Here is a 57,671-nt window from a genome sequence, read left to right on the forward strand (position 1 = left end):
GGGCGCGCGAGCACAGCACGAAGGCGCGCGAGCACAGCACGAAGGCGCGCGAGCACAGCACGAAGGCGCGCGAGCACAGCACGAAGGCGCGCGAGCACAGCACGAGGGCGCGAGCACAGCACGGGGGCGCGCGAGCACAGCACGGGGGCGCACGAGCACAGCACGGGGGCGCGCGAGCACAGCACGACAGCGCGCGAGCACAGCACAAAGGGGCGCGAGCACAGCACAAGGGCGCGCGAGCACAGCACAAAGGCGCGCGAGCAACGCTCTGGATCGATCGAGCAGCACAGCAAATCGATCGAGCAACGCTCTGGATCGATCGAGGAGCATAGAAATTCGATCGAGCACAACACCCGATCGCCCCCTTCCAACAGCACATCCCTCTTATCGCTCAAACATTTCCTACATTTCAAGCAGCATGATAATTTTTTCGCATCATGCTGTATTGTTAGTTCGCCAGTGAACACTGTCATGGCGGCATTGTTTTATTTGAATATTCAGTTACATGCGAAATCGGCAGGAATCAGGCGAAATTTTGCGATATAAACATAATAAATCTTATACAATAAAAATTGTATAAGTTTTTAATACTGCATAACCTTATTTGCTTGTTTCCTTATTGCTGTGGATTTTTTATACTAAACAAGTAATTTCGTCGTAAGTCATAACGGAGGTGCAATAGAATGCTAGAGTTTGAGCATGTAACTAAGCGTTACAGTGGCAGCGAGCCAGCTGTCAACGATTTGAATTTAAATATTGATAAAGGTGAATTTGTGTGCTTTATCGGACCGAGCGGCTGTGGTAAAACAACAACCATGAAAATGGTTAACCGGCTGATAGATATTTCAGAGGGCACGATTTCAGTTTACGGTGAAGATATTAAGAAACAGGATGCGGTGGAGCTGCGGCGTTCGATTGGCTATGTGATTCAGCAAATTGGTCTGATGCCGCATATGACGATTAAAGATAATATTGTGCTTGTCGGGACGCTTCTGAAATGGTCCAAAGAACAGAAGGATGAGCGTGCTCGTGAATTGCTGAAGCTTGTCGGCATGCCTGAAGAATATTTGGATAAATACCCGCACGAATTGAGTGGTGGTCAGCAGCAGCGTATTGGTGTATTGCGAGCTCTGGCGGCAGATCCGCCTTTGATTTTGATGGACGAGCCATTTGGTGCGCTGGACCCGCTTACAAGGGATTCATTGCAAGAAGAATTTAAGAAGCTGCAAAAAGAACTAAATAAGACGATCGTTTTTGTCACGCACGACATGGATGAGGCACTGAAACTGGGTGATCGCATCGTGATTATGAAAGATGGTGAAGTCGTGCAGGCGGATACACCAAATGAAATTCTTCGCAATCCTGCCAGTGAATTTGTGGAAGAGTTTCTTGGTAAAGACCGACTGATCCAGGCACGTCCGGAAGTGACTACTGTGGGTCAGATAATGGGTGGCTATCCGGTAACAGCTCAAACATGCACGACGCTGAAAGACGCGATTTCGATCATGCGCAATAAACGCGTTGATTCACTCATCGTCGTTGATGCCACTAATAAGCTGCAGGGCTTTTTAGATGTTGAGGCGGTTAATTATTATTACAAAGAAGCCCATTTCATCGAAGAAGTGATGGAACCAGATGTCTTCTATGTCTCTGAGGACAGTCTGTTGCGTGACACGGTTCATAAGATCCTGCATCGTGGTGTGTCCTATGTGCCGGTCATTAATCAGGATGATCAGCTAACCGGCATCGTGACCCGGGCGACACTTGCCACTATTGTGTATGACTCGATCTGGGGCGATGGTTCGGAACTGGAAGATACTGCAGCAACATCAGAATAGGAGGTGACGACTATGATGGCATTTTTCTCAGAACATGGAACGGAACTGCTGTACAAAACGTGGGAACATTTTTACATTTCCCTGTTCGCCATGCTGCTTGGTGTGATTGTCGCCATTCCCGTGGGTATTGCTCTTTCAAGGGTTCCCAGATTTGCGGATAAGTTCATTTCATTTGTTGGTATTCTGCAGACGATACCAAGTCTGGCGATTCTGGCTTTTTTCATACCCATTGTAGGCATTGGCAAAGTGCCGGCTATTATCGCGTTATTTGTTTATTCGCTTCTGCCGATTTTGCGCAATACGTATATTGGTGTTCGCGATGTTGATCCGGGCGTTATCGAAGCAGGTAAAGGCATGGGCATGAGCAATGGCCAATCGATTACGAAAATGGAATTGCCGCTTGCGATGCCTGTGATTATGGCTGGTATCCGACTGTCAACCGTTTACTTAATTGGCTGGGCAGCACTGGCGGCATTCATTGGCGGTGGCGGTCTTGGTGACTTTATTTTTGATGGCCTGAATCTGTATCAGCCGTCACTGATTCTGGCTGGAACGATTCCGGCAACCATTCTTGCTGTCATTGCGGATCGTTCACTTGCACTTTTGGAAAGCAGGCTGACGCCTAATGGGATGAAAGAAGCAGCATAATGGGAGGTGAAGACGCGTGAAAACAGTCATAAAAAAGGCAATTATCATATCCCTTGTGATGGTTATGCTTGCCGGCTGCTCCTTGCCAGGACTGTCCGGGACATCAAAGGAAACTATTAAAATTGGCTCACTGACACAATCGGAATCCGAGCTTATGGCAGAAATGCTGTCCATTATGATTGAACGGGAAACCGATGCTGATACGGATCTCGTTACGAAACTGGGTTCATCCATTGTTCAGCATCAGGGCATGGTGCGCAGTGATATTGATATTTCGAGCACACGATATACCGGTACTGATATATCAGGCGCTCTTGATATGAATCCTATTAAAGATCCCGACAAAGCATTGAAAACAGTGAAGCGCGAGTTTCAAGATCGGTTCAATCAAACGTGGGCTGAAATATATGGATTTGAGAATAGCTATTCGATCGCTGTCACACAAGAATTTGCGGATAAAAATGACATTGAAACCATCTCGGATTTGAAGCCCTACGCTGATGATTTGGATTTTGGTGTCAATAATGCCTGGGTTAACCGGGAAGGCGACGGTTATGATGCTTTCAAAGAGACGTATTTTGACTTCGGTGATATTTATCCGATGAATCTCGGTCTGGTTTATCAGGCGGCAGCCAGTGGAGATATGGATGCTGTACTGGCTTATTCCACTGATGGCCGGATACAAAAATATAATTTGAAAGTGCTTAAGGATGATAAGCATTTCTTCCCGCCTTATGATGCATCATCGGTTATCAATAATGAGACTCTGGAAGAGCATCCTGAAATCGGTGAGATAACGAAGCGGCTTCATAATCAGATTTCAACAGAAGAAATGCAGGAATTGAACTACAAAATGGATGTTCAGCATATGAGCCCACATAAAACTGCGAAGCGATTTCTGGAAAAAAATGATTACTTTGAAGGAGGGAACTGATACATGGATACGTTGCAGGAATTGATCAATTATGTCAGTGCCAATGGCGATTATATTTGGACACAATTTTATAGACATTTTCTGATGTCGGCATATGGCGTGCTGTTTGCATCCATTATATCGATCCCTCTGGGAATTCTCATTGCTAAATATGGCAGGCTAAGCAACTGGGTGCTGACTGCCGGAAGTATTATCCAAACGATACCTGCGCTTGGCGCTATGGCTATTATTATGCTGGTTATGGGATTAGGGACTAATACAGCCATCGTCACGTTAATCTTGTATTCGATTCTGCCTATCACACAAAACACCTATGTGGGAATGAAAAATGTTGATAAAACAGTTGTTGAAGCAGGGTTCGCTTCTGGCATGACCAAATTTCAACTATTGCGCATGGTTGAATTGCCACTGGCCGTCAGTGTCATTATGGCTGGTGTTCGGACAGCGCTGGTTATTGGTATTGGCATTGTGGCAATTGGTGCTTTTATAGGAGCTGGTGGCCTTGGCGCTATTGTCATTACAGGTACAAATGCGACTGACGGAACAGCTATTATTCTGGCAGGTGCCATTCCGACAGCACTGATGGCCATTATCGCAGACTTGATTCTGGGCTGGACAGAACGCTTGTTACAGCCAGCTAAATCTTAAAACGCGTCGCGATTCTGCTTTTAGGTTCAACTATGACTTGGAGGTATGATGCATGCAAAAGCGTGATATGATCATTGAGAAAAATGTTCCCTGCAAGCTTTCGGACGGAATTGTGCTGCGCTCAGATGTGTATCGTCCCGATGATGATGGTGTGTATCCGGTACTGATGCTGCGCCTTCCTTATGATAAGGAAACACCGCGTTATTATGATGAATACCTGGAGGTCCCGCGAATGGTGGAAGCAGGCTATGCAGTGATTCTCCAGGATGTGCGCGGGCGATTTGCTTCAGATGGCACGTTTTCACCGTTCACCGACGAAGGAAAGGATGGCTGTGAAGCTGTCGAATGGGCAGCACGCCTTCCTTATGCAGATGGAAACGTTGGCCTGTTCGGCATGTCCTATCATGGCTATACGCAGCTCGCTGCCGCCGCGGAAAAACCGCCTTCTCTTAAAGCGATAGCGCCTGTGATGACGATGGCTGATCCGTGGGCTGACCTTTACGCAGAAGATAATGCTGCCCATGCAACAGGGAAATTCGAAACCTGGGTGCTGGGGTCGATTGTGGAAGATCAGCTGCGGCGCAAAGGCATACTGGATGAGCAAAAGTTGCGGTATTATCATGAGAATCTGGCGACGTTCCTCCATCAGGCACCGGCAGAAGCGTGGGGGCCTATGCAAGATCTTGATCCTGATTCGTTCTTCTTTGATGTGATGAAAGGGAATTTTCCGGCTAAAGTAATGGAACGTGCCAACATTCAGGATAAATTGCATTCAATCGATATTCCAGCCTTGTTTATGGGCGGCTGGTTCGATGCGCTGCTCAAACCGACGCTTGAGGCTTATCGTGCCTATCATGGCCCGAGTATGCTGTGGATTGGGCCTTGGACGCATGAGGAAATGACCGGACGCGCCGGTGAGGTTCTGTTTCAGAATGCAGAGAAGCATATCGGTGTTGACAGGATTCAAGATCCGACCCAACTGCACATCATCTGGTTTGACTATTGGCTTAAAGGCAAACCAATGCCTGTTCAGGAACCTGTGCATTTGTATGCGATGGGCGACGCAGAGTGGAAGGCTTTCTCACAGGAGCCAGATGCGTCCAAGCAAGCATTCTTCCTGCAGAGCGACGGAAATGCGGCGACCGGTGATAGCGGAAAACTGGCCGGCCAGCTGACGGAGACGGAAACCAAAACGGCGATGGTTCTGGACCCTGCTCATCCTGTTCCTACTTTTGGCGGCAATGCCCTGATCGCCGGAAGTGATTCCGGAATGTTTGACATTTCCGGCGTCCAGAATCGTTCAGATGTGCTTGTGTATACGAGTGATCCTGCCGAGGAATCCCTGCTACTGATGGGAACGGTCAAGGCGCTTGTTTGGGGTACCTCGCCTTCAGCCCTGTTCGATATAGTCATCAGGCTTTCCGACGTGGACGAAGAAGGCCGTGCCTGGAATATCACCGAAACATTTCACCGGGAAAAGGTGGAGCCGGATCAAATCGTACGTCTGGAACTGGATGTCGGGACAACGCTGTACCGTCTAGAGGCTGGTCATCGACTGCGGATCGATCTGGCTGCGTCCAATGCACCGCATTATGATGTCAATCTGAACAATGGAACAACAACGAAAACACATCAGGATGGTTATTCTGATATTGAATATATTCACGAGGGCGGGCAGACAGGATCACGTATTCTGCTTCCGATTGCAGACGAAACAGACTCTCCTTTATAGATCGTGTTAACTCTTTCTTGTATAACATTTACATGGGTTCAAGATCTTGTGGTACGGTATTGTTAAAAGATGGAAAAAGGAGAGAATGGTATGAGTGTTAATCAGGAGAAAATTGATGATATCCGGACGCAATTTGTTGAGAAGATCACAGACAATATGAACGCATTTGGTGCGCCAACGAGTGTTGGCCGTGTTCTGGGGATTATTTATATGAACGGCGACCCGATGACGCTTGATGAGTTATCGGCGGAAACCGGGATGAGCAAAACCCGGATGAGCCAGGTTGTCCGGGAAATGATTGATATGAACATTGCGGAGCGTGTGTTTCTAAAAGGTGTTCGGAAAGATCTTTACCAGGTGGAAGATGATTACTATCAGACGTTCATTTCCATTTTTACGGCCACCTGGCAAAAGGCCATAAGCCGCAGTCGTCACTTTGAACAGCGTTTGCGGCGCAAACTGGATGACCTTCAAGCACAGCCGGAGCTGACGAATGAAGACGAACAGGCGATTAATGATTTGCTGGCTGAAATTAAAGAGTGGACAGAATACTATGACTGGATACGCCGCGTAACTGACTTCTTTGAAAGCGGCGAAATCTTCAAGCATGTACCTAAACAACAACCAGGAGGCGATTTTAATGAGTAATAAGGTTATGATGTCATGTGCCCTGACAGGTGCGGGTGAGACGACAGCTAAAAATCCGGATGTGCCGGTAACTCCAAAAGAGATAGCCGATTCGGCGATTAAAGCAGCCAAAGCCGGTGCGACGATCGCCCACATCCATGTGCGTGATCCGGAGACAGGTAAGCTCAGCCACGATGTCAATTTGTTCCGGGAAACAGTGGAACGCATTCGTGAAGCGGATACGGATATTATTATTAATCTTACATCCGGCGGCGGTGGTGACTGGGTTCCGAGTGACGCCGATCCGACCCGGGGCGGCGAAGGGACGGATATCCAGACACCGGAAGAGCGGCACGAACCGGTTAAAGAACTTCTGCCGGAGATGTGCACGATCGACTGCGGCAGCACGAATTTCGGCAATATGCTGTATCTTGGTCCGACTGACTGGCTGCGCCGGCATGCCAAAATGGTGCAGGACAGCGGCGTGAAGCCTGAGCTTGAATGTTTTGACACAGGCCACGTGCGGTTTGCCAACCAGCTGTATCAGGAAGGCCTGCTGGACGGCGATCCACTGTTTCAATTCTGCTTAGGGATCCCATGGGGAGCTGCCGCTGATGCCGAGACGTTATCATATATGAAGAGCCGTGTACCGGAGAACAGCCGCTGGGCATCGTTTGGCATTGGTAAAATGCAAATGCCGATGGTTGCCGAATCCGTCATGCAGGGCGGTAACGTACGCGTCGGACTGGAAGATAACCTGTATCTGAAAAAAGGCCAGCTGGCAACGAATGAACAGCTCGTCGATAAAGCAGCCGGGATCATCCAGAGTCTTGGCTCAGATATCATGACACCAGCCGAAGCACGTCAGGAACTAAATCTGCTTAATCCATATGGAAAGGAAGCCTAACATGACAGAATCATCATCAATCAAACAAATTACCGTTGTCGGGACAGGTGTTATCGGCAATGGCTGGATCACCCGGTTTTTGGCTAATGGCTACCACGTTGTAGCCTCAGACCCAGCTCCGGAAGCCGAAGCTCTGACACGGGATTCCGTAAAACGTGCCTGGAGCTCGATCGAACAGATGGGTCTGGCTGACAATGCCTCACAGGACAACCTGGTATTTGAACCGAATTTGGAAAAAGCATTGGCTGAAGCCGATTTTGTTCAGGAAAACGTGCCAGAACGCGAAGAAATTAAACGGAGCGTCATTGCATCCATTGATCACTATGCACCAAAGGAAGCGGTCATCGCCTCAAGCACATCCGGGATTCTTCCGAGCACACTGCAGGCTGACTGTGTGCAGCATCCGGAGCGTGTGATTGTGGCCCATCCGTTCAATCCGGTCTATCTTATGCCGCTTGTGGAACTGGTTGGCGGCGAGAAAACAGATAATACATTTGTTGAACAGGCACAGGCGTTTTATGAAGGTATGGGCATGAAACCGCTCGTTGTTCATCAGGAAATCCAAGGTCATATTGCCGACCGTTTGATGGAAGCCATTTGGCGTGAGTCACTGCACATCGTTAATGATGGGGCAGCGACAACGGAGGAAATCGATGCGTCTATCGTCTATGGGCCGGGCCTGCGCTGGGCCTTGATGGGGCCGTTTATGACACTGCATATGGGCGGCGGCAAAGAAGGCATGCGCCATATGCTGGAACAGTTCGGTCCGGCTTTGAAACTGCCATGGACATACCTGGAGGCACCGGAATTAACCAATGAACTCGCTGAAAAAGTTGTCACAGGCAGTGAAGCTCAGACGGGTAATGTCGAAATGGACAGACTTGAAGAACGGCGTGACCAATTTTTGATTGAACTGCAGCAGCTGCTGCAAAAATACTGGCCAAGTGCTAATCTGTCCGGCGGCATCTAAGCCGCTGCAGAAGAAATAGAGGTGATATGCTATGCGTGAGGCGAAAAAGCTGCTTCAGGACACGGTGCCCGCTGCCTGGATCGACTATAATGGCCATATGAATGATGCCGAATATAGCCGGGCGTTCAGCCAGGGGGTCGATGCGTTTATGACCTTGATCGGCTTGACGGAAGATTTTCGCGACCAAGAGCAGTACACGGTGTACACGCTGGAAGCACACATTTGTTATCTGGACGAGATGAAGCAGGATGAGCCGTTTGACGTTCGGCTGCAAATCCTGGATTATGATGCGAAGCGGGCGCATGTGTTTTTTGAGCTGTTCGGTGACAATGACAAACGGGCAGCCACTGGTGAGCAGATGCTCATGGGAATGGACCAGACAACCGGGCGCCCCGCACCATTCCCGGAGACGGTTTTCACGAAGCTGGAAGAACTCGCTGAGGAACATACACCAGCAGAAAAACCGCAGGAAGCCGGCCGTGTGATCGGCATCCGGCACAAAAAATAGAATATGGGAAAATAGTGCTTATAAATGGTGTATCAAATAGCAGCTAAATTTGATACGCCATTTTTTAATGAACAGGCAAACTAGCCTGGCTTCTAGTATCCGCCGCTAAATGAATGACTGCCTGATTAAGAATGTTTAACAATTGTTTAACAAAACTGAAAAACTGACAAAAATCGTGTATCATAAATAGGCGAATCTATTGAACGTAAGCAGGTGTTCGTATGATGAAACGATTCATCGCCTTATTAGCTTTGGCTGTTGCTCTGACGCCGTTCAGCCTGATGGCAGTGAAGGCTGAGGCAGCCGATGCTGATCTTTCTTTGTCGAGTGAAGCAGCCGTTATGATAGATAGCGAGACCGGTGATATTCTCTATCAAAAACAGGCTGAAAAGTCGATGTATCCGGCCAGTCTGACAAAAATGGCAACCGCTGTCTATGCGATCGAGAATGCGAATCTTGATGAACGTGTCACAGTGAGTGAGAATGCGGCTGGTACAGAAGGATCCAGCGTCTACCTCGAGGAGGATGAGGACATTTCCTTAAAGAAACTGCTCCAGGGTTTATTGATCAATTCCGGCAATGATGCCGCTGTGGCAATTGCTGAGCATATTGACGGCAGTGTCAGCCAGTTTGCATCGACTATAAACGACTATCTGCGGGAACAAGTCGGTGTTCATGACACACATTTTGAAAATCCGAATGGTCTCTTTAATAAAGATCATGTGACAACTGCGAAGGACCTGGCAGCTATCACACGATATGCTATGCGTCATGACACGTTTCGGGAGATCTTTGGAACCAAAGAGCTCGACTGGCATGGGGAGACATGGGATACAACCCTTTACACACATCATAAATTGATGCGCGAAGATCCCTACGATGGTGTGGTCGGCGGCAAAACGGGTTTTGTTGATGAATCCGGTCATACGCTGGCAACTGCTGCCGAGCGCGATGGTTTAAAACTGATTGTCATCACGCTGGATGTCTCCCGCAAAGACGAGGCTTATGCTGATACCACCAAACTTCTGGATGACGGTTTTGACCATTTTGAAGAGTCGACGATTGATAAGGGGACAGCCTATACGGCAGGAAGCGATGATTATCAGACGGACGAAAAGCTAACCTATACACATGATCTGGACAAGAAAGTGCGGCAGGATGTTACAGAGGATGGCGAGCTGGAAATCAGTCAGCCGGACGAAGGCGTGATAGCCTCTGTACCGCTGGCGAAAGCTGAAGACCAGACAGAGGCGAAAACGGAAAAAGCCGATCATAATGCTGAGGGAAAAAGTCTTTTACACAGGAATGATTCGCTTATGATGGTTATCCCGCTGACAGCTGTTGTGATTGGTGCTGCGGGTATTCTTTTTCACCGCAAACGAAAGCGGAACAGCTTCTTTTAGACATCGTCCCCGAGGCCAGCCACACGAACGGCATCCGGCAAAAAAATCATACAGAAACACACATGGCGCGTCCTGCTTCTTTACGGCAGGGTGCGCCATTTTTTTAGTGTGTGCGGCTAAGTTATCGGCAGGCCTCAATCAATAACTATATGCTGTGACACGTTTTCCAAACCGCTTATAATTTTCCTCACGTGTCACATACTAACAGCAGCATGTAATTTGGAGGTCCCTATGAAACGGAAGAATCAGGGGAAGAGCAAGAAAGATCAGTTATTTCCCCAAAAACTTGATGCCTTAAAAGAAATGATGCAAAGCAAATTCGAGAATAATCAGGATTTAACATTTGCGATCTATGAGCAGGATCAAGGGACAAGAGTGGCTGTCTTTTTCATCCAGTATATGGCGAAAGAGAGCCAAGTGAAGCAGGACTTACTTGACCCTGTGCTCAACAGTCAGGACGAGTGGAGCACATCGTCGCTGAAAAATGACATTCCGATTGCTACTCAAATGACAAAGGAAACGCTGGATGAAATTCTAAAAGGTTTGCTGGTCGGGGAAGTTTTTATTTATGTTGAAGGTGAAACAGAGGCTCTTTCTTACCTGTTGCTGAATAAAGAGCACCGGGCGCTTAACAAAGCTGAAAATGAATCGGTGGTTCTCGGTCCCCAGATTTCCTTTACTGAATCGTTGATAACGAACATGAATGTGGTGCGATGGAGTATTCGTTCGACCGATCTGGTGATGGAAAAATTTATGATCGGGCATACTTACCCGCGTGAAGTGCGTCTCGTCTATGTTAAATCCGTTGCTAATCAAACGGACGTTAATACGATGCGCCAGAGACTCCAGGATTTGGATGTTGACGATGTGGGGGATACGACGATTTTGATGCAGTATATTAACGATTCATCCTCGTCTGTATTCCCGCAATACTATGCGACGGAATTGACCAATCGCTTCACGCATGACATTAAGCAGGGACGGGTTGGCATGTTAACGGAAAACAGTCCATCCGGGATGATTGCGCCGTCTACATTCTTTAGTTTTTTTGAATCGACTGAAGATATGTATATGCGTTGGAATGTTGGGTCATTTTTGCGCCTGTTACGGTTTTTGGCGCTGCTGTTTGCGGTTTTTATTACACCGCTGTATATTGCAGCGGTGACGTATCACTTTGAAATCATTCCGACCAATGAACTCATTACTATTGGCAAATCCCGGGCGGTTGTTCCATTTCCGCCGCTGATTGAGGCCTTGTTTTTAGAATTTTTAATTGAGCTCCTGCGCGAAGCCGGAGCACGCCTGCCGACAAAGATCGGCGAGACGATTGGCATTGTGGGAGGTGTCATTATCGGACAAGCGATTGAAGAGGCGGGACTGACGAGTAGCATTTTAATTATTATCGTTGCCTTGAGTGCCTTGTCTTCCTATACGGTACCAAATTATATGATGGGAACAAGCATTCGTGTTGTGAGCTTTCCTATGATGATTCTGGCTGGGCTGTTTGGTCTGATCGGCATTATGTACGGGGCATGTTTTCTCGTCATTCATCTGGTTAAACTCAAGTCCCTGGGCAGACCGTACCTGTCACCGGTTTTTCCGTTTTACTTAAAAGATCTGAATAAAGCGTTGTTCCGTTTGCCATTGCAATTCCAAAACAGACGCTTTCTGTCATTTCAGCCCAGAAAATCGCATCGCTATAACCGGGAAGAAGCCAGACGGCAACGAGACATTAAGAAGTAGGGTGACGAATGGATATTAATATGAAGGTCAACCAGGCACTGCGTTTTCGCGCATTTTATCTGTTTTTTATAATGGGCGGCATTCAGATTGGTGTTGGCGTTATAGGCGGACCCAAATACATTTTCACGCACGCGCGACAGGACAGCTGGATCTCTGTTCTGATTGCGTATGCGGCTATTTTAATAATTTTGTGGGTGATGCTTCTTATCCTGAAAAGCTATGATAATGCTGATATTTTTGGAATCCAGGCGGATATCTTTGGCCAGTGGATCGGCAAGCTGCTGGGTACGGTTTATATTCTGCATTTTGCTTTGACTCTGTTTGTCGTACTCGTCACCTATATTGACCTTATCCAGTTGTTTATCTTTCCACATCTCAACGCTTGGCTTATCAGTTTTTTGCTTTTATCATTAGTTGTCTATTGTGTTGCCGGCGGCTTGCGCTCGGTTATCGGGGTTGTGTTTCTCTTCTTTCTGCTGTCTCATTGGCTGTGGCTGTTAATGTATAAACCCATTTCTTTAATCGATGCCTCTCATTATCAGCCTGTTCTGCAGGCGTCGATGATTGATCTGTTAAAAGGGTCTAGAGAATCTGCATTCACGCTTGCCGGATTTGAAATCCTTTTCGTGCTGTATCCGTTTATCCAGAATAAAAAACATGTTTGGCGCCCTCTTTGGTTAGGAATAACCTGGTCGGCGGGCATATTATTGTTCAGTGTTGCCGTAGCTATCGGTTACTTTAGTCCCATTCAATTGGAAACCATCGAATGGACTGTCTTAGCGATGCTTCAAAATGTTGAATTGCCGTTTATTGCTCGCTTTGACTTTATTATTGTGGCCGAATGGATGATGATCGCCCTGCCGACGATACTGTTGTATATGTGGGCTACGACGCAAGGCATGAAGCGACTTTATAATGTCCCGAAGCGCGTGACGTTGTATAGTCTCGCGTTAATTATGGCTGTCTTAAGCGGCTTCATCGACAGTCATGGTCAGGTTATGATGTTAACCAATTTCGCGAATGATATGGCCTTTTGGATCATTTTTGTTTATCCACTTGTCCTGCTGCCCATTGTTAAATTTAAAAAATGGCGGCAAAACCGGAAGTGAAGGAGGGAGAAATATGAAACGCTGTCTGTTGGGCATTCTTGTTTTGATGAGTATACTCCTGGGTGGCTGTGCTCAACCACAGATCCTTGAAGAAAACGGTATTATGAGTGTCTATGGCGTTGATATCACCCAGCGTGACCAGCTAAGCACCACATCTGTGTATTACAAATTCGGATCCAAAGGTCAGGGTTCATCCAGACTTGTCACGGGCAAAGGAAAAACACTGGCGGAGGGCCAAAAACGGATGAATTATAAGCTCGGATTTGAGCTGCAGTCGGGATCGATTGAATTAGAGCTATTCGGCAAGAAAGCCGCTAAAAAAGGTCTGATTAGTTATATGGAAGCGGCAGTCCGTGATCCAGTAGCGTCCAGCAGGCGATTATTGGCTATCAGTGATACGACCGCCGAGGGTTTGATAACCAAGATCGATAAGCGGCCAAATATCAATGTCAATAGGGTGCTGTCCAAGAATATTGAAGTGAACAATGATATGAACGTTCTCCCTAAAGTAACACTTCACAGCTTTGATCATCATTATTATGAATCGGGCAGGGATCCAGTGATGCCGATTATGTCCTATCAAGATAAAAAAGTAAAACTCACTGCACTGGGGCTGTTTCGGGGTGATCAGCTGGCGGGGAAAATTCCGATCGACCAGGCTTTTTACATCAAAGTTGCCCATGAAACGATCCATGGCCTGCATCAAGAGGTTCAATTGCCGCTCCAGCCGCTCAAGCAGCATTTACAAAAGGAACCAAAAGGCGATCGTGATCACCTTTATACAGTATTTAATATTGAGAAAGGGACAAGTAAAACAAAGCTCGTCGACAAACAAAATCTCCATTTTCAGACCCAATTAAAATTTGGGGTAAACTTATTGGAATTAACCGAGAGCATTAATCTGCAGAAGCGAGACGCGATTAGCGCACTGGAAACAGAGATTGAGAAGACAATGAAACAGCAGTATACACAGCTTGTAACGAAATTGCAGGAACTGAATGTGGATCCTATCGGCTATGGGCGCATTTATAAAGCGCAAAAACGAAGTGGTGCGCTGACGGAATCGGAATGGCGTGATAAATTTCCGGACATAACGGTTGATGTTGATGTTGACGTGACGTTGCTTGATCAAGGGATAACACCTTAACAGGAGAGGCTGTTTCATAAGCCAAATCAGCTCATCTATATCATGCTAATTAACCCCGCCGCTGTCGAGACTGCGCCGGGGTTTAACGTTTGTCTTTCCAGTTTTTAGCCATCCGCTTTAACAGCAGCCAGCGAATGATGCCGCCGATGATTAATCCAAGAGGCAGTCCGCCCAGCATGGGCAGCCACATCGGACCAATTAAATAGCCAAATAGCTCAAAATGAGGTGAAAAAATCAAACCAACTGTCACAAAGTAAGCGGCAAACACAAAAGGGATAAAAGCATAGGGGCGGCTGCCGCCTTCAGCCTGTTTATAGGCATCCCACATGGCGAAAAAATAAATACATGGGTAAAACATCAGCCATGCGTAATTTGTCTGCTGAATGGCTTCCTGTATGCTGCCATGAAAGCTTAACATAATTACCTCGTTGAAGTTCCCCATGACATTAATAAGCAGTTCCAGGAAGATAAATACAAACCCTTTTAAATAGCTGTGATTCATAAGCTGTCCAAATCCGGGCAGGGCGACACTCCATAACAGCGCTTCAAGTTTTGTGCGGTTTTTGCCATAATACGTTGTCATATGTTTACCGATCAGACCAGCTGTACAGGTCTGGTATGGAATGTCCTCGAATCCGAGTCGCAGCTGTCTGGCTTTGGTCAAGCACGAATGGCTGTCGTTCTGTCATGATATCGTCTCCTTTTACGAAGCGTTCGCTGGATGGTCGGCCGTACGTCAAGTGTCCTTGAATGCCCAGAATTTAACATGTTTAGTTTAACCAGAATAAATGAATTTATTCTATTAAAAGTTTCATAAACGCCAGCAGAACTCCGCTGACATGTTACAATAAGCGTTAACGACATAAGGGGGAGATCAGGATGGACGTCAAAACATATACGACACTGGATGCGACGGCAATCGCTGAGTTAATTCAGCGTCATGAGATGCAGCCGTCTGAGTTTCTGCAGCTGGCTTTCCGGCGGCTTGAAGCGGTTAATCCAAGCCTCAATGCCGTTGTGCAGCAGCGCAAAGACCGGGTTATGGCGGAAGCAGACACAGTGGCAATGGACCGGCTGTTCTCAGGTGTTCCGCTATTATTAAAAAATCTGACGCAGTCGATTGCCGGTGAAGAGCTCAACGCGTCCTCCCGGCTCATGCAAGCTACCATCAGCCAGCAGGATGCCACGATCGTCAGCACATTTCGGGAAGCGGGTTTTTTATTAATGGGGCACAGCAATGCACCCGAATTTGGTCTAAAAAATATTACAGAGCCTGCTTTGTACGGGCCGGCGCGCAATCCGTGGAACACCAATCACTCACCTGGCGGCTCCAGCGGCGGTTCAGCGGCAGCCATCGCAAGCGGCGTTGTCCCGGCAGCAGGAGCCAGTGATGGCGGCGGATCGATCCGGATACCCGCATCGTTCACGGGTCTGTTCGGGCTGAAGCCGACACGCGGACGCACACCGGTGGGGCCCGGTGCTGGCCGGCAGTGGCAGGGTGCCGCGATTGACTTTGCCCTGAGCAAAAGCGTTCGTGACAGTGCCGCGATACTGGACAACCTGCAAGTTGTGCAGCCGGAAGCGGCGTTTCAGACACCATTATTTGCTGGGAATTACCTGAAAAAAGTCACCGAACCGTTTACAAAGCCATTGCGGATTGCCTTCACAACCGAATCCCCGGTTGGCACACCTGTTTCCGGCGAGGCCCGGGAAGCTGTCCGGAAAACGGTTAAGTGGCTGGCGGAACAGGGCCATCACGTGGAGGAACAAGCACCTGACATCGATGGCGTCGATTTAATGCGTCACTATTATATGATGAACAGCGGTGAGATCGCTGCTCTCGGGGAAAATCTGGCGAAGACTATAGGCAGACCTCTGACGGAAAATGATCTGGAGCTTGAAACGTGGCTGTTAAACACAGCCGGGCAATCGGTCTCCGCTGCGGACTACTCGATCAGTCTCGGTGCCTGGGATCAGGCGGCTGCCCGGATGGCTGCTTTCCACGAGACGTATGATCTGTATCTGACACCGGCCTCAGCCTTTCCGGCGCCGGAAGTGGGCGAATTAACCTACAGTCAGGAGCGCCAGGCTGTGCTCCGGGAGCAGATGCACCAGCTGGATAAACACGAGCAGCAGGATCTTATCTATGACGTGTTTTTGCCGAGTCTCACCTACACACCTTTTTCACAGCTGGCCAACCTGACCGGACAGCCCGCTATGTCTGTTCCTGTGCATACAACAGCGAGCGGACTGCCATTAGGGGTTCAATTCATGACTGGAAAAGGGCAGGAGGATCTGCTGCTGAAGCTTGCCGGTGATATGGAAAAGACAGACGTGTGGGCAGGCATGCGCGGAAACCCGTATATGACGCAGGCTGACTAAGCTTTCAGCCGCATGATAGATGAGAGAAGGAGCGACTCGGCGTATAAACGCTGTTTGATGCGTCCATACTTGCTTTAAAAGCCGATATTAGATTAAAGATTTTTAGTATAGCGAACTTATAAAGGATCGAGGGGGAGGCGTTTGCTGGATGATAGAGAAGACTGAGCGTTATCAGAACGAGATTGCGAGAGTTATTGCCAATATTAATCATGTCATCGTTGGCAAGGAGAAAGAAGCGGTGCTGAGTCTTGTTGCCCTTTTGGCTCAAGGTCATGTTCTGCTGGAAGATGTGCCGGGTGTGGGGAAGACGATGCTTGTCCGCGCCCTGGCGGCATCACTCGACTGTGATCTGCGGCGAATTCAGTTTACTCCTGATTTACTGCCCTCAGACGTCACAGGTGTGTCGATTTACAATCCAAAAACGCTGGAATTCGAGTTTCGTTCCGGTCCGATTCTCGGCAATATTGTGCTGGCGGATGAGATCAACCGGACCTCACCCAAGACCCAGTCCGCTTTACTTGAAGGCATGGCAGAGAATCGTGTCACTGTCGATGGGCAAACCCTCCCATTAAAGAGGCCGTTTTTTGTCATGGCGACACAAAACCCAATCGAGTACGAGGGAACCTATTCGCTGCCTGAGGCTCAGCTCGACCGGTTTTTGCTGAAGATGACAATGGGATACCCGTCAGCTGATGAGGAAATGCAGATGCTTGATTTAACTGCTGAGCACCATCCGATTGACAGCCTGTCCCCTGTACTCACACAAGCTGATCTCGTTCATCTGCAGGAAGAGGTGAATGAGGTTTATATTGACCGGACGATCAAACAATACATTATTAATCTCGTGAACAATACGCGTGACGACCAATTCGTTTATCTTGGCGTCAGTCCGCGCGGTTCGATCGCTTTAATGAAAGCTGCCAAGGCTTATGCTTATATTTATGGACGTGATTATGTACTGCCGGATGATGTGAAATATTTGGCACCCTTTGTGCTCGCCCACCGCCTGATTTTAAATGCGGAAGCGGCTTATGATGGCTGGACGCCTGAACAGGTCGTTGACGCGATTGTGGCACACAGCGACATTCCCATCCAGAAGGGCTTTCAGTCATGAGCAGAACACTCCGGCTGATTGGCAAAATAAGTGTCGCGGTGCTGCTCGTGGGAGCGCTGTTTTCGTTTGCGATGTTTCAGGGCGGGTTTGTCAGCTGGTTTCTGTTTTTTGCCGTGCTGCCGGTTCTGCTCTACCAGCTCGGGGTGCTGCTTTACCCGATAAGTGATTGGCACGTTAGCCGGTGCCTTTCCCGGCATACGGTCCGGACGGGTGATCGGATTCAAGTGACTCTGACCATTAAACGGTCGCTGCCATTTCCTGTCTATTACTGTCTGTGTGAGGAACAATTTCCTGATACACTGCAGCAGGCGGATAATGCGGCAGAACGCTATCACAGTCTGGCCGATCCGAGCAGTCGTCACAGACAGCGCCAGATGAAACGCATGCTGTTTCCGGGTTTCCGGCGGGTGATCAGGCTGAGCTACAGCATCACGGATATCCCGCGCGGTGAGCACGTCCTGCCAGCAGTCAGGATTCGGACGAGTGATGTATTTGGCATGATCACAAAGGAGCACTGCTTCCCGGTTGCGGATGAACTTGCCGCAGCGCCGAATAAACAACCGGTCATGCTGTCAGGCGCCTTTAACAGTGCCGAGCACGGTTCGTCTAAATCCCATAAGGCTCATTTAACCCATACGACTATCGCGGCAGGTGTCCGGGAATACGTGCCCGGTGACAGTCTGTCCTGGATTGATTGGAAACAGACCGCACGGCGCAATCAAATCATCACCAAAGAATTTGAGCAGGAAAACAGCTCGGATACGGTGGTGGCACTGGATGCGAGTGCTGCTTCTGGTAATAATACACAGGCTTTTGAAATGGCGATTGAGCTGACACTGGGACTTCTGCAGGCGGTTCGGCAGCAGACGTCAGAGGCGGGGTTGTTTGTGGCCGGGAAACGGACGATGTATTTTCCGCTCAGGCTGAGTACGGGTCAGCAGCAGGCCATTAGACGACACTTAACGCATTTGCAGCCGGGCGGATCGGAGTCGTTTTCGGTTTTGCTGCAGAGACGCATGCAGCAAGCGGCCCCAATGGCCAATCTCTTTGTTGTGACCACATATATAGAGCCTGATCTTCCAGATGTGATCAGCCGTTTAAGACAGCGGCAGGTGAAACAGATGACGCTTCTCTTTATTCAGGCCGCTGCGTGGATTTCTCAAGCGGAGCAGGATAGAGTCCATCAGCTCCGCGCTGCAGGTATTCGCGTCAATGTTCTGACAGAAACGGAGCTGTCGCAGGATTTGATTGAGGTGAGAGCGGTATGACGGGCAAACAATCATTTTTGTATACGACCCTGTTATATGGCTGTGCTTTTATATTATTTTTGGAATGGCTTTACCCGGTCGAGCTTGTCAGTGACGTCCGGAACATGACCGTGTTTCTTGTGTACGCGATATTTTGTTTTGCTATCGCTATGCTACGGCTGCGCTGGTGGCTGTCAATGCCGCTGAAAGGCATGGGGCTCGTGCTGATTCTTGATAGCCTGTTTCTGGAACCGTCGCTTTTCAGCAGCGCGTGGCTGAATCAGGCTGTGTCAGAAATCAGCCTTAATCTGAATGCACTTATGGCCCAGCATTGGGGCGCACTCACACCTTTATTCCGCAGTCTATTGTTTTTGCTCTTAATCTGGATGCTCAGTTATCTATTGTATTACTGGTTTATTGTGATGCAGCGCGTGTTCCTGTTTGTTGTCATGACCGTTGTCTACCTGTCACTCCTGGATACATTCACACCGTATGATGCGGATGCCGCGATTGTCCGCACATTGATCGTGTCATTTATTGCTCTTGGCGTCGGTCATTTGTCCCAGGAAGAGATGCGGGAGTCTGTCCGTTTTGCCTGGCTGAAAAAGGCGCCTTCATGGGTTATTCCACTCGCTGTGCTGATTATGGTGTCAGTTCTCACTGGCTTCGCTGCTCCCAAGTTTGACCCGCAATGGCCTGATCCAGTCCCATTTCTTAACAGTGCTGCGGAGAATGCCAGCGGATTGGAGAACAGTGATGATGCAGGCTCGCAAAAATCCGGCTATGGCGAGGATGACACCCAGCTGGGCGGCTCGTTTGTGCAAGATAAGACAGTGGTTTTTAAGGCAAAAGCACAAGATGAGCATTACTGGCGTGTCGAGACAAAAGATGTCTACACCGGAAAAGGGTGGAAAAAATCGCAGAATACGCAGTATAACTTACAATCCAGCGATGCTATTGATATGGACACTTTTTCCGATGATGTCCCCGTCGAAGAACATAAGGCTCAAGTGACGTTTCAAAATGGCCGTCCGATGGGAAAGCTCGTTTACCCGTACGGGATCACAGGCTTTGCAGCCAACGGCGTTGCGGCCGACCTTGACGTTGATATGCAGGTGGATCGTCAATTTGGCGAGATCCGGCCTGTCCAAAATGGCAGCATCTCCCGCCTTAAGCAGTATACCGTCCAGTATGATGTGCCGTCGTTCAGACCTGACGTGCTGCGGTCAGTCAGTCCCGGCGACGATCCAGGTGGTCTGAAGGAACGCTATACCCAGCTGCCGGACAGTCTTCCGGAGCGGGTCGGCGAACTGGCAAAGGAGATTACTGAAGACGCGACTAATCGCTATGACAAAGCGCAATCGATTGAGACGTATTTTGGCCAGAGTGGGTTTCGTTACCAGACGAGCAATGTGCCGGTGCCTGATGCGGACCAGGATTATGTGGACCAGTTTCTGTTTGACTCCAAGGAAGGCTATTGTGACAACTATTCCACCTCGATGGTTGTGATGCTGCGGTCACTGGGCATTCCCGCACGCTGGGCGAAAGGTTTTACGAGCGGTGAGGTTGTCGACTATGGCGAAACTGATGATGACGCTGATGTTTACAAAGTGACGAATGCGAATGCCCACTCGTGGGTGGAAGTCTATTTTCCAGGTTCTGGCTGGGTGTCATTTGAGCCGACGCAAGGTTTTTCCAATTTAACTGAATACCAGGAACAGGATTCGAACGCGGAAAGCGGCAATGAGACCGAGCAGGACACAGAGGAGCCAGAGACGGACGAACCGGATACAGCTGAACAGTCTGATGAGGCAGACGAAGCAGCTCAGGCGCAGGAAACCCGCAGCAACGGGTCATTTCCCTGGGGTTATGTGCTTGCAGGTGCTGCTGTGATCGCAGTTCTGGCCCTGGTTATCTATAAGACACGCTTTCGCTGGCGGATGGCTTACTTACTCCGGAAATGGCAGCGTCGGCCGGATGATCAGATCTTTCAGGAAGCGTATCTCTGTTTGCTGGACCTGCTTGCCCATAAAGGTGTGACCCGGAGACCGGATGAGACATTAAGTGAATTCTCACAGCAGGTTGATACGCTTTACCAGACAACCGACATGGGGCGACTTACCACGGCTTATGAACAATGGCTTTATAAAAATGAACTGACGTCTCAGGATGAGGTCCGCCTGCGTGAGTTATGGCGGCAATTAATGAAGCGCATTTTAGCTTGACGCCTTGTTCATCCCTTAGTAAAATAAGACCATATAAAAACTGCCTGATCACTAGATAACGCCGTTCATATATCCTCGACAATAAGGGTCGAAAGTTTCTACCGGGGCACCGTAAATGCCCTGACTATGAAGGCGGAATGTCAATGGGTTATTAGCACGAACCCGGATTTCTGCCTTCTAACAGCTATGTGCTGTCCAGTGGCAGGGGTCCGGGTTATTTTTGAAAGAAACAGGATGTGACCTTTGGCTGTTTCTGCGAACCCAGAAGGCGGGCTTAGTCACGAACCAAAAATGCAGGATTGATAGGAGCGAGGCAAAATGGAATCGAACGATATGCTATTAGTATTAAATTTTGGCAACCCATATAACCAGCTGTTGACGAAACAAATTCGTAAACAGCATGTCTACAGTGAATTGCATCCGCAAGCGACAAGCGCTGAGGCGATCAGCCGGATGAGGCCTAAAGGCATTATCCTCTCAGGAGGCCCGGCTAATGAAGCTGAGAATTTCGACCCGGCTATTTTTGATCTGGGCATTCCGGTTTTGGGCATTGATGACGGTATGCGGCAGATGGCGCGTCATGTCGGGAGCACGGTGACGCAAACGGCCCGCCAGGACAAGGGTGAAGCCGTGATTGAGCTTCAGGGTGACGGGGTTCTGTTTCAGGATGCACCTAAAACGCAGACGGTCTGGATGAGCCAGAGTGCCGATGTCGCCAATGTGCCAGAGGGCTTTCAGACAAATGCTTCAAGCGCTCAGACCCCCGTTGCAGCAATGAGCGCTCCTGATCGCAGTTTGTATGGCGTTATGTTTCATCCCGAGGTCAGCGAAACAGCGTATGGTGAGGATTTACTGCAGCATTTTATTTATGATGTATGTGGCTGCGGAGGTGACTGGACCGTTCAGGCCTTCATCGATCAGAAAGTGGCACGCATCCGCGACCAGGTAGGGGACAAGCAAGTACTGTGCGCGCTCAGCGGCGGCGTTGATTCCTCCGTTACGGCCGCACTGGTTGATAAAGCGATTGGCAAGCAGCTGACCTGCATCTTTGTTGATCACGGCCTTCTCAGAAAAAATGAGGCCAGTGATGTTAAAAAGACATTTGCGGAGGATTTCGATACGCATTTCATCGCCATCGATGCGGCTGACCGGTTTTTAAACAAGCTGAAAGGTGTAACAGACCCGGAGCAGAAACGGAAAATCATCGGCAATGAATTCATTTATGTGTTCGATGATGAAGCAGACAAACTGAAAGATATTGAATTTCTGGCGCAGGGAACCGTTTACCCCGATGTAATCGAAAGCGGCGGCGAAAACGGTCAGGTGGTCAAGTCGCATCATAATGTCGGCGGTCTGCCGGAAGACATCCAGTTCGAACTGATTGAACCGCTGGATACCCTATTTAAAGACGAAGTCCGCGAAGTTGGTCTGCAGCTTGGGCTTCCGGAGACGATTGTGTGGCGGCAGCCGTTTCCAGGTCCCGGCCTGGGAATTCGCGTCCTTGGTGAAGTGACGGAGGACAAGCTGGCGATTGTTCGGGAATCGGATGCTATTTTGCGTGACGAAATTGCTTCTGCCGGTCTGGATAAAACTATCTGGCAGTATTTCACGGTTCTGCCGGATATCCGCAGTGTCGGCGTAACAGGTGATGCGCGCACGTATGATTATACAATCGGCATCCGCGCGGTAACCTCCGTCGATGGCATGACCTCTGACTGGGCACGTATTCCGTGGGATGTTTTAGAGACAATATCGACGCGCATAGTGAATGAAGTCGACGAAATTAACCGTGTTGTGTATGACATTTCCAGTAAGCCGCCTGCAACGATTGAATGGGAATAACGAACATTTACTATATAAATGAATAGAATGTTCGTTTTCTGTTGACGTGTTCAGCTGCTTCATGTAATATGAACCTATAATTAAATAGTTTGCGTATAATTTCGGGGATACGGCCCAGAGTCTCTACCAGACCACCGTAAATGGTCTGACTACGCAAGAGAAAAGTCATGATGTTGAGGACTGAGTCTCTTCTGATTGCTTTTTCTTGCTCGGTTTTGTGAGCACTCTTGCCCCCGCAGGAGTGCTTTTATTTTAAAAGGAAAAGTGAGGAGGAGAAACATTGCGGCGTTATTTTCAGTTTAGCGAACATGGCACGACTTACCGGAACGAAATTATGGGTGGACTGACGACCTTTTTAGCGATGGCTTATATTCTGTTTGTTAACCCTTCGACGCTTGCATTGGTTGGCGTGGAAGATTTGCCTGAAGGTGTCACACGCATTGATCAGGGGGCGGTCTTCACGGCTACTGCTGTTGCGGCGGCACTGGGAACGCTCATCATGGGGGTTCTCGGCAAATACCCGATTGCGCTCGCACCGGGGATGGGCTTGAACGCCTTTTTCGCTTACACGGTGATTTTAGGATTCGGCATCCCCTGGGAAACCGCTCTTGCCGGTGTTTTGGCATCCGGACTTATATTTATCGTCTTAACCTTAACAGGCCTGCGCGAAAAAGTTATTAACGCCATTCCGCCCAATCTGAAAATGGCTGTGGGTGCTGGCATCGGTCTTTACATTGCCTTTATCGGGTTTCAGAACGCAGGTATTATTGTCGGTGATGACGATACACTCGTATCGCTGGGCAATTTGACAGCACCGCCTGTTATGCTGGCTATTTTCGGGGTGGTCATTTCCGTTATCTTACTGAGTCTGAACATTAAAGGCGGTATTTTTTACGGCATGATTATCACGGCGATTGCCGGTATGGTGACCGGCTTGATTGATGCGCCGTCTGGTATCAGCGGTGTCGTCGGCGAAGTACCCAGTGTCGCACCGACGTTCGGCCAGGCCATCAGCCACTTTGGCGACATCTTTTCGATGGATATGCTTGTCGTGATTCTAACGTTTTTATTTGTGGACTTTTTTGACACTGCAGGCACACTTGTCGCTGTCGCCACCCAGGCAGGCCTGATGAAAAATAATAAGCTGCCGCGTGCCGGCAAAGCGCTGTTTGCAGATTCGACCGCAACCGTTGCTGGCGCTGTCATTGGCACATCCACGACAACATCCTATATTGAATCGACCGCTGGTGTTGGCGCAGGCGGCCGGACCGGTTTTACTTCCGTCGTGACCGCGGCCTGTTTCCTGCTGGCCTTATTCTTTTCGCCATTATTGAGCGTGATCACCTCAGAAGTGACCGCGCCGGCTCTGATTATTGTTGGCGTCATGATGTCGGCCTCGTTAAAAGATATTGATTGGGATCAATTTGAAATCGCGGTGCCGGCCTTTCTGACAGTGGTAACCATGCCGCTGGCGTACAGCATCGCCACCGGGATTGCCATCGGCTTTATCTTCTACCCGATTACAATGATTCTGAAAGGCCGCATCAAAGAAGTTCATCCCGTGATGTATGGACTATTCGTCATATTTGTCTTATATTTTATATTTCTGAGCTGATTGAAAAAGCGGCGCCACTCTGGGTGGGGCCGCTTTTGTGTGTATTGAACCAGATTCTGAAATGGTGATGACGGCGCGCTGGATTAGGGGTTGTCAGCTAATGGAAATATTTACACAATTATGGGAACATGTTAACGTTTAATTGATTGTATCAATTCGATCGAGACGGGCAGTCGATCGATCGAGAGCAGCGGAAAATCGATCGAGCACAGCACAGAATCGATCGAGAGCATCAGAAAATCGATCGAGCACAGCACAGAATCGATCGAGAGCAGCGGAAAGTCGATCGAGGCACACACAGAATCGATCGAGAGCACCGGAAAATCGATCGAGCATAGCACAGAATCGATCGAGAGCATCGGAAAATCGATCGAGCACAGCACGAAATCGATCGAGAGCAGCGGAAAGTCGATCGAGCACAGCACAGAATCGATCGAGAGCACCGGAAAGTCGATCGAGCACAGCACAGAATCGATCGAGAACAGCGGAAAGTCGATCGAGGCACAGCACAGAATCGATCGAGAGCAGCGGAAAGTCGATCGAGCATAGCACAGAATCGATCGAGAGCATCGGAAAGTCGATCGAGCACAGCACGGAATTGATCGAGAGCACCGGAAAATCGATCGAGCACAGCACGGAATCGATCGAGAGCACCAGAAAGTCGATCGAGGCGCACACAGAATCGATCGGGAGCATCGGAAAGTCGATCGAAGCACAGCACGGAATCGATCGAGAGCAGCGGAAAGGACAAAAGATATTATGGAAATAATTTTGATTTTTGCAGCAGGCTTGATTGTGTTGATTTTAGCTGTTATAGCAATCCTCAGAGGGGTGGTCGACAGAGTTAATGCGCCAGTTGATGCGTTAAAAGAGGACATTTCAGACCTTGAGAAAAGAATTAGTGATCTTGAGAAGAAAAACGGCAATTAATAGCAGTATAAAAACGTTCGACAGAAGAAAGCAGGTGATGAGTTTTCTAAAGCAAGAGTTCACCCATTAATTCTTGCAGGAATATTGTTTACATCGATGACTTGGTCTTTAAAGGCGTATCAAAGCTATGCTTATAATGAAATACGACTGGGTATTATATTTACGTTGTTATTTATGTTTCTTTTCACCTTGTTCATTTGGGGGATTATTCGAAACAAAAAACTCAAGAAAACGGCAACGGATGAATAAAGCTGATATAGCAGCAGATGGATGTTTATTAGAATTTGCAAGGAATGAAAGATAATCAACGGCAGCCATAGTTGTCTAAAAGAAGGTTTTTTGAAGAGCCAGAACGCCCAAGGAAAGGTATTTTAAATATGAAAGTAAGACTAATCCTTAAAATAACTGGCTGGTTATTAATAATTGGTTTAGGTGTTATTCATTTCCTGAACCGTGAGGATCTTTCTGTATGGGACAGTGGTTTTAATGGAATTATCTATGGTGTCGGTTTTTTAGCAGGCTTGGGGCTGGTTTTCTTCACCAACTCACCTCGTAAAATTAAAAAGCGTAAAACGGGACTGACTTTGATATGTATGAGCTTGGTCTTTTTGATCTCTGGAATGATACTTATCGACACACTGGGATCAGGGGTATTCTCACTATCCTTCGTTATCATGGGTGTAATCGTGGCACTGTCAGCGGACTTTATAACAGCAAGTTGAAATCGTAACAGAGGATTAACAAGACTGCGGCGGTCAATTTTAACAGTGCAACAACTCCTTTTGAACCTCTTCAGCTCAACTATTTAGAGGTAATCTTCATACAAATGGCTCTTATTGTCTCGCCATTCATTTTCTAAAATACTCATTTCCCACAGACTCCAATAATCGCTTCCTCTTTTTCTGCAATCCCTAAGCAAACCTTCTTTTGTGAATCCAGCCTTTTCATAGCAGGCTATAGCCGGGGTGTTAAAGTCAAATACACCTAGACTGACGCGGTGTAACTGGAAATGATCAAACGCGATGCGTAAGACATCATGGATCATTTGCTGGCCAATTCCCTGCCCCCTTGAATGCTGATTTCCTACTAGAACCTTGGCTATTCGTGCCGACTTGTTTTCTTGATCAATATGTCTTAAGGAAATGTGGCCAACCGTATCGCCGGTCTCTTTAAGCCGCACCGCAAATATGAAATCGCGAGCACTTTTATGATTTGTGTTCTCGATATATGTTTTCAGCTGCTCGTTGTCCAGCGGGTAAGAAAAACCAAGGCCTCCCCATTGAACTAAAAAATCCTCTGAATCAATCCATTCGATGAGCTGCTGAAAGTCAGTTGGTTTGAAGTCATCTAACTCGATCATTCGCTTCACCTCTCTCCATTCAATGCGTTATGACTGTTTTATCACTATCTTTATAGTAACATAATCATAAAACGGCACGCAGTATATGCCACCCTGTCTCATTTGCGGACTGCCGGTTTTCCTGAAGGGGCAGAGTCATGTAAAATATGGCTTGTTGATCAAAAAATGTGAGGGATGACTATGAATTATGTAAACGTTTTATTCTTGAGTACATTATTGATGCTGGCAGGTTGTGCTTCGGGGACGTCTGAAGAGCAACATTCCAATGATCAAACCAATTCCGCTTCGTCTGCTGTTAAGGAGCAAATCGGCAGGGATCTTTCTGCTGATAGTGAGCAGACGATTACGTTAGCGGCAAGCGAGAAAGCTTTGCCTGCGAAATTTAATGAAATGGCGTTTAAAAGGAAGGAAACACCGCTCTATGAGTATGTCGTAAAAGAAGTCACCAATCAATCGGACTATGAAGATGCGTGGGATTTATATGAACTTGAAAATAAGCCGCCGCGTATAGACTTTACTAAGAAAGACGCTTTGTTCATTGGATTGTACGAATCTGGTGAAGGGTCGGGAAACTGTCCGACAATGATAAAAAACATCAAATTGGACAGTGACCATAGTACAATGACAGTAATGTTAAATGATTTAATAGGTCCAACTGATAATTGTGAGGAGATGGCAACGCCACGGACGCATGTCATTACGATAACAAAAGAAACATCACAGGCGATAAACAATCTGACGCTAATTGAAAAATTCAATGACGCTGACGTTGAAACAGATGTTCCCATTAAAACTAAATCTCACACGAACTAAGATATGCCGCAGCCAGGCAGTCGATTTCGCCATGTGTATAAATTCAGCTGTCATTATGAATAATAAGACACAGAATACAGACAAATGGAGGAATCGCAGATGAACTTGGCCAACTATTTAACAGTAATCGGGTTTGCGATTATCGTTTTAACGATCATCGCTGCCGGGATTGCTTTTTTATTAATGTATCGCAAAGATCACAGCCAGGGTGAGCATCCTATCTTACGCAATTATCCCGTCTTGGGAAGAGTTCGGTATTTTCTCGAAAACATTGGCCCGGAGATGCGTCAATATTGGTTTGACAGCGATACCGAGGGCAAGCCTTTTTCCCGGAACCAATACCAGAATATCGTCAAAAGTGCTAAATACCAGCGTGAAGTGCTTGGATTCGGTGCCGAGCGGGACTATGATGCGGCGGGCTATTATTTGGCCAATACCATGTTTCCCAAACAAGCAGACGAAATGCAAGTTAATCATGAAACTCAAGTACGAACGAAAAAATATATTTTATTGAAGGATTCGTTGTTTGGGCAGCGTGAAGAAAAATTGGAAGATAATCAAACAAGCGCTTATTTGTTAAAAGATGATGATGCGATCGTCATCGGACCTGATGCTGCTCATCCATTTGTTGTCAAAAGCTTGGTCGGCCAGTCTGCAATGAGCTATGGCTCCCTTGGTGAGCGTGCTATCACCGCACTGTCGAAAGGTCTGGCAATGGCGAAGGGAACCTGGATGAATACGGGTGAAGGCGGGCTGTCATCGCACCATTTAAAAGGTGGAACAGATATTATTCAGCAAATTGGCTCGGGTTTATTTGGTTTCCGTGATAAGGACGGGAATTTCAGCTGGGAGGAGTTAAAGAAAAAAGGGGATATGGAAGAAATCAAAGCGTTTGAGCTCAAATTAGCGCAAGGAGCAAAACAGCGCGGCGGTCACGTAGATGCGGAGAAAGTCACGCCCGAAATTGCTGATATTCGCAAGGTAGAGCCTTATCAATCCATTGAAAGTCCGAATCGTTTTCACCAGTTTGATGATGTGTCGACCCTCCTTGATTTTGTTGAGAAAATTCGCGACCATACCGGAAAACCGTGCGGCATTAAAGTGGTAATCGGGCGAAATGACAGCCTGGTGCCGCTGGCTAAAAAAATGAAAGAAACAGGTAAAAGTCCTGACCATATTACCATAGACGGCGGTGAAGGCGGTACAGGTGCGTCTTATCAGGAACTAATGGAAAGTGTTGGCTTGCCCATCAAATCGGCATTGCCAATTGTCGATGCCACACTGCGTCATTATGGTGTACGCGATCAAGTTAAAATCATTGCCTCTGGGAAACTGGAGACACCAGATAAATCGGCGATGGCGCTAGCGATGGGGGCCGATCTGATCAACATTGCGCGCGGCTTTATGGTCACAGTGGGCTGTATTCAAACGCTGAAATGTCATGCTAATATTTGTCCAGTCGGGGTGGCGACCACCGATCCTGATTTACAAAAGGCTCTGGTCGTTGACGAGAAAAAAAATCGAGTCGCCAATTATCTGGTAACGATGCGTAAAGGCATATTCCGGGTTGCAGCAGCTGCCGGTGTCGAATCGCCGACACAACTTCAGCCCAGACATCTTACCTTTAAAGATGTCGATGGCGATGTCGCTTCAATGGATGAATATTATCAGATTATCGACGACAATATTGCAAAAGCCATAAAGCGCCATGAAGACATGCAGACGTAAAAATGTTTCATGATAAAAGACCACGGTCAGCGATACATAAACGAAAGGAGATAAGCGGCCGTGGCGGTATTCGGTAGGGGGTAGAGCAACGGCGATTATGGTTGAATTAATCGGCTGACAGATCATATTTAAGATCAGCGCACCTGCCACGAGTCAGTTATCGATAAAGAATAAGTACCATTTTATGGGACTTTAAGAGGCATTTATCACAGATCAATTGTCAGCGGCAGGTGTTGGATTAGGGATTGAGGACATCTTTACAATGTTCACCGTCATCCTTCACGCCTATTTAAACAAACTTTGACAAATATTCATAAACGTACTATTCTACTATTCGGTAGATTGAGTTTAAAAAAGTAAAAGACTTCTAATAAACTTACCCACCCAAGAGCGAGCGCTCCATTAGTTAGCTGCTCCCGGTGCATGCTGAGGATATGAAATATTAGTGATTATAGCATTGCTAAACCTTAACATCTGAGTATTTTTTACAGAAAAGGGAGGAGCCAAGGATGAGGATTTTAATCGCCCTTTTAGGCGTGCTTGTTGTTTTTGCGCTGGCTTATCTGGGAAGTAATAATCGCAAAAAGATTCGCTACAGACCCATTGCTGTCATGATTGGTTTGCAGGTTATACTGAGTTTTATCTTTCTGAATACACCGGTGGGCGAAGCCATTATTAAGGCGATTTCATTTGTCTTTGATAACCTGATGAACTATGCGGGCCAGGGTGTTGATTTTGTATTTGGGGGAATGGCAAACGAAGGCAAGGCGCCCTTCTTTTTGACAGTGCTGCTGCCCATTGTGGTCATTTCATCCATTATCGGGATTCTCCAGTATACGAAGATCTTACCCTTTATTATTAAATATATTGGCCTGATATTAAGCAAGGTGAATGGCATGGGAAGACTGGAATCTTACAATGGTGTTGCCAGTGCGATTCTGGGCCAGTCAGAGGTCTTTATTTCGGTGAAAAATCAGCTTGAGTATCTGCCTAAATACAGGCTGTATACGTTGTGTGCTTCTGCTATGTCGACCGTGTCGATGTCGATTGTCGGCTCGTATATGGAATTGCTTGATCCGAAATATGTGGTCACAGCTCTTATTTTAAATTTATTTGGCGGTTTCATTATCGCGTCGATTCTCAATCCTTATACTGTAAATGAGGAGGAGTATGAGCTGCAAGCAGAAGAGGAGGAGGGTGAGAAGCAATCCTTTTTTGAAATGCTTGGAGAATATATCATGGATGGGTTTAAGGTTGCCATTACGGTTGGCGCCATGCTTATCGGATTTGTTGCTCTGATCGCCATCGTCAACGGGATCTTCAAAGGTATTATCGGCATATCCTTTCAGCAGCTTCTGGGTTATGTCTTCTCACCAATTGCCTTTATTATGGGCGTTCCCTGGGGAGACCTAGTCCATGCTGGGAGTCTTATGGCTACCAAAATGGTGACCAACGAATTTGTTGCCATGACAGATCTCAGCAGTCAAAATCCAATGTCTGTGCGTGCAACAGGAATCGTTTCTGTTTTCCTTGTTTCTTTCGCAAACTTTTCTTCGATTGGTATTATCACAGGCGCTGTAAAAGGATTGCATGAGAAAAAGGGCAATGAGGTTGCAAGCTTCGGTCTGAAATTGTTATACGGCGCAACGCTGGTCAGTATCTTATCGGCAACGATTGCAGGATTATTTATCTAAAAGTAAAGGAAAATCGCAGAACGAGACGGGTTAAGTAAACATGCCAATGTTGGGGATAAGGCATCTCTGGCATTGGCATTTTTAAATTGCCGCTGGGAGCGCGGCAATTATTGCTATGACGGCTTGCTCCCTAAGCAATAGGACCGCACTTTTTTATAAAAAGTGCGGGTCTTTAGGCATTTCGAGACCAATGTGATCACCTTTGTGGTAATGACGAGAGGAATCAATATTAAATTGATCGACCAGTATTTCTGTTCCGTTCAGGTCAACAAAGTAACGGATGACGTTTCCATTATAGACGACTTTGGAAACATTCCCCTGTATAGCACTGTCTTCATTAATAATAATGCGTTCGGGACGAATCATGATTTTACGCTTATTATCACGTTGCTGTGAATTGTTGTCTGTTATTTCAAATTCTAGCGCGTCGTTTTTAAATAATGTCTTTGGTCCCTCTTCTTCAGTGATTCCTTCCAGTATATTGGATTGACCCACGAAATTAGCAACAAAAGGGTTGACGGGGTGATTATAGATTTCATCTGGATTACCCAGCTGTTGAATAACACCTTCGTTTAGAACAATGATACGGTCCGAAATACTTAATGCCTCTTCCTGGTCGTGGGTTACAAAAATCACGGTCAGATTTAATTCGTCTTTTAAACGGCGGATCTCCTCGCGCATGGTCATACGCAGTTTCGCATCCAAATTGGACAACGGTTCATCAAGCAGCAGTACTTTTGGCTGCAGGACCAAGCAGCGTGCGATTGCTACGCGCTGCTGCTGACCGCCGCTTAATTCGCTCGGTTTGCGATTATCGTAATTTTCCAGCTGCACTTGGGATAGGGCCTGTTGAATACGTTCCTCACGCTCTGATTTGCTCAGTTTTTGTATTTTCAGTCCGTATTCAACGTTACGATAGACTGTCATATGAGGGAATAGTGCATAGTTCTGAAACACCATCCCCGTCGAGCGCCGTTCAGGTGGTAAATGGTCGACATTTTGACCATCGAGAACAATGTCACCAGCATCTTGCCTGTGAAATCCTCCGATGGTACGGAGGAGGGTGGTTTTACCGCAACCACTGGGACCGATAAATGATACGAGTTCGCCTTTACCGATTTGGACGGAAATATCGTCGACGGCCGTTACATTGCCAAAATATTTAAATAGATGCTCCAAATTCAAGAATTCTTCTGCCATTGTTGAGCCTCCTTTGGTAGTCATTTAACATGCTATATCCTGGATCCGTGACGATCGGATAGGAATTTTGAGTGATTCCCATTAAATCTTGACGCCAAAGCGTTTTTCCAGAAACTTTAATATGCCCATACAGAAAAGGACAATGACAATCAGGACAAACGATATCGCTGAAGCCATACCGACTTTGGCCTGTTCGGCCAGGTTAAGGATCTGTACGGCAACCAGATTGGTTCCAGGTGAAATGAGAAAGACGACGGAACTAATAGACACCATGGCCGTCATAAAGGTATAAACGAAACCGGCGACAAACGATGGTGTCAGGAGCGGTGCAACAACACGCAGGAAGGTGCGATAGGGTCCAGCTCCCAGATCACTGGATGCCTCTTCCATGCCAGAGTCAATCTGATGCATTTTACTGATGCTGTTTTCCATTCCGACTCCGATTTTCCGGAAGGTCATGTTTAAGACGAGTAACGTCACTGTACCGGTTAAGAAGAATGGCGGGCCATTAAAGATCAAGACGTAACCGATCCCCATTACGGTTCCCGGGACAGCCAAGCCGAATAGTGTCAAAAATTCCAGCACGCTTTTGCCGGGGATTGGTTTTCGGGCAAATAAGTAACCTTGCAGCATCCCGATGACAGCCGCGAGAATAGCTGAAATGAACGACACAATAATACTCGTGTACAATGGTTCCCAATCGCTCTGATCCTTGAAATGATCGAGCGTGAAGGAGTTATCGATACCGATAATTTTAACAAATGCTCCCAGTACGACCATCACAAACATCCCCAGGATAACGAGGACGAACAATGTACTGATCGTGGTCATGAAACCTTTTACAGATTTGGAGAGCGGTGCGTTGGATTCTCCTGATCCGCCGCTTATGGTTTCGAGATTGGTGTCTTTTAAAAAGTAGGTTTGAAAGATAAATATAATCAAACTCGGAATAATGAGAAAAACGCCCATAACAGCAGCGAGTTCCATATTATGCTGACCGACGACGGCAAGATACATTTCCGATGAGAGAAACGCATTGCTTCCCCCGATGATCAGTGGATTCGAAAAGTCAGCCATGGCCATAACAAAGACGAGCATAGCAGCTTTGATAATCCCTGATTTAGCAAGCGGAAGCGTCACTTTACGTAATGTCCGCCACTGACTGGACCCGAGATCTCTGGAAGCATGTTCAAGGCTTGGGTTCATGCTGCTCAGTGTACTTTCTACAAGCATATAGCCCATAGGGAAATAGCCAATGATCTGTGCTAAAACGACACCCCAAAAGCCATAGATGCTGAAATCCCATCCAAACCAATCGGATAATAGATTGGTAATTAATCCATTGCGGCCCAGTAAAATAATAAGGGACAAGGAAAAAATAAAGGGCGGTGTTACAAGCGGCAATAGGGCTACTCCGCCATAAAACCGGGATAGTAAACTCCGGGAGCGTGTTACATACAGTGCTAAGACAATACTTAAAAAGATAACGACAGTGGTTGTTACAATCGATGACAATATACTATTACGCAGTGCCCCTAAGTAGGTAGACGAAGAGAAAAAATCTTTGTAATGCGAAAATGTCAGCGTTTCGGAACCAATTCCAAAACTTTTTAATAAGACAGCTACAACTGGCACAACAATAAGCAGTAAAATGGCTAGTGCCAGGATGATGGTTAAAATCGCAAATCCTGGTTCTGCCCAAAGATTTTTCCAAGCTCTGGTAAAGGGATTGGATTTTCGCTTTGTCATCTCCACAGTTAACACCCCTTTTTAATCATGTTGGAGAGGCTGGGACAAACGTAAGTGCTGCCCCAGTCCCTTTTGGTTTAATCAGAGAATGTTTCACGCCATTTTTTCATGATGGCGTCCTTGTTCTCAGCGGCCCATTTAGCATCATAATCGATAAATTGTTTTTCCAGCTCTTCACTATCCTCGGTACCTTCTACACCAGGTTTAGTGACAACAGAGCGGTATTCTGCGTTTTTCTCAGCGAAATTTTTCGTTCCCATGTAGTCCATCACTTTTTTGGCTGCTTCAGGATGCTCTGTATCTTTGAAAATCCAGTTGACGTCCAGGCTGTAGCCAACGCCTTCAGATGGAATCATGCCTTCGATAGGATAACCTTCATCTGCGAAATCTGTGACACCTTTGTCCCAAGTAATGGCAACAGCATATTCGCCTTGTGCGACTTTTTCACCGGGAGCGGTGCCGGATTTTTCATACTGGGCGACGTTTTTATCCAATTCTTTGAGATAGTCCCAACCGTCTTCTTCACCCATAATTTGCAGGATGGCTGCTACAAACAGATAAGCGGTACCGGACGTACCTGGGTCAGGCATGATGATCTCGCCTTTATACTGGGGTTCGAGGAGGTCCTCCCATGATTCGGGCTTGTCCAAATCTTTTTCCTCGAAAATCTCTTTGTTCATGCCTACCATGGTGTACCAGAAACCGGTGCCGTACCAATTGCCGTCCGGATCTTTAAATTTGTCTGGAACATCTTCCCAGTTCTCTGATTCGTAAGGCATAAGGTAGTCTTTATCAGCTGCTTTCCGTCCGATTCCTTCCAGCATGCCGATTTGCATATCGGCGCCAAAGTTTGGTGCCTCAGACTCTATACGACTCCAGCCTTCTTCACTGGAAAGGCGGAGTACATCCAATTCGACTCCCGTGTTTTCTTCAATATCCTCAGCAAGGGGATCCATTGTATCCGCGTTATTGTGTGTATAGACTTTAAGTGTCGTCCCGCTCACATCATCACCATCACCGTCTCCAGCGCTGTCAGCATCATCACTTCCGCATGCTGTGGCTATTAGAGCGAGTAAGGCAACGGCCATAACAATTAAAAACTTCTTCATAAAATTTCCTCCTCTTTAGGTTAAAAGATTACTATTTTCATAATTAGTGATTACCTGATCCGCCTGTTTTAAATGGCGGCTTGTCCCGATTTGCTCGGGAACGATTCCTATTGTCGCCAGCATATGGGCGTTTTTGCCAGTTATCATATCCCCATTGGAGTCGCCGATCATTAATGTTTTTCCGGGATCGATGTTCAATTGCTGGCAGGCTTTTCTGGCGCTATCGGGGAATGGCTTTTCTCGTTTAACCGCATCCTGCCCAATAACACTTGTGAAATAATCAGCTATGTTGAGAGTTTCTAAATGGTGGTGTGCTCTTTGTGTATCATCAGAAGTAATGATACCAAGCGGAATCGATGCTTGATGCAATTGTTCTAAGAAGGCTCTCAATCCCTTTATAGGCTGTAAATAGTGTTCCCAGTCCAGGGAATTGTCGGTGGATTCACGGCTCTGGATAACCAGGGAGATGGCTTCATTCCAAGGCATCCCGTTCTTATATAAACATGATCCTAATAAAGCCTTCAGGTCATCATTACTGCCAATAGCCAAAGGGCCGGTGGGATCCCAGCTATTGTGGTCCACATCTACCCCAATTGTTTCTGCTAAATCGGCTCTGCTCACGTCAGAATCTGGATTCGCGGCTTGCAAATGATCAATCCAGCTGATGGCCCAGTGAAGCCATAAGCTCGCAAAATCCAATAGTGTTCCGTCTTTATCAAATAAGATACCATCTATTTCGTAATACTGGTTGTCAACCTTTATTTCGGACAATTTTGCTCACCTCCTTTAAGGGGGGGAAGAGACGAATTGATGCGAACCACTGCGATACAAAAGAGATTATAGACGTTAATGTTTATTTTGTACTGAACATTTAGTTTGTAAAAAATAAACTTAACAAAATGTCTATATACTGTAGAATACAATATATGAATAAAATGTCAACAGCTGTCGGAGGAAAATGTCACTATGTTAACTGCAAAAATATTAAAAAATTACTATCATATCAGTAGAGAGAATTCGCTTACATAGAGTAAACTTCATAATATATCAATAATATTAGTAATCTTTAAAATTATAAAATCACCCTCCATTAATGGGTGAATGGTAACATTTGTGCTGATTGCCATGATTCTGCTTGTGCAAATGCCGTCACCTGTTACCGTTATGACAGCGTATGTGGAAAAATATTCTTTTTGTATTTATCTGTTTTGTGTTAAAATTTACATATTATTCTTTTGATTGATAAGACGGAAATTTAGAAATGGACAGAATTAACCTATGAAAATTATCGAATCTGATATAAGGGGGTTGGGGAATGAGATGGTGCATTGCGTTAATGACATTAATTTCAGCTTTTCTGTTCTGTTTTTTAACAATTTCAATTTTCCTTTTTCCGTTTACCATCCCCGCCTCCGTTGTGAATGCATTTAGTTCCTTTGATATGTCGGCCATTATTGCCATCCTGCTTGTGTGCTATAGCGTGCTATTAAGTTTATATCTGGCGGGTGTCTATACGGTGAAATATGTGATGGCCGTTTTCTGTGGAGCAGGATTGGTCATCGTGTCTTGTATAATGGTAAGTGACCTTTTAAGGGGATTATCTGCAGGCAGTTTGACTGGTTTTTTGGTAGTGCTTATTTTTGGTGTTATAACATTCATTACCAACGTTTTGTGGTATGTCGCAGCCTTTCGCAGTGCACCTGGTGAAAAAGAGTGATCGCAGTGGTTATGGGAAGCCCCAGTTTAATCAGAATTGGAGTCCGGTTAAAATGCATAAACGCCGTATTGTCGTTGGGATTCATATCATTGTGCCAGTTCTTATAATGTTCACGCTCGTCATTCTATCGTTCTCAAATATAGTGTATGATGCAGGTTCACTGAATTCAATGAACCTTATAATTGAATCCCTGATACTTTATTACCCAATTCTGTTCTTTGTACAAGGTTTAGTATGTGCGTTGCTTAAAGCGAATATTCTTTTATCGTTGGGGATCTCGCTGGCTGCCTATATGGTCATTATGTTTATGTGGCTGAATAGCAGTGGACTCATCTATATACTTGTGTACGTACTTATGGGTTTTTTAGGCTACAGTTTGGTATTGCTTGTTAAAAAAGTAATGAAGCAATAACAGCCGTGCTCATATGGTACTATACATATGGAAGCTGATAAAACCGCCCTGTTAAATAGGAAAAAAGGGGTGTTTTCAATGAATGGTCAGATGAAAAAAGTCAGATGGCTAAGTTATTCCGCCTTGGTATTAAGTATTCTGCCAATACCTCTTTACATGGCTGTTCTTTACAGCGTTTTTAATTGGGACATAGATGCCGCACTTTTTTTCATTGTCACGCTTATGATATTAGCTTTTCTGTTAGCGCTTATAGGTCTGTTTAAGAAAACGGAAAATAAACTAATTGCTGCCTTAGCACTTGTTATGACCTTGAGTGATGGTTTTTTTATAGGTTTGATTCTTATTGTATCTGACATGGTTCAGCCATAGACTTTTAAGTGTTTTTGCTGGAAGGGCCATTTCGCGGCAAACACCGCTATTTCCGTTTAGCTAACTTTTGCCGATCAGCTGCCTCGGGCGGTTGTTCCATCCAGCCGTTCTGGATCATCATTTTTGCCCCGTCATTAGCGTACTTAGCAATTTCGGCCATTAAACGGGCATAGTCGACACCTAAATCGCGCCGCGGGCTGGTAGACATGGATATGCCGTATTGGCCAATCCCTGAAGCAATCAATGCTGAAACGTGATACATCATAAGCTTATCTGAAAAAGGCGCCACAGTTGAATCCGTGACCTCGTCCGTTAAAGCGTTGACACCGGAAAGGTCATTTTTATGAAGTAATGAATTAAATATCTCGACATGCTTTCCTGAAATCTCCCGGCCTCTTTCAAAGTACTGCCGAACGCTGCTGTCTTTTGCAACTTGACTAAATCCGGTGATGAGTGCTTGGCCAAGTGAATTCCGTTTGGCATTGTAAACAAGGCTGCCAATTTCAACACCCAAAAGCGGTCGTGGTTCCCCAAATAAGCCTCCGGATAAAAAACGTTGATCTTTCACAAAATCCACTTGTTCAGGGGTGGGAATTTGCGGTGCGCGCACATAGACCCCTTTTTGTTTGGATATGTCTTTAGCCCAATTATGCAGCTTTGTTGTTTCAGATAGACAATTTGAATAATATTCAATGATATCATCACGTGAGGACAGGGATAAGGCTAAGCTGTATGAGCTGAGGCCGAATTTTCCCATGTTCAGGATATAATCTAAGTATAAACGATCCGAAAACAGACGCGGGGCGTTGAGATTGACATCATGTTCCGTGAATCCCACCGGGACCGGATAATTTTCCGATTGAAAAATAGCGGTGACACGCTGCACATGCTGCTCAGAGATCGCAAGGGCGTATTCTAAAACTGAGCGAATGTCGGTGTCTTCAATGTTCGCTAAAAAGTATTTAATTCCACAAATTTCCATGGAGTCGTTTTGATAAGATGTCCAAAGGTTAGAGATTTCCGATGCCGTTAATTCTGGTTGGTGTTCCATTTCAGCTTCATGGCCTCCTACTATTTTAGCATAGTGCTATTGTTTGGTGTTCGCTAAAAAAATATACATGAATCTTTTCTAAGCAAAAAAGGCTGGGGCATAACGAAAGCGACTAACTCAAGCGTCGAACAAAGCTGTGGCTCAGCGGAGGAAAAGACGGAGACTCCTGCGGGAGCAAAGGATAGGTGAGACCCCGGAGTGCGAACGCACTTCGGAGGCTCACCAGCCGCCCGCGGAAAGCGTCGTCTTTTTCCGGAGCGTTTCAGTCACGCAAGTGGTTCGCACTTTTGTCCCAGTCCCACAAAATGTGTATCTCCGAAAAGAGGTTTATTTTGCGGCCATCCGGTCTTCCTTTTCCCGGAGTTCAATACGGCGGATCTTGCCAGATGTTGTTTTAGGCAAGTCGTCGATAAATTCAATTTTACGCGGATATTTATAAGGCGCGGTCAATGACTTCACATGGTCCTGCAATTGCTTAACCAGCGAAGCATCTTTTGCTTCTTCCGGATCTTTTAAAATAATAAACGCCTTAACGACATGACCGCGATTCGGGTCAGGGCTTGCCACGACCGCAGACTCTTTCACTGAAGGATGTTTGACAAGGGCATCCTCTACTTCAAACGGGCCAATCGTATAACCGGAACTGACAATGATATCGTCGCTGCGTCCTTCAAACCAGAATAAGCCATCCTGATCTTTTTTGGCACGATCGCCTGTCAAAAAGTAATCGCCCCGATAGGCTGCGTTTGTCCTTTCCGGTTCCTTGAAATATTCTTTGAACAAGGCCTGTGTGTCCTTGTGCACGCCAATATCACCGACCTCGCCAACAGGTGCCACCTCACCGTCTTCTGTTAAAATATCAACAAAATTACCTGGTGTGGGTTTACCCATTGATCCGGGCTGAAGGGGCATATCCCTTTGGTTGCAAATTAATAATGTACTTTCTGTCTGGCCGTATCCGTCCCGGACATCAATGTCAAAATACTGGCAGAACGTGTCAATCACTTCACGATTGAGAGGTTCACCAGCAGACACGGCGTTTTTCAATGTGGACAGATGATAGTGATCAAGGTGATCGATTTTCGCCATTAGCCGGTATTCCGTTGGTGTGCAGCATAGCACATTAATCCCGTATTCCTGAATCATAGACAAATAGCTTGCCGGTTCAAATTTTCCTGAATACACAAATCCGGTCGCGCCTGAGCCAAGTGTTGCCATGAACGGACTCCAGACCCATTTTGCCCAGCCCGGCCCCGCTGTTGCCCAAACGGTATCGCCTTCTTCAATATTCAGCCAGCTTTTCGCGGTCGTTCGCAGATGGGCATAAGCCCAGGCATGCGTATGGACCACGCCTTTAGGCTGACCTGTGGTTCCTGACGTGTATTCCAGAAGTGCCATATCATCACGATGGGTTGAAACGGTTGTGAATGCCTCACTTGCTTTATCAGTCAATGAACGTTCCGGAAGCCAGCCCTGGGCCTCACCATCGACAATGATTTTGACAGCGAGTGTCGGTGTATCTTCTTGTATGCTGTCAATTTCACCGATCAGAGGCGCATGGACGATAGCCGCTTTTACTTCGCCATGATTAATCCGGTAACTTAAATCTTTTGCACGTAACATTTCAGATGAAGGAACCACAACCAATCCGGCTTTCAAGCAGCCTAAATACGTCACATAAGCTTCGGTCATACGGGGCAGCATGATCAGTACACGATCGCCTTTCCCGAGCTCTTGTTCTTGTAAGGCATTTGCTAACTGGTTCGCGCGTTTAAATAAATCGACATAGGTTAGGTTTTCTGACGCTCCTTGTTCACTGCGCCATTTGATGGCTATCCGATTCGCATCAGTCGTATACTGTTCTATTTCGCTTGTTAAATTATATGTTTGCGGTGCGATAAGGTCGCTGGCTTGCAAAATGTAACCTCCTTCTGAAATTTCTGTTTGCGCTGTAAGGTTAATTTAACATATAATTTAGAAAATTGCTAACTTAATTCAGTCATTATTAGAAACAGCCTGGAAAATAAGCCTAGATAGATTAATTTAAATCAGCATTTAAAAAATGACTTTATAGAATAAAAGGTGCAATGCAGGCATAACAATGAAGCAGGAAGTGACATTATGCTATCGTTACGAGAACAAAAAACACAAAAGAAAAAAGATGACATTGTACAGTCGGCTTTACAGATGATAGCAGAAAAGGGCTATCATGCGACAACAATGGAGGATATCGCGTCTAATCTTCTGATGACAAAGGGCTCTGTTTATTATTATTTTAAAAACAAGCAAGATTTATTATTCCAAAGCCAGAAATCCCTGTTAGAGCAGAGTATTCGGAATATCGACGACATCATGCAAAAGCACTTAACAACGGCGGAAAAACTCGAGGAGACGATGGCGCAGCATACGGACTATTTAATTACAGAGCGAACAGGTTTTGGGATGGGCCTTAGACCTGAGCAATTTTTTGAAGGCGGTCAATTGAAAGACATCATTGACTTGCGCGACACGTACAGCTCAAAGATTGATTCACTGATTGCAATCGGGATTGAAGAGGGCAGCTTTCATGATGTGGATATCACAATTGTTCGCAATATTATTGTGGGCGCGATGAACTATGTCATTGAGTGGTATTCGCCGGAAGGAACCTGGAGTCAAGCGACGCTGGCGAGATCCATTTCCAGTTATCTAAAGCTCATCTTAGTTAAGGATTAAGGAAGGGCAGGCTCATGCAATCGAATTTTTTGAAAGGGTTTTCACGGCATCGTTAGTGTCTTTCAAGGCTGAAGTGTGTCTTCTGAATTTGAGGGAGGTGATAATCTGAAGTTTGCTGCGTTTAATCTGAATGATCAGTTTACGACAAACCAAATCACTGTGAGAAAAGAAGATATGGTCGATTACGCGAAAAAGTATGACCCGCAATATCTTCACTTGGATGAAGAGCGTGCGAAAGCGGGCCCGTTTGGCGCTTTAATTGCATCGGGATTTTATACGATGAATGTTGTCTGGGCCGAATTCATTCGAATGGATGTCCTGGGAAAGGAATGCTTGGGCGGTCTTAGTGCTGACCATATCAAGTGGGTGAAACCTGTGATGGCAAATGATCGTTTAATGGGTGTGTATACCGTGATAGATAAACAATTATTATCGGATCATACAAGAGGCGTGCTGACGATGCAGACCCGTATAACCAATCAGCATAATGCTGAAGTATTGTCATTCACCTTTAAAGTGTTAGTTGATGTGACATAGTGTGCGTGTCAGAAACAGATTCAGATGGACACTTAAAGTCAAGTTCGAATGCTGCGCGTATTCCTGATAAGCAAGCTGTTGTTTACGACGATCGTTCCTACACTTGGGAAGGCTATATGACTGTTGTTGACCGAAGCAAGGATATGATTATTTCAGGCGGTTAATGATTTTTGCCGAAACGATTTAGCACCTTATAAAATTCCCAAAAAGGTGCTGATCGAAGAAGCGCTCCCGCGTAACACGTCAGGAAAATTACGCAAAGTTGAATTGCGGGAAAAAGTGAAGGGGTAAGTGATTCACACCATTCGCGAGATAAAATTATCAGGCCAAACGATGGAAGGGAGAACGAATCAATGAATTTAGAACATGTATCAGCAGTCGTAACAGGTGGAGCGTCCGGACTGGGTGAAGCTACTGTTCGCAATATTGTTAAAAATGGAGGCAAGGCGGCCATTCTGGATTTACAGGTGGATAGAGGGGAAGAAATCGCAGCTGAATTAAATGAACATGTCATATTTGCTGAAACGAATGTAGCCGATGAAGCAAGCGTCCAGCATGCCCTTGATCAGGCCGTACGTGCCCACGGATCGATTAACACAGTGGTCAATTGTGCTGGGATCGGCAACGCAGAAAAAACGTTCAGTGACAGTAAGGGACCGCACAAGCTTGAGAATTTCTCAAAGATTCTTGAAGTGAATTTAATGGGTACATTTAATGTGATTCGGCTTGCTGCGGAAAAGATGAATGCCAATGACCCGAATGATGAAGGGGAACGCGGCGTTATAATTAATACCGCATCGGTTGCAGCTTATGAAGGGCAGATTGGTCAGGTTGCCTATAGTGCCTCAAAAGGCGGTATTGTTGGGATGACATTGCCGATTGCAAGGGATTTATCGAAACTCGGCATTCGTGTCCTGACGATTGCGCCTGGGTTATTGGATACACCGTTGTTTGCCGCACTGCCTGAAAAAGCACGTGACGCACTTGGAAAAATGACGCCATTTCCACAGCGTCTGGGTTATGCGACAGAGTATGCCATGCTCGCCAAAAGTTTAATGGAAAATCCGATGATGAATGGCGAAGTGATTCGATTGGATGGGGCAATTCGAATGCAGCCGGAATAAGAATCCCGAATCAGTAAAGTTTGAAGTTTAGTTGTTAGAATGTTCAATAATATCTTGGTTAGCGGGAGGGGAAACGATGCGTGAAGCAGTGATTGTAGAAGCGGTGCGGACACCGGTTGGAAAGCGAAATGGTCAGTTAAGTGGTGTTCGAGCTGATGTCCTTGCAGCCAAACCTTTGGAAGAAATCGTAAAACGATCAGGGATCGAGAAAAACATCATTGAAGATGTGATCTTTGGGTGTGTGTCACAAGTAGGGGAACAGTCACTTGATATTGCCAGAGTGGCGGCGTTAACGGCAGACTATCCAGTCGAAGTGCCCGGCACAACGATTGATCGTCAATGCGGTTCAAGTCAGCAGGCGGTTCATTTTGCAGCACAGGCTATTATCAGCGGGGATATGGATGTTGTTGTGGCCGGCGGGATTGAGAGCATGTCACGGGTTCCAATCGGCTCGAGTCGTCAGGATGTTGACTTTAGCCCGGAGTTATCAAGTCGCTATGAGATGATTCATCAAGGATTGTCAGCCGATCGGATAGCAAACAAGTGGCAGCTTAACCGGCAAGACATGGATGCTCTCTCCTTAGACAGTCATAAAAAAGCCATTCGTGCACGAGATGAAGGACGTTTCCAAAAGGAAATCATGCCGCTTGAGGTAACACTTCCGGATGGAACGACGGCAACGGTAGAGCATGATGAAGGGCCGCGTGAGGATACAACTATGGCGAAATTAAGCTCACTTAAGCCCGCGTTCGCTGAAGATGGGGCAATAACGGCGGGCAATGCAAGCCAAATCAGTGATGGGGCGAATGCCATTTTGCTGATGTCAAGAGATAAGGCAGAGGCACTGGGTCTCAAACCAAAATTTAAGGTTCTTGCCCGCTCTGTTGTCGGGGCTGATCCAACCTTGATGCTTACAGGTCCCATCCCAGCGACGCAAAACGTACTCGGCAAGGCCGGCCTTACGATCGATGATATTGATACGTTTGAAGTGAATGAAGCCTTTGCATCTGTACCATTGGCATGGCTTCAGGAAACGGGCGCAGATCCGGCGAAGTTAAATCCAAACGGCGGAGCCATTGCACTGGGCCATCCACTGGGGGCAAGCGGCGGCCGCCTTATGATTACGCTGCTTCATGAACTGGAGCGAACAGGCGGACGATACGGCCTGCAAACGATGTGCGAAGGGCACGGCATGGCCAACGCAACCATTATTGAGCGGCTGTAGCGTTCACGTGTTTTAAAAGATGACTTTCATTTTCAGAGAAAGGTGGGCCAGCAGATGCCGCTGACATCGATTCGAGTACTTGATTTGACCCGTTTGCTGCCGGGACCTCACGGCACCATGATGCTTGCTGATTTTGGTGCTGAGGTGATTAAGGTTGAAGATCCCAATACAGGCGATTATGCACGTCACGGCGAACCAAAACGGGATGACAATAGTGCTTTATTCCATATGCTTAACCGCAATAAAAAAAGTATCTGCCTGGATTTGAAATCAGATGAAGGAAAACGTCACTTCATCCAGCTCGTCAAAACCGCTGATGTCGTCGTCGAATCGTTTCGCCCTGGTGTAATGGAGCGTCTGGGGATCGACTATGAAACGTTGAAAGCATTTAACGAGCAGCTCATCTTTTGTTCAATTACCGGCTATGGTCAGACAGGGCCTTATGCCAATCGTCCAGGACATGACTACATTAGTTATGCAGGCTTGCTTCAGATGATGGGTGAAAAAGGAGGGAAGCCGGTGGTTCCGGCCACACAGATTGCTGATATTGCGGGTGGTGCGTTTCCAGCTGTCATCGGGATTTTGCTCGCTTTATTTGAACGCCGGAATTCTGGTAAAGGCCAGTTCGTGGATATAGCCATGACCGATGGGGTTGTGTCCATGCTGCCGGTGTTGCTGTCCGAGTATCTGGCTGATGAAAAACAGCCCGAGCGTGGTGAGCATGACCTGAGCGGCGGCCTTGCCTGCTACGATGTGTATGAAACACAAGACCGGCGCTGGTTGTCTGTCGGTGCTTTGGAACCGAAGTTTTGGCAGGCATTCTGTACAACAATCGGCCGCGAAGATCTGATTGCTCAATTAAAGGCACCTGCAGAGGAGCAGGCGCTGATGAAACAAACCATTCAATCCATCATAGCGCAGAAACCATTGGCTGAATGGATGGTGGATTTTTATGAAGTCGAAGCGTGTGTTGCTCCGGTTGAGACATTTGATGACGTTCTTAGAAATCCTCAACTGCAGGAACGGGATATGTTTCCCTCTCTCGACCATTCAGCGCTGGGTGAACAAACGCAAGTCGGTATTCCTATTAAACTGTCACACACACCCGGCAGCCTTAAGTCAGAGGCGCCTGCATTAGGGGAGCATACGGATATGATTTTAAATGATTTAATAAAGGAGAATGAGGTTAATGAGTAAACATGTATCAGTCACGAAACACGATGGTGTTGCGACAGTGGTTATTGATAATCCGCCGATGAACGTCTTAAGCAATCAGGTTCTCACGGGGCTGGATGATGTGTTCGGGCAACTGGAGACAGATGATGAGGTTATCACGATTATTTTAACCGGCGCTGGCGATCGTGCGTTCATGGCCGGAGCCGATATCAAAGAGTTTCTGGACGAAGACGTGAACCAGGAGGCAAAAGACACGCATGGTGTTTTAAATAGAATTGCGGCGATTCCAAAGCCTACCATTGTTTTGCTGAATGGGTTTACATTAGGCGGCGGATTAGAACTTGCCTTGACATGTGACCTCCGGATTGCGGAAGATCATGTTCAGATTGGGCTTCCGGAAGTGAATCTGGGATTACTGCCTGGTGGCGGCGGAACCCAGCGTTTGCCAAAAGAGATTGGCATAGCAAAAGCCAAGGAATTGATGTTTACGGGCAGCCATATTTCCGCAGACGAGGCATATAATATCGGCATTGTTAACCAGGTCGTCAAGAAGTCAGAAGGAAAAGAAGCAGCCAACCAGCTCGCTCATAAAGTAGCCGGTAACTCATTGCAATCATTAAGCCGCATCAAACAGCTGATTAATAATACTGAGCAGGTGTCGCTTCATGAGGGACTGCAGCAAGAAAAAGCGGCATTCAAGGCATTATTTGCAACCCAGGACAGTCAAGAAGGGATTCAGGCCTTTATTGAAAAACGAAAACCTGAATTTAACCACCGCTAATCTTAAAGAAAGGAGCGAGAGCGATGTCACGGACCTTTTTAACGAATGAACATGAGATATTTCGCGAATCACTGCGTAAATTTCTCGAACAGGAAGCGGCGCCATATTATGATCAGTGGGAACAGGATAAACAAGTTCCACGGTCATTCTGGGAAAAAGCAGGGGAGCAGGGCTTTCTCTGTCCACAAGTTGATGAAGCCTATGGAGGTCTGAATGCTGACTTCGGTTATTCAGTTGTGCTTTCGGAGGAGTTTGAGCGTGTTGGAACGGGTCTGACAGGGATTGGTCTTCACAATGATATTGTTATGCCCTATGTTGAAACATACGGTACAGATGAACAAAAACAGCGCTGGCTGCCCAAAGCAACGACTGGTGAGCTTATTTCCGCCATTGGCATGACCGAGCCGGGAACAGGTTCTGATTTAGCTTCTGTGACAACGACTGCCATCAGGGATGGCGATGATTATATCGTTAATGGCGAAAAAACCTTTATTACAAACGGCAGTTCTGCTGATTTAGTTGTTGTCGTATGCAAAACAGATCCCCAGGCTGAACCGGCCCACCGGGGAATCAGTCTGCTCGTTGTTGAGGAGGGTATGGCGGGGTTTAAGCGCGGAAAAAAACTTAATAAAATCGGCCAGCATGCCAGTGACACGAGCGAACTTATTTTTGAAGATGTCAGAGTCCCGGCAAGCAATCTAATAGGTGAAGAAAATAAAGGCTTTTATTATTTAATGGAAAAACTGCAGCAGGAACGGTTAATGGTATCGATTGCCAGTATACCTTCAGCGTCCAAAATGGTGGACCTCACTGTTGATTATGTAACACAGCGGGAAGCATTTGGCAAGCCAATCAGTCAATTTCAAAATACACAATTCAAACTTGCCGAAATGAAAACAGAGGTTGAAATCGGCCGCGCATTTGTTGATAAGTTGATTGAGGAGCATGTGGCGGGCAAGCAGATTGTGTCTGAAGTGTCTATGGCCAAGTGGTGGACGACAGATCTGGCAAAACGCGTGGCGGTTGAATGCATGCAATTGCATGGTGGATACGGTTATATGGAAGAATATGAAATTGCCAGGCGCTACCGGGATGTCGCAGTGACGTCCATTTACGCAGGTACGAATGAAATCATGAAAGACATTATTGCGAAAAACATGGGGTTATAGGCGAAAACGGAACGAGCGAAGCTTTAAATAGGGAGAGGCTGGGACAATGAGTCGGTAAGTATACTCAACCCAGCTTTTTTTTAGCTGAAATTTTATTCAAAATGATGTCAGGATCACTACTAGATAGACTGGTATATGGTATGATAGACATTTAGTATAGTCAAAAGCGATAGATTGTGTGTCTGTCTGAATGGCTCATTGAATTAATTCAACTGGCAGCCATGGCAATCATTTTTGCTGCTGAACGGAGGCTTTACGTTGTCAACAACTCTCATCCTTGCCATTAGCATTTTTATTGTCACATTAGTGTTCGTCATTTGGCAGCCCAAAGGATTGAATATCGGCTGGACGGCAATCGGCGGTGCTGTAATTGCTTTAGTAACCGGCGTGGTAGGGCCAGCTGATGTCATAGCTGTCACCGATATTGTCTGGAACGCGACTTTGGCATTTGTAGCGGTCATTCTCATCTCGCTGATTTTGGATGAAATCGGGTTGTTTGAGTGGGCCGCTTTACATATGGCCCAATTTGCCAAAGGCAGCGGGATTAAGATGTTTATTTATATCAGTTTATTAGGGGCTATTGTTGCTGCCTTATTCGCGAATGACGGGGCAGCGCTGATTCTGACGCCAATTGTGCTGGCGATGGTGCGTCATTTGAATTTTAAAGAGAAAATGATTTTCCCTTTTATTATGGCAAGTGGCTTTATAGCTGATACCACATCCCTCCCGTTTGTTGTCAGTAATCTGGTGAATATCGTATCAGCAGACTTTTTTGGACTTGGCTTTGTGGAATATGCGCTAAGAATGATGATTCCGAATCTATTTTCCCTGCTGGCAACGATAACGGTCTTATATATTTATTTTCGCAAAAACATTCCCAAATCATTCGACGTGTCGCAATTAAGTGATCCAAAAGACGTTATTAAAGATCAGAAGCTGTTTCACGTGTCGTGGTATATACTTGCTGTGCTGCTTATTGGCTACTTTTTAAGTGAGTTTATCACCCTTCCCGTCTCGATTGTGGCGGGTGTCGTTGCACTCTTTTTTATTTTTATGGCTGGCACCAGTCGAGCCGTGGATACGAAAGCGGTTATCAAAGGCGCGCCATGGGATATCGTGTTTTTCTCCATCGGGATGTATGTTGTGGTCTATGGCTTAGGACATGCCGGGCTCACGTCTATGCTGGCCGGTGTTCTGGAGTCGGTGGCTGAACAGGGCTTATTTGTTTCGACGATCGTGATGGGGTTTTTGGCGGCATTCCTGTCGTCGATTATGAATAATATGCCGACTGTCATGGTGGATGCTTTAGCCATTGCTGAGACAAACACATCTGGTGTATTAAAAGAAGCTCTTATTTACGCGAATGTGGTCGGGTCGGATTTAGGTCCTAAAATCACACCAATCGGTTCGCTGGCGACGCTCGTATGGCTCCATGTGCTAGCGCGAAAAGGCGTTAAAATATCCTGGAAAACCTATTTCAAGACCGGGATTATGTTAACGATACCGATTTTATTTATAACGCTGATCGGCCTTTATCTGTCACTTGTTCTCTTTTAAGGGAGAGATATTATTAAAAAAACTGCGGGAGAATCGCGCGTTCTCCCGCAGCACTCATAGGCTCTATTGTTCTTCAGCTTCAGCGTATTTCTCTTTGAGGTCCTCGACAACGCTTGGATCTTCCAGCGTGGACGTGTCTCCGACAGCTTTGCCTTCTGCAATATCCCGGAGCAGGCGGCGCATGATTTTCGCGCTGCTTGTTTTCGGCAGACTTGCTGTGAAAATCACTTCATCCGGCCGGGCGATTTTGCCAATTTGATCAACGATTTGCGCAACAATCTCATCATGCAGTTCGTCGCTGCTTTGAGCGCGTTCTTTCAGGGTGACAAATGCGGTGATTGCTTCCCCTTTAATGTCATCGGACCGGCCAATGACGGCAGCTTCGGCGACTGCATCGTGGCTGACAATGGCGCTTTCCAGTTCACTTGCCCCCAGACGGTGACCGCTGACATTAATGACATCATCATCACGGCCTAAGATCCAGATATAGCCATCTTTATCTTTATGGGCAACATCGCCTGATGTATAAATGCCATCATAATCACCGAAATAGGAGTCTTTGAAGCGCTGATCGTCTCCCCAGACGGTTCGCAGCATGGACGGCCATGGCTGCTTAATGACGAGATAGCCGCCATTGCCGGGTTCGACGGGATTGCCTTCTCCGTCAAAGATATCGGCAATAATGCCTGGCGCTGGTTTGGTTGCAGATCCTGGTTTTGTTGTTGTGATGCCGGGAAGTGGTGCGATCATGGCAGACCCGTTTTCGGTTTGCCACCACGTATCGACAATCGGGCACTTTTCGCCGCCGACATATTTGTGGTACCACATCCAAGCCTCTGGATTAATCGGCTCCCCAACTGTTCCAAGTAATCTTAACGAGCTTAAGTCATGTTTTTCAACGTATTCATGTCCCCATTTCATGAATGTGCGGATCGAGGTTGGGGCTGTATAGAAAATGGTGACGCCATATTTCTCGACAATGTCCCAGAAACGATCACGTTCAGGATAAGCAGGGCCGCCTTCATACATGACACTGGTTCCGCCAGCAGAAAGGGGGCCGTAAACCGAATAGGAGTGGCCGGTAACCCAGCCGATGTCTGCTGTGCACCAGAACACATCTTCATCTTTTAAGTCAAAGATGCTCCGGACAGAGTGGTTGACCCCGGTTAAATAACCGCCTGTCGTATGAACGATTCCCTTTGGTTTGCCAGTGGTTCCTGACGTATAAAGAATGAACAGAGGATCTTCTGCATCCATTTCTTCATGCTCGAGCGGTGTTGTCGGCATTTTTTGTTTTAGTGTTCCCCAGTCAACATCGAGAGCCTTGTTCCACGCTGTATTCGCGTCTGGACCGATATTGTTGATCACCAGCGTCGTTTCCACTGTTGTATCTTTAACAGCCTTATCCGCGTTATCTTTCAATGGCAATATCTTACCGCTGCGGCGGCTGCCATCTGAGGTGATCAGAAGTTTGGCTTCCGTGTCTGTGATTCGGTCATTCAATGCTTTGGCTGAATAAGCGGCGAAAACAACCGAGTGGATCGCGCCTATTTTCGCACAGGCAAGCATGGAAATCGGAAGCTCAGGGATCATTGGCAAATAGATGGCGACGCGGTCTCCTTTGTTAACCCCGAGCTGCTTCAGCATATGAGCTGCTTTATCGACTTCGCGGCCGAGCATGTCATAAGTAAAGATTTGGCTGTTGCCTTGCTCGCCTTCCCAGATAATCGCAGCCTTATTTTTGTTCGGGCCTTCGCGGTGACGGTCTACACAGTTATAGGCTGCATTTAATTTGCCATCCACAAACCATTCAGCATGTGGCGGATTCCAGTTAAGCACTTCTGAATAAGGCTTAAACCAGCTTAAGTATTCTGCCTGTTCTGCCCAGTAGCCTTCCGGGTCATTGGCAGCCCTTTCATAAACGCTCGGGTCGTTGAAGTTTGCTTGTGCTTTAAATGATTCAGGTGGTTCAAACGTACGATCTTCTTCTAAAAGCGTATTGAGTCTATCTGTATTGGACAATTGCAAAACTCCTTTCCCTTAACATATATATGAATAACGCTTACCTGGTATGTTTAACGGTCTATTCCACAAAAATCAGAATATTAAACATATATTTGCGATATGCTGCAGCTGTCCTGTAAGGTAACCGCTTTCAAAATACGTTTAATTTTATTATATTACGCGATGTCAATATGTCAAAGCACCTAAAGAGGCGATTTGCCTGTCATGCAATAAGCCTGGAATGACCAGGCAAAGAAGAGGAGAGTTAAAGGTTCTCTCCCCATGCAGCCTGGATAAATGCATCCCTTCCTGAGGCCTCTCGGTCCTGTTCGTAATACGCTTTATGTTTCTGATAGAAATTCTGATGCTCGTCTTCAGCCGGATAAAATGTCTGGGCTGGCAGAATAGATGTAACGATCGGATCGCGGAACTTGCCACTCTCGGCGATCGTCTGTTTTGCTTGTTCAGCAAGTGCTTTCTGTTCATCATTGTGATAAAAGACGGCTGTGCGGTAGGAGTCGCCGCGGTCATGGAACTGCCCGCCGTCATCAGTCGGGTCAATCTGCTGCCAGTAAATCGTTAAAATCGTTTCGTAGGAAATGACCGTTGGATCGTAGGTGATTTCCACGGCTTCCCGGTGTCCGGTTGTGCCGGTTTTAACGTCCTCGTAAGCCGGATTGTCGGTGTGGCCGCCAGTATAGCCGGAAACGACGCCATGAATGCCATCCCACTGATCGAATGGCTTCACCATGCACCAAAAACAGCCGCCGGCAAATGTTGCTTTTTTCAAATTTGACATGTCACATTCCCCCCCCCAGATGCTGCGGTTAATCATATGTCACATAATTTTATCATAAAATCGGGTCTGGCGGGTAATAGATGCATTTATGCTGAACCTGCAATCCTTACATAACCATCAGAAAATTGCCGCAAATCATTCTTGTGGCTGTAACACCATTTTGATTTTATTTTCCTGTCAATCACAGGTACAATAATACAAGGAGAGAGGATTAAGGGACGGCACTGGTCGTGACCGCAGAGAACATAGTGCTGCAGCTGGAAGGAGGCAATCTCTTGCTGGATAATGCTCTGGTGATGGTGGCCATTATACTGGTCGTTAATATTGTGTATGTATCCCTGTCGACGATGCGGATGATTCTGACGCTGAAAAGCCGGCGCTACATGGCAGCGTTTGTCAGTATGTTTGAAGTTGTGATGTATGTGATCGGTCTGGGTCTTGTTCTGGATAATTTAGATCAAATCCAGAATGTTGCGGCCTACGCGATTGGTTTCGGTATTGGTGTGATTGTCGGCACCAAAATTGAGGAAAAACTGGCGCTCGGCTATATTACGGTTAACGTCATTGCGTCTGATTCTGATATTGAATTGACGCGAAAAGTCCGCGAGAAAGGCTACGGTGTGACAAGCTGGCAGGCTTATGGCATGGACGGCGACCGGCTGGCAATGCAAATTCTCACACCGCGCAAATACGAACTGCGTTTGTATGAAACGGTGAAAACAATTGACCCGAAAGCCTTTATCATATCCTATGAACCGAAGCAGATTCATGGCGGTTTCTGGGTGAAACAAGTGCGTAAAGGCCGCTTGTTTAATAACCGTCATAAAAACGACGAAAAACCACAAGCTGCACAATCAGGGAATGATTATAACCAATCGTAGAACAATCAGGCTAAAAACCGGACATGGGCGAGGAGGCAAACGATGATAGAACGCTATACACGTGAGGAAATGGGCGCGATTTGGCGCGATGAGAATAAATACGCAGCTTGGCTGGAAGTGGAGATTCTGGCATGTGAAGCATGGGCTGAGCTGGGCGTTATACCGGCCCAGGATGCGGAAAACATCCGCCGCAACGCGTCATTCAAAGTTGAGCGGATTCAGGAAATTGAGGAAGAAACGCGGCATGATGTGGTCGCTTTCACCCGTGCGGTTTCCGAATCCCTTGGTGACGAGCGCAAATGGGTGCATTACGGACTTACCTCGACGGATGTAGTTGATACCGCGCAATCCTATTTGCTGAAGCAGGCTAATCAGATCATTCGTCAGGACTTGCACCATTTTATTGACGTTTTGAAACAAAAAGCCATCGAGCATCAGCACACAGTCATGATGGGGCGGACTCATGGCGTTCATGCCGAGCCGACAACGTTCGGACTGAAAATGGCCCTCTGGTATGAGGAGATGAAGCGCAACCTGGAACGTTTTGAACAGGCTGCCCGCGATGTTGAATTTGGCAAAATGTCTGGTGCTGTCGGGACATATGCGAACACAGATCCATTCGTTGAGCAATACGTGTGTGATAACCTCGGGCTCACGCCTGCCCCTATATCAACGCAGACACTGCAGCGTGACCGGCATGCGTATTACATAGCGACCCTTTCCTTGATCGCGACGTCCATTGAAAAATTTGGCACTGAGATCCGCGGTCTGCAGAAGACCGAAACACATGAAGTGGAAGAGTTTTTTGCGAAAGGGCAGAAGGGTTCTTCAGCCATGCCGCATAAACGCAATCCTATTGGCTCGGAAAATATGGCGGGAATCGCCCGGGTTCTCAGGGGGTATATGACGACAGCTTATGAAGACGTTTCGCTCTGGCATGAGCGGGATATCTCGCACTCCTCAGCGGAAAGAATTATGTTGCCAGATGCGACGACAGCCCTTGATTATATGCTGAATCGTTTCGCCGGCATTGTCGCGAAATTGACCGTGTTTCCTGAACGGATGAAAGCGAATATTAACCAGACACAGGGCGTGATCTTCTCTCAGCGTGTGCTCTTGGCACTGGTTGATGGGGGTATGAGCCGTGAAGAGGCTTATGATCTCGTTCAGCCTAAAGCGATGCAGGCGTGGGAGACAGGCACGCACTTCAAACAGCTGCTGGAGGCGGACAGCAGGATCATGGCTAAATTAACAGAGACAGATCTTAATGCCTGCTTTGATTATACGTATCACTTGAAAAATGTGGATGCGATTTTCCGGCGGATTGGGCTTGCCAGCAACTAGCAGCAGGCCCTTTGCTGGAGAGGTTTCAGCACGCCTGGTGCTGTTTAGCTGTCACAAAAAAGTCAGGCTGATTTGCTGAAATCATAACGTATGAAAGCGCATTTATGTTAAACTTAAAGAAATAACTATTGGAGCGTTTTTGTTATGATCGATAATCAATACTGGCGGAACCGCGAGCTGCGGCAGCATGTCGCGGTGATTGATGGCACAGCGGAACCGACCATCGTTTTAAAGAATGGCACCTATTTGAATACGTATACGAAGCAATGGCTTAAGGCCAATATCTGGATTTTGCATGACCGGATTGTTTATGTTGGTGATCAGCTTCCGGAAAAAAGCGGATCAGCTGAAATCGTTGATTGTGAAGGCATGTATCTGGTACCGGGCTATATTGAACCGCATGCGCATCCGTTTCAGCTGTATAATCCGGAAGAACTTGCGAGCCACGGTGCAGAAACGGGAACGACGACATTTATTAATGACAACTTAGTCTGGCATTTTTTATTAGACCAAAAGAAAGCGTTTTCTATCATTGAGGCATTTGATCAGCTGCCCGTATCGATGTACTGGTGGGCGCGTTTTGACCCGCAGACGCTTTTGAAACAGGGCGAGGACTTTTTCAGCACGAATAGAGTGCTCAGATGGCTCGATCACCCATCCGTCATCCAGGGCGGTGAGTTAACGGCATGGCCGCGTTTGCTCGATGGTGATGACCGCCTGCTTTACTGGATACAGGAATCCAACCGGCGCGGTAAACCGGTGGAAGGCCACCTGCCTGGCGCGTCCGAAAAGACGCTGACGAAGCTGAAACTGCTCGGTGTGGCAGCTGACCATGAAGCAACGACCGGAAAAGAAGCTATTCAGCGTCTGCAGTCAGGCTACCAGACGGGATTGCGCTACTCCTCGATCCGCCCTAATCTGCCCGCATTATTGGAAGAAATGCTTGCTGAAGGGCTGGCGGTGTTTGATCATGTCACCATGACGACGGACGGATCGACGCCTTCTTTCTATGAAAATGGTATTATGAATCTGTGTATCAGGATAGCTATACAAAAAGGCGTACCGCTCGCAGACGCTTATCGAATGGCTTCGCATAATGCGGCTGATCATTATGGTCTGCTGGAAGACTTGGGCTGCATCGCCCCGGGCCGTCTGGCGCACATTAATATTCTGGCGAAGAAGGAAGATCCCACGCCGGTAAGTGTCCTGGCAAAAGGGGAATGGCTTGTAAAAGATCACCAGAAACTGCCTGAGCCTTCCCGCATTGATTGGGAACACCATGGTATTCAGCCGATCGATTTTGACTGGGATTTACGATTGGAGGATCTGCAGTTTTCGGTTCCCATTGGACTGGACATGGTGAGTGATGTGATTATAAAGCCTTACGCGATTAAGGCAGATGTTACAGTGGATGTAATACCCGAGACGTTGGATGATGCTTTTCTTATGCTGGTTGACCGCAAAGGAAAGTGGCGGGTTAATACAGCCATAAAAGGCTTCACGGATCGGCTCGGCGGTCTGGCAAGCTCGTATTCTACGACGGGTGATCTGGTGTTTATCGGCAAAAGCAAACAGGATCTGCTGCTTGCCTGGCAGCGTCTAAAAGCGCTGGGTGGAGGCATTGTTCTAGTTCATGACGGTGAGATTTTATTCGAATTGCCGCTTGCACTGGGCGGCAGTATGTATGCTGGCAATATGGAAGATTTGATTGCAAAAGAAAAACAATTAAAACAATGGCTGCAGGATTTTGGCTATCCGTTCGATGACCCGGTGTATGCGATTCTGTTTTTATCGGCAACGCATTTGCCCTATACGCGCGTCACCCAGCAGGGCGTCGTTGATGTTAAAAAACGTGAAGCCCTCTTCCCAGCAACGATGCGCTGACGTATAATGGAAACGGAGAAATGAAAGTGTTCCAGGGAGGTGCATGAATGCGAAAGACGGCATTGAGTTTGCTTGCTTTACTGATTCTGTCTCTGGCTGCTTGTTCCGGTGAAGAGGAGCAAGCAAGTCAGGACAATGCGTCACATGGACAAGCCGTTACGGAAAAGAATGAGAACCCGGATGTTTCTCCGCTTACTGGTTTGCCGGCAGAGGGAAACACCGAACAGCGGGCTGTTGGTGTTATGGTGAACAACCATCCAAAAGCGCGTCCGCAGACCGGTCTCAGCAAGGCCGATATTGTCTTTGAGATGCTGGCTGAGGGGAGCATCACCCGCTTTTTGGCCATCTACCAAAGTCAGCAGCCGGATGTGGTCGGACCCGTCCGCAGTGCCCGGGAGTATTACTTTGATCTGGCCGACGGGTATGATGCGCTGTATGTTTATCATGGCGCTGCGAACTTCGTGAATGATATGATTGCTGATGAGGGCATTGAGCATTTGGATGGTGCCTTGCATGATAATGATGGCAACTTGTTCAAACGCTCATCAGACCGGTCTGCCCCGCATAATTCCTATTTGCAGTTTGCCAGCGTGAATGATATGGCCGAACAAAAAGGGTATAATGTGACGCAATCCTATCAGCCGCTGCCATTTGCAGATGAGGATGAAGCGGCCGCTGCATCAGGTGATGAAGCAGCCAGTGTGACCATTGATTATTCAGGCGGGATGAAGAATGTGGTTACATATTCGTATGATGAAGGCAATGCGGTCTACAACCGTTACAGCAACGGTAACCAATCAATTGAAAAAGACGCTGATGAGCCAGTGACCGCAGACAATCTTTTCATCATCGAAACACCGCATGAGATTATTGACGATGCTGGCCGGCGGGAGATTGATATCACCTCGGGCGGCGACGCCTATCTTGTCCAAAAAGGGCACATCCGCAAAGTCCAGTGGGAAAACCGTGACGGACGAATCATCCCTGTCAAAAACGGTGATCCGGTGCCATTTGTTCCGGGCAAAACATGGATTAATGTCGTGCCGGCTGATCCGGGGATGGCGCAATCAGTAACCGTGTCAAACGAGTAGAAAGCAGGTGAATGCTGCATGCAGATCGATAAACTGCGCGGAGAACAGCTGGATCAGCTGTTTGATGCGATCCTTTCGTTAAATGATCGGGAAGAATGCTATCAATTTTTTGATGATATTGCAACGATGTCCGAAGTTCACGCACTTGCTCAGCGGATGCATGTTGCCAAAATGCTGACCGCAGGCGATACTTACAATGTGATTGAAACAGAGACAGGCGCCTCAACCGCTACGATATCGCGTGTGCGGCGTTGTCTGAATTATGGAAGCGACGGTTATAACACGGTGCTTGAACGCATGCCGGATACGGATGCATAATGCAGCTCGTATGCGTCTGCTGTGTATGTCACCGCTGATAGACAGGAAATCGGCCTGAGCCGCCGGTTTCCTGCCATTCCATCCGGTTTCATTCCTCTCTGCAGGGAGCCTTAAAGGCTGCCTTTTTACCACACAGGCTAACTTTCAAAAAATCATGTTCCGAAACCCTAAATTTACAGCGCGTTTTTTGATATACTTTATCAATGAAGATTAGTACGTGTTTCTGTTAAGCTATGTTACATCATACGGCTTATTGAAAATCTGTTTTGAATACGGAATATAGGCCAGCAAACAG

The 57,671-nt window shown here is 46.9% G+C and carries 54 protein-coding genes and 2 riboswitches; of the genes, 41 read left to right on the top strand and 13 right to left on the bottom strand.

Features of this window, described 5'->3' with window-relative positions:
• On the bottom strand, window positions 1-371 hold a 371-nt coding region (locus ACFQU8_RS01370; RefSeq protein WP_382357371.1), incomplete at its 3' end, for a hypothetical protein.
• 312 nt (window positions 372-683) lie between these two features.
• Between ACFQU8_RS01370 and ACFQU8_RS01375 the strand changes: the two genes are divergently transcribed.
• The 13 genes from ACFQU8_RS01375 (at window position 684) to ACFQU8_RS01435 (ending at window position 14,214) form a co-directional block, all read left to right on the top strand.
• Entirely contained in the window at window positions 684-1,838 is a 1,155-nt protein-coding gene (locus tag ACFQU8_RS01375) for a betaine/proline/choline family ABC transporter ATP-binding protein (protein WP_382357372.1), read from the top strand.
• 3 nt (window positions 1,839-1,841) lie between these two features.
• Window positions 1,842-2,486 carry an ABC transporter permease gene (locus ACFQU8_RS01380; RefSeq protein WP_382357373.1) on the top strand — a complete coding sequence of 215 codons (645 nt, stop codon included), beginning with the start codon at window positions 1,842-1,844 and terminating at the stop codon, window positions 2,484-2,486.
• Window positions 2,487-2,544: 58 nt separating this feature from the next.
• On the top strand, window positions 2,545-3,420 hold the full coding sequence (locus ACFQU8_RS01385) for an osmoprotectant ABC transporter substrate-binding protein (protein WP_382357493.1): 876 nt from the start codon (window positions 2,545-2,547) through the stop codon (window positions 3,418-3,420).
• Between the two features lie 3 nt (window positions 3,421-3,423).
• On the top strand, window positions 3,424-4,068 hold the full coding sequence (locus tag ACFQU8_RS01390) for an ABC transporter permease (RefSeq protein ID WP_382357374.1): 645 nt from the start codon (window positions 3,424-3,426) through the stop codon (window positions 4,066-4,068).
• A gap of 52 nt (window positions 4,069-4,120) precedes the next feature.
• A complete protein-coding gene (locus ACFQU8_RS01395; RefSeq protein ID WP_382357375.1) occupies window positions 4,121-5,800 on the top strand; it encodes a CocE/NonD family hydrolase in 1,680 nt (559 codons plus the stop codon).
• A gap of 90 nt (window positions 5,801-5,890) precedes the next feature.
• Window positions 5,891-6,448, top strand: a complete 558-nt coding sequence (locus ACFQU8_RS01400) for a GbsR/MarR family transcriptional regulator (protein ID WP_382357376.1) — start codon at window positions 5,891-5,893, stop codon at window positions 6,446-6,448.
• On the top strand, window positions 6,441-7,334 hold the full coding sequence (locus tag ACFQU8_RS01405; protein WP_382357377.1) for a BKACE family enzyme: 894 nt from the start codon (window positions 6,441-6,443) through the stop codon (window positions 7,332-7,334). The genes ACFQU8_RS01400 and ACFQU8_RS01405 overlap by 8 nt, the downstream gene beginning before the upstream one ends.
• Window position 7,335: 1 nt before the next feature.
• Window positions 7,336-8,304 carry a 3-hydroxyacyl-CoA dehydrogenase NAD-binding domain-containing protein gene (locus ACFQU8_RS01410; protein ID WP_382357378.1) on the top strand — a complete coding sequence of 323 codons (969 nt, stop codon included), beginning with the start codon at window positions 7,336-7,338 and terminating at the stop codon, window positions 8,302-8,304.
• Between the two features lie 31 nt (window positions 8,305-8,335).
• The gene (locus tag ACFQU8_RS01415; RefSeq protein ID WP_382357379.1) at window positions 8,336-8,812 is read left to right on the top strand and encodes a thioesterase family protein; all 477 of its coding nucleotides are present in this window, start codon (window positions 8,336-8,338) and stop codon (window positions 8,810-8,812) included.
• Between the two features lie 224 nt (window positions 8,813-9,036).
• Complete coding sequence (locus ACFQU8_RS01420) at window positions 9,037-10,215, top strand: D-alanyl-D-alanine carboxypeptidase family protein (RefSeq protein ID WP_382357380.1); 1,179 nt, start codon at window positions 9,037-9,039, stop codon at window positions 10,213-10,215.
• 231 nt (window positions 10,216-10,446) lie between these two features.
• On the top strand, window positions 10,447-11,958 hold the full coding sequence (locus ACFQU8_RS01425) for a spore germination protein (RefSeq protein WP_382357381.1): 1,512 nt from the start codon (window positions 10,447-10,449) through the stop codon (window positions 11,956-11,958).
• Window positions 11,959-11,966: 8 nt separating this feature from the next.
• A complete protein-coding gene (locus ACFQU8_RS01430) occupies window positions 11,967-13,067 on the top strand; it encodes a GerAB/ArcD/ProY family transporter (protein ID WP_382357382.1) in 1,101 nt (366 codons plus the stop codon).
• Window positions 13,068-13,080: 13 nt separating this feature from the next.
• A complete protein-coding gene (locus tag ACFQU8_RS01435) occupies window positions 13,081-14,214 on the top strand; it encodes a Ger(x)C family spore germination protein (RefSeq protein WP_382357383.1) in 1,134 nt (377 codons plus the stop codon).
• Window positions 14,215-14,296: 82 nt separating this feature from the next.
• On the opposite strand, the gene ACFQU8_RS01440 is transcribed toward ACFQU8_RS01435, so the two are convergent.
• Entirely contained in the window at window positions 14,297-14,797 is a 501-nt protein-coding gene (locus ACFQU8_RS01440; RefSeq protein WP_382357494.1) for a hypothetical protein, read from the bottom strand.
• Between the two features lie 296 nt (window positions 14,798-15,093).
• Here ACFQU8_RS01440 and ACFQU8_RS01445 point away from each other — a divergent pair, with 296 nt between their 5' ends.
• From ACFQU8_RS01445 to ACFQU8_RS01470, 6 genes are all read left to right on the top strand, one after another.
• Window positions 15,094-16,596, top strand: a complete 1,503-nt coding sequence (locus ACFQU8_RS01445) for an amidase (protein ID WP_382357384.1) — start codon at window positions 15,094-15,096, stop codon at window positions 16,594-16,596.
• Window positions 16,597-16,744: 148 nt separating this feature from the next.
• Entirely contained in the window at window positions 16,745-17,710 is a 966-nt protein-coding gene (locus tag ACFQU8_RS01450; protein ID WP_382357385.1) for an AAA family ATPase, read from the top strand.
• The gene (locus ACFQU8_RS01455) at window positions 17,707-18,978 is read left to right on the top strand and encodes a DUF58 domain-containing protein (RefSeq protein ID WP_382357386.1); all 1,272 of its coding nucleotides are present in this window, start codon (window positions 17,707-17,709) and stop codon (window positions 18,976-18,978) included. The genes ACFQU8_RS01450 and ACFQU8_RS01455 overlap by 4 nt, the downstream gene beginning before the upstream one ends.
• The gene (locus ACFQU8_RS01460) at window positions 18,975-21,182 is read left to right on the top strand and encodes a transglutaminase TgpA family protein (RefSeq protein ID WP_382357387.1); all 2,208 of its coding nucleotides are present in this window, start codon (window positions 18,975-18,977) and stop codon (window positions 21,180-21,182) included. The genes ACFQU8_RS01455 and ACFQU8_RS01460 overlap by 4 nt, the downstream gene beginning before the upstream one ends.
• A 45-nt stretch (window positions 21,183-21,227) precedes the next feature.
• Window positions 21,228-21,329, top strand: a riboswitch (purine riboswitch).
• Window positions 21,330-21,500: 171 nt separating this feature from the next.
• Window positions 21,501-23,024, top strand: coding sequence for a glutamine-hydrolyzing GMP synthase (gene guaA / locus ACFQU8_RS01465; RefSeq protein WP_382357388.1), 1,524 nt, complete (start codon window positions 21,501-21,503; stop codon window positions 23,022-23,024).
• 71 nt (window positions 23,025-23,095) lie between these two features.
• Window positions 23,096-23,196, top strand: a riboswitch (purine riboswitch).
• A 108-nt stretch (window positions 23,197-23,304) separates the two neighbouring features.
• Complete coding sequence (locus ACFQU8_RS01470; protein WP_382357389.1) at window positions 23,305-24,639, top strand: NCS2 family permease; 1,335 nt, start codon at window positions 23,305-23,307, stop codon at window positions 24,637-24,639.
• A 138-nt stretch (window positions 24,640-24,777) separates the two neighbouring features.
• Here ACFQU8_RS01470 and ACFQU8_RS01475 read toward each other — a convergent pair whose 3' ends face one another.
• Entirely contained in the window at window positions 24,778-25,335 is a 558-nt protein-coding gene (locus ACFQU8_RS01475) for a hypothetical protein (RefSeq protein WP_382357390.1), read from the bottom strand.
• Window positions 25,336-25,398: 63 nt separating this feature from the next.
• Here ACFQU8_RS01475 and ACFQU8_RS01480 point away from each other — a divergent pair, with 63 nt between their 5' ends.
• Entirely contained in the window at window positions 25,399-25,569 is a 171-nt protein-coding gene (locus ACFQU8_RS01480; protein ID WP_382357391.1) for a hypothetical protein, read from the top strand.
• Between the two features lie 168 nt (window positions 25,570-25,737).
• Here the strand turns inward: ACFQU8_RS01480 and ACFQU8_RS01485 are convergent, their stop codons facing one another.
• Entirely contained in the window at window positions 25,738-25,887 is a 150-nt protein-coding gene (locus ACFQU8_RS01485; RefSeq protein ID WP_382357392.1) for a hypothetical protein, read from the bottom strand.
• A gap of 2 nt (window positions 25,888-25,889) precedes the next feature.
• Here ACFQU8_RS01485 and ACFQU8_RS01490 point away from each other — a divergent pair, with 2 nt between their 5' ends.
• Window positions 25,890-26,291 carry a hypothetical protein gene (locus ACFQU8_RS01490; protein ID WP_382357393.1) on the top strand — a complete coding sequence of 134 codons (402 nt, stop codon included), beginning with the start codon at window positions 25,890-25,892 and terminating at the stop codon, window positions 26,289-26,291.
• 83 nt (window positions 26,292-26,374) lie between these two features.
• On the opposite strand, the gene ACFQU8_RS01495 is transcribed toward ACFQU8_RS01490, so the two are convergent.
• Window positions 26,375-26,929, bottom strand: coding sequence for a GNAT family N-acetyltransferase (locus ACFQU8_RS01495; RefSeq protein WP_382357394.1), 555 nt, complete (start codon window positions 26,927-26,929; stop codon window positions 26,375-26,377).
• Window positions 26,930-27,109: 180 nt separating this feature from the next.
• Here ACFQU8_RS01495 and ACFQU8_RS01500 point away from each other — a divergent pair, with 180 nt between their 5' ends.
• From ACFQU8_RS01500 to ACFQU8_RS01510, 3 genes are all read left to right on the top strand, one after another.
• Window positions 27,110-27,742: a hypothetical protein gene (locus tag ACFQU8_RS01500; protein ID WP_382357395.1), complete on the top strand. Its 633-nt coding sequence runs from the start codon at window positions 27,110-27,112 to the stop codon at window positions 27,740-27,742.
• Window positions 27,743-27,841: 99 nt separating this feature from the next.
• Window positions 27,842-29,470 (top strand): FMN-binding glutamate synthase family protein, encoded by a 1,629-nt coding sequence (locus ACFQU8_RS01505; RefSeq protein WP_382357396.1) that lies wholly within the window; start codon window positions 27,842-27,844, stop codon window positions 29,468-29,470.
• Between the two features lie 509 nt (window positions 29,471-29,979).
• Complete coding sequence (locus ACFQU8_RS01510) at window positions 29,980-31,164, top strand: NupC/NupG family nucleoside CNT transporter (RefSeq protein WP_382357397.1); 1,185 nt, start codon at window positions 29,980-29,982, stop codon at window positions 31,162-31,164.
• A gap of 153 nt (window positions 31,165-31,317) precedes the next feature.
• Here ACFQU8_RS01510 and ACFQU8_RS01515 read toward each other — a convergent pair whose 3' ends face one another.
• The 4 genes from ACFQU8_RS01515 to ACFQU8_RS01530 form a co-directional block, all read right to left on the bottom strand.
• Window positions 31,318-32,364: an ABC transporter ATP-binding protein gene (locus tag ACFQU8_RS01515; RefSeq protein ID WP_382357398.1), complete on the bottom strand. Its 1,047-nt coding sequence runs from the start codon at window positions 32,362-32,364 to the stop codon at window positions 31,318-31,320.
• Window positions 32,365-32,445: 81 nt separating this feature from the next.
• Window positions 32,446-34,113, bottom strand: coding sequence for an ABC transporter permease (locus tag ACFQU8_RS01520; RefSeq protein WP_382357495.1), 1,668 nt, complete (start codon window positions 34,111-34,113; stop codon window positions 32,446-32,448).
• 77 nt (window positions 34,114-34,190) lie between these two features.
• Entirely contained in the window at window positions 34,191-35,222 is a 1,032-nt protein-coding gene (locus ACFQU8_RS01525; RefSeq protein ID WP_382357399.1) for an extracellular solute-binding protein, read from the bottom strand.
• Between the two features lie 15 nt (window positions 35,223-35,237).
• On the bottom strand, window positions 35,238-35,993 hold the full coding sequence (locus ACFQU8_RS01530; RefSeq protein ID WP_382357400.1) for an HAD family hydrolase: 756 nt from the start codon (window positions 35,991-35,993) through the stop codon (window positions 35,238-35,240).
• A gap of 544 nt (window positions 35,994-36,537) precedes the next feature.
• Between ACFQU8_RS01530 and ACFQU8_RS01535 the strand changes: the two genes are divergently transcribed.
• The 3 genes from ACFQU8_RS01535 to ACFQU8_RS01545 are packed head-to-tail and all read left to right on the top strand — an operon-like array spanning window position 36,538 to window position 37,720.
• Window positions 36,538-36,939 carry a DUF5391 family protein gene (locus tag ACFQU8_RS01535; protein ID WP_382357401.1) on the top strand — a complete coding sequence of 134 codons (402 nt, stop codon included), beginning with the start codon at window positions 36,538-36,540 and terminating at the stop codon, window positions 36,937-36,939.
• A gap of 52 nt (window positions 36,940-36,991) precedes the next feature.
• Entirely contained in the window at window positions 36,992-37,351 is a 360-nt protein-coding gene (locus tag ACFQU8_RS01540; RefSeq protein ID WP_382357402.1) for a hypothetical protein, read from the top strand.
• 27 nt (window positions 37,352-37,378) lie between these two features.
• A complete protein-coding gene (locus ACFQU8_RS01545; RefSeq protein WP_382357403.1) occupies window positions 37,379-37,720 on the top strand; it encodes a hypothetical protein in 342 nt (113 codons plus the stop codon).
• A 46-nt stretch (window positions 37,721-37,766) separates the two neighbouring features.
• Here the strand turns inward: ACFQU8_RS01545 and ACFQU8_RS01550 are convergent, their stop codons facing one another.
• Together ACFQU8_RS01550 and mbcS are read right to left on the bottom strand one after the other, a co-directional pair.
• Complete coding sequence (locus ACFQU8_RS01550) at window positions 37,767-38,771, bottom strand: DUF3231 family protein (protein ID WP_382357404.1); 1,005 nt, start codon at window positions 38,769-38,771, stop codon at window positions 37,767-37,769.
• 327 nt (window positions 38,772-39,098) lie between these two features.
• Complete coding sequence (gene mbcS / locus ACFQU8_RS01555) at window positions 39,099-40,688, bottom strand: acyl-CoA synthetase MbcS (protein WP_382357405.1); 1,590 nt, start codon at window positions 40,686-40,688, stop codon at window positions 39,099-39,101.
• Between the two features lie 204 nt (window positions 40,689-40,892).
• On the opposite strand from mbcS, the gene ACFQU8_RS01560 reads away from it, so the two are divergent.
• The 9 genes from ACFQU8_RS01560 to ACFQU8_RS01600 all read left to right on the top strand — a co-directional run bounded on the left by ACFQU8_RS01560 (window position 40,893) and on the right by ACFQU8_RS01600 (window position 49,055).
• Window positions 40,893-41,486, top strand: a complete 594-nt coding sequence (locus ACFQU8_RS01560; protein WP_382357406.1) for a TetR/AcrR family transcriptional regulator — start codon at window positions 40,893-40,895, stop codon at window positions 41,484-41,486.
• Window positions 41,487-41,561: 75 nt separating this feature from the next.
• Complete coding sequence (locus ACFQU8_RS01565; RefSeq protein WP_382357407.1) at window positions 41,562-42,023, top strand: MaoC/PaaZ C-terminal domain-containing protein; 462 nt, start codon at window positions 41,562-41,564, stop codon at window positions 42,021-42,023.
• Between the two features lie 5 nt (window positions 42,024-42,028).
• A complete protein-coding gene (locus tag ACFQU8_RS01570) occupies window positions 42,029-42,187 on the top strand; it encodes a hypothetical protein (RefSeq protein ID WP_382357408.1) in 159 nt (52 codons plus the stop codon).
• Window positions 42,188-42,376: 189 nt separating this feature from the next.
• Complete coding sequence (locus ACFQU8_RS01575; RefSeq protein ID WP_382357409.1) at window positions 42,377-43,147, top strand: 3-hydroxyacyl-CoA dehydrogenase; 771 nt, start codon at window positions 42,377-42,379, stop codon at window positions 43,145-43,147.
• Between the two features lie 76 nt (window positions 43,148-43,223).
• Window positions 43,224-44,372: a thiolase family protein gene (locus ACFQU8_RS01580; protein WP_382357410.1), complete on the top strand. Its 1,149-nt coding sequence runs from the start codon at window positions 43,224-43,226 to the stop codon at window positions 44,370-44,372.
• 54 nt (window positions 44,373-44,426) lie between these two features.
• A complete protein-coding gene (locus ACFQU8_RS01585; protein WP_382357411.1) occupies window positions 44,427-45,569 on the top strand; it encodes a CaiB/BaiF CoA transferase family protein in 1,143 nt (380 codons plus the stop codon).
• A complete protein-coding gene (locus ACFQU8_RS01590) occupies window positions 45,562-46,329 on the top strand; it encodes an enoyl-CoA hydratase/isomerase family protein (RefSeq protein WP_382357412.1) in 768 nt (255 codons plus the stop codon). Before ACFQU8_RS01585 ends, ACFQU8_RS01590 begins: the two co-directional genes overlap by 8 nt.
• Before the next feature lie 23 nt (window positions 46,330-46,352).
• Window positions 46,353-47,498: an acyl-CoA dehydrogenase family protein gene (locus tag ACFQU8_RS01595; RefSeq protein WP_382357413.1), complete on the top strand. Its 1,146-nt coding sequence runs from the start codon at window positions 46,353-46,355 to the stop codon at window positions 47,496-47,498.
• A 258-nt stretch (window positions 47,499-47,756) separates the two neighbouring features.
• Window positions 47,757-49,055, top strand: coding sequence for an arsenic transporter (locus ACFQU8_RS01600; RefSeq protein WP_382357414.1), 1,299 nt, complete (start codon window positions 47,757-47,759; stop codon window positions 49,053-49,055).
• Window positions 49,056-49,118: 63 nt separating this feature from the next.
• Here ACFQU8_RS01600 and acs read toward each other — a convergent pair whose 3' ends face one another.
• Both acs and msrA read right to left on the bottom strand, forming a co-directional pair.
• Window positions 49,119-51,077: an acetate--CoA ligase gene (acs, locus tag ACFQU8_RS01605; protein ID WP_382357415.1), complete on the bottom strand. Its 1,959-nt coding sequence runs from the start codon at window positions 51,075-51,077 to the stop codon at window positions 49,119-49,121.
• Window positions 51,078-51,324: 247 nt separating this feature from the next.
• Window positions 51,325-51,858: a peptide-methionine (S)-S-oxide reductase MsrA gene (msrA, locus tag ACFQU8_RS01610; RefSeq protein WP_382357416.1), complete on the bottom strand. Its 534-nt coding sequence runs from the start codon at window positions 51,856-51,858 to the stop codon at window positions 51,325-51,327.
• A 275-nt stretch (window positions 51,859-52,133) separates the two neighbouring features.
• Between msrA and ACFQU8_RS01615 the strand changes: the two genes are divergently transcribed.
• From ACFQU8_RS01615 to ACFQU8_RS01635, 5 genes are all read left to right on the top strand, one after another.
• Window positions 52,134-52,739, top strand: a complete 606-nt coding sequence (locus ACFQU8_RS01615) for a DUF2179 domain-containing protein (protein WP_382357496.1) — start codon at window positions 52,134-52,136, stop codon at window positions 52,737-52,739.
• Between the two features lie 42 nt (window positions 52,740-52,781).
• Window positions 52,782-54,083, top strand: a complete 1,302-nt coding sequence (purB, locus tag ACFQU8_RS01620) for an adenylosuccinate lyase (protein ID WP_382357417.1) — start codon at window positions 52,782-52,784, stop codon at window positions 54,081-54,083.
• A 144-nt stretch (window positions 54,084-54,227) separates the two neighbouring features.
• The gene (locus tag ACFQU8_RS01625) at window positions 54,228-55,967 is read left to right on the top strand and encodes an adenine deaminase C-terminal domain-containing protein (protein ID WP_382357418.1); all 1,740 of its coding nucleotides are present in this window, start codon (window positions 54,228-54,230) and stop codon (window positions 55,965-55,967) included.
• A gap of 47 nt (window positions 55,968-56,014) precedes the next feature.
• The gene (locus tag ACFQU8_RS01630) at window positions 56,015-57,058 is read left to right on the top strand and encodes a DUF3048 domain-containing protein (protein ID WP_382357419.1); all 1,044 of its coding nucleotides are present in this window, start codon (window positions 56,015-56,017) and stop codon (window positions 57,056-57,058) included.
• Window positions 57,059-57,076: 18 nt separating this feature from the next.
• On the top strand, window positions 57,077-57,376 hold the full coding sequence (locus tag ACFQU8_RS01635; RefSeq protein WP_382357420.1) for a YerC/YecD family TrpR-related protein: 300 nt from the start codon (window positions 57,077-57,079) through the stop codon (window positions 57,374-57,376).
• Window positions 57,377-57,671: the final 295 nt, after the last annotated feature.

This window comes from Lentibacillus kimchii, assembly GCF_042666895.1.
GTDB classification, from domain to species: Bacteria; Bacillota; Bacilli; order Bacillales; family Amphibacillaceae; genus Lentibacillus; species Lentibacillus kimchii.

Coding starts and splice junctions, on each gene's coding strand:
- ACFQU8_RS01375 (WP_382357372.1), top strand. CDS start 684: ATGCTAGAGTTTGAGCATGTAACTAAGCGTTACAGTGGCAGCGAGCCA.
- ACFQU8_RS01385 (WP_382357493.1), top strand. CDS start 2,545: ATGGTTATGCTTGCCGGCTGCTCCTTGCCAGGACTGTCCGGGACATCA.
- ACFQU8_RS01390 (WP_382357374.1), top strand. CDS start 3,424: ATGGATACGTTGCAGGAATTGATCAATTATGTCAGTGCCAATGGCGAT.
- ACFQU8_RS01395 (WP_382357375.1), top strand. CDS start 4,121: ATGCAAAAGCGTGATATGATCATTGAGAAAAATGTTCCCTGCAAGCTT.
- ACFQU8_RS01400 (WP_382357376.1), top strand. CDS start 5,891: ATGAGTGTTAATCAGGAGAAAATTGATGATATCCGGACGCAATTTGTT.
- ACFQU8_RS01405 (WP_382357377.1), top strand. CDS start 6,441: ATGAGTAATAAGGTTATGATGTCATGTGCCCTGACAGGTGCGGGTGAG.
- ACFQU8_RS01410 (WP_382357378.1), top strand. CDS start 7,336: ATGACAGAATCATCATCAATCAAACAAATTACCGTTGTCGGGACAGGT.
- ACFQU8_RS01415 (WP_382357379.1), top strand. CDS start 8,336: ATGCGTGAGGCGAAAAAGCTGCTTCAGGACACGGTGCCCGCTGCCTGG.
- ACFQU8_RS01420 (WP_382357380.1), top strand. CDS start 9,037: ATGAAACGATTCATCGCCTTATTAGCTTTGGCTGTTGCTCTGACGCCG.
- ACFQU8_RS01425 (WP_382357381.1), top strand. CDS start 10,447: ATGAAACGGAAGAATCAGGGGAAGAGCAAGAAAGATCAGTTATTTCCC.
- ACFQU8_RS01430 (WP_382357382.1), top strand. CDS start 11,967: ATGGATATTAATATGAAGGTCAACCAGGCACTGCGTTTTCGCGCATTT.
- ACFQU8_RS01435 (WP_382357383.1), top strand. CDS start 13,081: ATGAAACGCTGTCTGTTGGGCATTCTTGTTTTGATGAGTATACTCCTG.
- ACFQU8_RS01440 (WP_382357494.1), bottom strand. CDS start 14,797: ATGACAACGTATTATGGCAAAAACCGCACAAAACTTGAAGCGCTGTTA.
- ACFQU8_RS01445 (WP_382357384.1), top strand. CDS start 15,094: ATGGACGTCAAAACATATACGACACTGGATGCGACGGCAATCGCTGAG.
- ACFQU8_RS01450 (WP_382357385.1), top strand. CDS start 16,745: ATGATAGAGAAGACTGAGCGTTATCAGAACGAGATTGCGAGAGTTATT.
- ACFQU8_RS01455 (WP_382357386.1), top strand. CDS start 17,707: ATGAGCAGAACACTCCGGCTGATTGGCAAAATAAGTGTCGCGGTGCTG.
- ACFQU8_RS01460 (WP_382357387.1), top strand. CDS start 18,975: ATGACGGGCAAACAATCATTTTTGTATACGACCCTGTTATATGGCTGT.
- guaA (WP_382357388.1), top strand. CDS start 21,501: ATGGAATCGAACGATATGCTATTAGTATTAAATTTTGGCAACCCATAT.
- ACFQU8_RS01475 (WP_382357390.1), bottom strand. CDS start 25,335: ATGCTCCCGATCGATTCTGTGTGCGCCTCGATCGACTTTCTGGTGCTC.
- ACFQU8_RS01480 (WP_382357391.1), top strand. CDS start 25,399: ATGGAAATAATTTTGATTTTTGCAGCAGGCTTGATTGTGTTGATTTTA.
- ACFQU8_RS01485 (WP_382357392.1), bottom strand. CDS start 25,887: ATGGCTGCCGTTGATTATCTTTCATTCCTTGCAAATTCTAATAAACAT.
- ACFQU8_RS01495 (WP_382357394.1), bottom strand. CDS start 26,929: ATGATCGAGTTAGATGACTTCAAACCAACTGACTTTCAGCAGCTCATC.
- ACFQU8_RS01500 (WP_382357395.1), top strand. CDS start 27,110: ATGAATTATGTAAACGTTTTATTCTTGAGTACATTATTGATGCTGGCA.
- ACFQU8_RS01505 (WP_382357396.1), top strand. CDS start 27,842: ATGAACTTGGCCAACTATTTAACAGTAATCGGGTTTGCGATTATCGTT.
- ACFQU8_RS01510 (WP_382357397.1), top strand. CDS start 29,980: ATGAGGATTTTAATCGCCCTTTTAGGCGTGCTTGTTGTTTTTGCGCTG.
- ACFQU8_RS01515 (WP_382357398.1), bottom strand. CDS start 32,364: ATGGCAGAAGAATTCTTGAATTTGGAGCATCTATTTAAATATTTTGGC.
- ACFQU8_RS01520 (WP_382357495.1), bottom strand. CDS start 34,113: ATGACAAAGCGAAAATCCAATCCCTTTACCAGAGCTTGGAAAAATCTT.
- ACFQU8_RS01525 (WP_382357399.1), bottom strand. CDS start 35,222: ATGAAGAAGTTTTTAATTGTTATGGCCGTTGCCTTACTCGCTCTAATA.
- ACFQU8_RS01535 (WP_382357401.1), top strand. CDS start 36,538: ATGAGATGGTGCATTGCGTTAATGACATTAATTTCAGCTTTTCTGTTC.
- ACFQU8_RS01540 (WP_382357402.1), top strand. CDS start 36,992: ATGCATAAACGCCGTATTGTCGTTGGGATTCATATCATTGTGCCAGTT.
- ACFQU8_RS01545 (WP_382357403.1), top strand. CDS start 37,379: ATGGAAGCTGATAAAACCGCCCTGTTAAATAGGAAAAAAGGGGTGTTT.
- ACFQU8_RS01550 (WP_382357404.1), bottom strand. CDS start 38,771: ATGGAACACCAACCAGAATTAACGGCATCGGAAATCTCTAACCTTTGG.
- ACFQU8_RS01560 (WP_382357406.1), top strand. CDS start 40,893: ATGCTATCGTTACGAGAACAAAAAACACAAAAGAAAAAAGATGACATT.
- ACFQU8_RS01575 (WP_382357409.1), top strand. CDS start 42,377: ATGAATTTAGAACATGTATCAGCAGTCGTAACAGGTGGAGCGTCCGGA.
- ACFQU8_RS01580 (WP_382357410.1), top strand. CDS start 43,224: ATGCGTGAAGCAGTGATTGTAGAAGCGGTGCGGACACCGGTTGGAAAG.
- ACFQU8_RS01585 (WP_382357411.1), top strand. CDS start 44,427: ATGCCGCTGACATCGATTCGAGTACTTGATTTGACCCGTTTGCTGCCG.
- ACFQU8_RS01590 (WP_382357412.1), top strand. CDS start 45,562: ATGAGTAAACATGTATCAGTCACGAAACACGATGGTGTTGCGACAGTG.
- ACFQU8_RS01595 (WP_382357413.1), top strand. CDS start 46,353: ATGTCACGGACCTTTTTAACGAATGAACATGAGATATTTCGCGAATCA.
- msrA (WP_382357416.1), bottom strand. CDS start 51,858: ATGTCAAATTTGAAAAAAGCAACATTTGCCGGCGGCTGTTTTTGGTGC.
- purB (WP_382357417.1), top strand. CDS start 52,782: ATGATAGAACGCTATACACGTGAGGAAATGGGCGCGATTTGGCGCGAT.
- ACFQU8_RS01625 (WP_382357418.1), top strand. CDS start 54,228: ATGATCGATAATCAATACTGGCGGAACCGCGAGCTGCGGCAGCATGTC.
- ACFQU8_RS01630 (WP_382357419.1), top strand. CDS start 56,015: ATGCGAAAGACGGCATTGAGTTTGCTTGCTTTACTGATTCTGTCTCTG.
- ACFQU8_RS01635 (WP_382357420.1), top strand. CDS start 57,077: ATGCAGATCGATAAACTGCGCGGAGAACAGCTGGATCAGCTGTTTGAT.